Here is a 53,541-nt window from a genome sequence, read left to right as displayed (position 1 = left end):
CGGTGCGCGCCCCAAGGCTCATCGTGCCCTTCACCCCCGGCGGCGCGCCAGACCTCGTCGCGCGTATCCTGGCGGAGGAGAGCGGGCGGCGCTGGCCCCATGCCATGGTGGTGGAGAGCCGGCCCGGCGCGGGCGGCAACATCGCCGCCGAGGCCGTGGCGCGCGCCGCGCCCGATGGCCACACGCTGCTGCTGATGAGCAACAACATCGTGGCCGTGAACCCGCATATGGGGCACATGGCGATCGACCCGCTGACGGACCTCGCGCCCGTGGCGCTGCTGGCGCGCAGCCCGCTGGTCTTCGTCGTGGGCGCGGCTTCACCGGTGCGGGACATCGGCGGGCTCGTCGCTCAGGCACGGGCGGCACCGCGTGCCCTGGCCTATGCCTCCGCCGGAAACGGTTCGCCGCATCATTTGGCTATGGCGCTGCTCTGCCAGCGGGCCGGGGTGGAGATGACGCATGTGCCCTATCGCGGCACCATCCCGGGGCTAACCGACCTCATGGGCGGGCGTGTGGCCGCGATGGCCTCTCCCTTCGGAACGGCGCGGCCGCTGATCGAGGAGGGCAAGCTGCGGCCGATCGCGGCGGCGGCCATCACGCGCCTGCCCTGGCTGCCAGACCTGCATACCGTGGCCGAAAGCGGCCTGCCCGGTTTCGACGCGAACACCTGGCTCGCCCTGGCCGCGCCACGGGGAACGCCCGTCCCGATCATCGACGCTCTGGCCGAATTGGCGATGGCCACCATGGACACCCCGAGGGTGCGGGAGGCGCTCGACCGCGGTGGGAACGAAGTGTGGGCCGCCCCGCCCGAGGCGCTCGGCGCGTTATGGAAGTCGGATCATGCGGAATGGGGCGCGGTGATCCGGGAGGCACGTATCACGGCCGATTAGGGGCCGGCAGTGCCAGCCGGTTTGTAACTCGCGCCGGCAAAACATCCAGAGAAAGGAAGAGCTGCCTCTTCCCCTCCCATGCTCACGGTTGAGACCGCCCCCAGAAAAAACGAGCAAAACACCAATTCGCGAGATAATGCCTGGCAACGGTATTCAGCGCCCACGGATCGCGGGCCCGCCGATCAGACCCGGAATTCGTCCCGCTTGCGCCCAGAAGCTTCCATGGCAGAGAGCCAGCGCGGCATGCGGCCGCGCCCGCTCCAAGTTTCGCCATTCGGGCCGCGGAATCGCACCGCAACGGATCCGCCGGCATCGCGCCGTGTGCGGCGCCCCGTGGGCTGCGGCGCGGGGGCTCCGGCAGCCGCGGGAACGAGCGTCTTGAAATCGAGCCCGATCTCAGCGGCCTTGCTGCGGAATTCCTCGATCAGCGCGTTACGAGCCTCTTCCTGCTTTTCAGTGCGCTTCGCTTCCGCGGCCTCGATAAGGGCGGTCAGCTCCTGCGCACTCATGGAGTCAAGGTCGAAACCCGATTTGCGCCGTGAGGTGGTTTCGGTTGTTTCGGGCATCGGAACTTCCTTAAGAAATACTTCGCAACACTTGCCGCACCGATTCGCCAAATTCAGCGGGTACGGCACGGGCGCGGAACATGGTTATATTGGCAAGGCTTGTCGATAGCCGCTTCGAAAGAATAGCTAAGAAAGGGGAACACCAAAGTGCAAAGCCGGGTTCTACCCTCTTCGTTCAGAGATAATCAGGGCAGGCTGAAAGGGGGGTAGCCGACCCAGCCGGTTCTCGATGATAGCGAAAACAACCGGCTCTCCGGGACCACGGGGCAGCACCATCCCGGCCGCGTCGGTGGCGTAAAGCGTCAGGGTCACCGCGTCGGCGACGTTGCCGCCGACCGCCTCCGCAACGCCTGGGGCGGTGCGCAGGACGATGTCGCAGTGCATCGGGCGGAAGCGCCCCGCCTCGGCCGGCCGGTCCCGCCAGGAGGCGAGCGGGCGGCGGGATCGGTCGGCGCAGATGAGATCGCCGGGCTCGGGCGCGCGCCCGGCCGGGTCGTGCGGCAGGAAGGGCGCGCGAGCGGGGAACTCGGCGGCGTCGCGCAGGATGGCGTCCAGGTAGAAGGCGTGGGACGCGGAGGGGTGGAACTCGCGCTCGTCCACCCCCGCCGCGCGCATGACGTAGGAGACGAAAGCGGCAGACCAGGCGGGCTCGGACCAGACCCCCTCCCGCGGGGTGCCGCCCAGCTCGGCGGACCACCGGGCGCGGTTGCGCGCGATGGCCGAGGTGGCCTCCTCCTCGGGCACTGCGCGCCAGTAGGCGAGGACGCGCGGGAAGGCCTCGATCGCACCCTCCGCGCCGCTGGACAGGTGTGGCAGCCCAGGGCCGGCGGCGAGCCGACCCCACTCTGCCCATTCCGCCTCGGCGATCCGCAGCATCCGGGCCCGGACGGAGGGCGGATAAGCGATCGGCGGCTCCCGCGGCGAGGCCGGGGCGGCGCAGGCGGCGGCCGCGAGGAGCAGCGCCAGCGAGGCGAGGCGCGCTGCCGAACGGGCGGTTCTTCTCAAGCCGTCACCAGCCCCATGGAAAGCGCCACCTCGTCGGGCGAGAGGACCGCGAGAAGAAGCGAGGCGGTGGCGAGCGCATCGGGCTTGCCCCCTTCGGTCGACAGCACCTCCATCCGGTCCCCCGTGGCGTGAAGGCGGCCGGAAAGGATGGCAAGCGAGGCCTCCCGCAGGGCGGCAGCGCGGGCGAGCACGGCGGCGTCGGGCGGGATGCGGCCCGTCTCGGCCAGGAACTCCACCGCCCGGACCCCGCGCAGCAGGGCGGCGAGGGCCCGGGTGGACGGGGGGCCGGGCTTGGGCGAGCTGCCGGCCAGGCGCGGCCCCTCGGCCTCCAGGGCCAGCACGGCGCGACGCAGCGCGTCGAGCAGCCAGGCCTCAGGGATGAGGGTGGCGCCGCGGGCGAGGGCGAGGATGGCCGCGCCGTGCTCCTCCAGGCTCCTGCCGAAGGCGCCCGCTGGGGAGGCGGCTTCGGAGAGCCGGCTGAGGAGGGCGCGCAGCCGACGCCGGTCGCGCGGCAGGCCGCCGGCACGCCAGGCGGCGTCCATCGCGAGGGAAAGCGCGGCCAGCTCGGCAACGGGGGCCGCGGAGGCTTCCTCATCCGGCAGGGCGGTGATCTGCCGGTCGAGCAGGTCCTGCAACACTGCGAGGCGGTCGCGCGGAAGGGGACGGGCGAAGCCGGGCGCGTTCAGCACCGTGGCCGCGAGGGCGGAGAGGGTGGAGCCGATCCCTATCTGGCCAGGGTCGCGGCTTGTCAGCATCGTGGGCACGCGCATGAGGCGGAGCGCGGCGGCGGGGCCTCCCTGGGCGGTCCCGAGGGCGAGCAGCCGGTCCTCCCGCACAGTGGCGGTGCCGCCGGCCGGCACGTTGGGGAGGCCGTGGCGCAGGACGAGCCAGTGCGGCGCGCCGTCCCGCCCGCGGACGCGAACGCTGAACAACGCCTCCCCCGCTCGGGGGCGGATATGCAGAGCAAGCGCCTCCTCCGGCCGCCCGGACTGCCAAAGGTGGACGGAATCGATGGCGTCCTGCGCGATCAGCTCGTCGTCCTCGAAGGGGGCTTCGCCCCGGAGGGCCTGGGCGCCGTCCCGGCCAACCGAGGCGTGCTCGAAGGGCGGGACGGCGTCGGACAGCGCGTCGGCCGCCGTGGTCATACGGAGGGAGGAGAGACCGGTTCGGGGGCTGGCGCGCAGGGTGACGGTCAGGCGAAGCAGCGGATCGGCGGCGGAGACCCGGTACTCGTAGCGAACGGTGCCGACATCGAGCGAAAGGCCCGGCAGGGGGCGCAGGCGCAGCGCGCTCTCGTGCCATAGCACGGCCTCCTCGTCCTCGGTCCGGATCCCCTGAGCGGTGATCGCCTCCTCCACGTCGAGGGTGCGGGCGCGAAGCGAGAGGCGGCCGAGCAGGCCGGGCATGCCGTTCGCGGCGCGCAGGCGCACCATGTTGCCGGTGTGGAGCACGCCGCGCTTCCGCAGCTCCTCCTCCGAGTGGTTGACACGGCCCTCCGGCGCCTCGCGCACCCGTTGGCGGAGCAGACCGTGGGTGAGGTCGCCCGTAAACTCGTGCCAGGGGGTGAGGATCCGGAAGCCGGCAGGGTCGTTCCGCACGATCTCCACCCGCCGAGGCGCCTCCTGGGCCTCCAGCGGCCGCAGGGCCCGGGTGGTGGGGCCGGGCTCCTCCGCCACGGCCGAGAGGAAGAGGAGGAGGTCATCGGCCAGCGTGGGGTCCGCCTCACGCAGGGCGGGGATCGCCAGAGCCTCGGCCGCGACGGCGTTGTCGAGCACATCGAGTTTGGCGCCGGGCGCCTCGGCATGCGCCAGGCCGGAAAGCGGGCGACCATCCAGGAGGGTGCGGCGAAGCAGCCGGCGCAGGCCCGCGAGCAGTCGGTCGCGCTCCTGGGGATGCAGCAGGTCAGGCACGGCGCAGCGACCTCATGCAGGGGAATGGATGCGCCGAGGCTTATAATCCCTTTCGCAGACGGCTGGAATTCAGGGAACGGCGCGTTCGGGCGCATCGCGGGGCTGTTGTGGCCAGAGGGCCGCGCCGACGGCTCAACCTGGCCACGGGCGAAGCCTCCCTGCCCAACGCCCCGGTCAGTCGGTCAGGCGCACGCCTGTCGCGCGCGCGATCTCGCCCCAGCGGGCGCTTTCCTCGGCGATGAAGCGGCTCATCGAGGCGGGGTCGAGCGCCTCCACCGTGAAGCCGGCGGCCGTCACGCCGCGGCGCACCGATTCGTCTCGCTGGGCATCGGCGATGGCGGCGGCGATCCGCCCGACCGTCGCGTCCGGTACCGCGCGCTGGGCGAAGAGGGCGTTCCAGACCCCCAGGGCGAAGCCGGGCACGCCCGCCTGCTCGAAGCTCGGCACCTCCGGCAGCAGCGGGTCCCGGCCGGGGCCGGTGACGGCGAGCGCGACCACCTTCCCCTCCCGGATGAGGGGCAGGGCGGAGCCGATGGCGGCGACCATCACCTCCACCCGCCCGGCGGCGATCTCGAGCAGGGCCTGGGGCGCGCCACGGTAGGGGACGTGCTGGCCCTTCAGCCCGAGCTGGCTGACGAGGCCCGCCATGAAGAGGTGCCCGGCCGAGCCCGCGCCCACGCTCGCGTAGTTCACCTCCTCCGCCCGCGCATGGGCGAGGAAGCCGGCGAGGTCGGTCGCGAGGCCCGGGCGCACGACGAGAACCTGCATGGAGACCCCGAGGAAGGCGACCGGACGGAAGTCCCGGTCGGGGTCGAAGGGCATGCGTTCGGTGATGTGCTTGTTGATCGAGATCGTGCCGTTGCTGCCGACGAAGAGGGTATTGCCGTCGGGCGCCGCGCGGGCCGCGAACTCGGCCGCGATCATGCCGCCGCCGCCCGCGCGATTGTCCACCACCACCGGCTGGCCGAGCGGACCGGAGATGGCGGCGCCGTAAAGCCGGGCGAGGGTGTCGGGCGTGGTACCGGCCGGAAAGGGCACGACGAGGCGGAGCGGCACGCCGCCCGCGGTCTGCGCCCCGGCCCCGCGCGCGGCGAGGGCCAGCGCGGGCAGCGCGAGGGCGAGCCTGCGGCCGAGGCGGTGCGGTGCGGTCATGCGGCGTTTCCCCTGCGCGGCGCCCCTGTCGGGCGCTTCCTCCTCAGCGGGATAGGGCCTCGGGGCGGCGGTCGGCAAGCCGGTACGCGGGGCGGATCATTTCACCTCCTCCCCCGGCATGGTCCCGAAGAAGTCGGTGCGGCGGAGCCAGCCGCGAAGGTCGCCTACCTGGACCTCGCACCAGCCCTCCCCCGTCGCGCAGAGGCGGATGCGGCCGAGCACACCGGGCTGCAGGCGCGCGACGACGGAACCCGCTTCCTCGGGGCGGCGGCGGAGCACTCTCTCCTCACCGGTGACGACCAGGTTGCGGCGTCCGGTGAGGTTGGACTGGTGCACCCAGCCCTCCGTGCCCTCCATGTCCCTGATGCGGCGCCAGAGCTCGAACTCGCGCACGATCTGCACCGGCAGGTCGCGGCGCTGGTAGGTCCACTCGATCGGGTAGCGCGTGCCGGGGCCGGCACGGAGGTTCACCTCCTCGGCACGCAGCGAGGCGAAGCGCGGCAGAGGAAGGTTGGTGACGGGGCCGATCGGCGGCGGCGCGGGCTCGGCCGGGGCGGGCGCGGGGCTCGGCGCGGGCGGCGCGGCCGTGGCGGCGCCCGCGGCGGCACCGGCCGCAGCCCCCGCAGCCGCGCGGCGGCGCTGCGTGCCCTTGCCATCCGAGCCGCGTAGCTGGCCCGGGCGGGAGGACGCGGCACCGCCGGCCGGCGGATTGGCCGGGCGGCCGGAGCTGGTTGAAGGGTTCGCCCTAGCGGCGGGCGCGGCCCCGGAAGGCGCGGCGCTGCCGCTCGCCGGGCGGGGCGGGTTGGAGCCGGGGCGGCGGGGGGCCGCGGGGCTGGCCGGCGAAGCCTGGCCGGAGGGGGTGGGCGCCGCGGCAGCCGGTGCGGGCGTCGTGGCGGCCGGCGCGGGCGCGCCAGTGGCGCCGCGGGGAACCGGCGGCGGCAGCGATCCGGCCGTCTGCGCCCGGCCCTCCGACGAGAGCGCGAGCAGGAGGGACAGGAGGGGGAGCAGGCGTTTCATCAGGGGCCGATCACGCGCAAAACCCTGCCCGCCGGTCAAGGCGCCGCGTGCAACCGCGCGTTGCAAAACCGCCGCGGCTAGAGGGAGAGGGCGTTGCCCGGGCCGACCGCCTCGAGAAAGGTCACGACTCCCGCGACCTCCACGCCGTCCATCAGTGCTTCGGGCGGGATCTCCTCGGCGCGCAGGCCGGCCTCGCAGGCGATGCGGCGGAGGCCGAGTTCCTCCGCGGCTTCCATCAGGGTGGCGATCCCCGCGACGCCGCGCCCGGCGAGGAGAGCCTCCCGCGGGTCGGAAAGGAGCGGCGCATCGCGGCGGAAGAGGGCGAGGCCGGCATTGGTGGCGAAGAGCGTCACCGGGCGGCCGATGGCGGCCGCGGCAGTGGCGAGCACGAGGGCATAGTGCGCGGGCTCGTGCCCCTCCCCGCGAAGGAGGATGCCGAGGGGGTTCATGCCCCCTCTGTGCCGCAGAGCTTGCAGGCGGGGTCGCGGCGGAGGCGGATGGTGCGGAAGCGCGTGTCCAGCGCGTCCCAGAGGAGAAGGCGGCCGGAGAGGGATTCGCCGATGCCCAGTACCTCCTTCAGCACCTCCGTCGCCTGGAGCGTGCCCATGACCCCCGTGACGGCGCCGAGCACGCCCGCTTCACCGCAGGAGGGAACGAGCCCCTCCGGCGGCGGCTCGGGGTGCAGGCAGCGGTGGCAGGGATGCGGCGCGCCAAGATGCGACTTGAAGGTGGAGAGCTGGCCCTCGAAGCGCAGCACCGCGGCGGAGACGAGAGGCCGGCCGAGGCGGTGGCAGGCATCGCCGAGGAGGAAGCGGGTGGGAAAGTTGTCCGTGCCGTCGCAGACGATGTCGTAATGGGGGATGAGGTCCCGCACCGTTTCCTCGGTGAGGCGGACCGCGTGGGCCTCGACGGTGGTCAGCGGGTTCAGGGCACGCAGCGTGGCCGCCATGCTCTCGACCTTCGGGCGGCCGACGCGATCTGTGGTATGGGCGACCTGCCGCTGGAGGTTCGACAGCTCCAGCGTGTCGTGGTCCACGAGACCGATGGTGCCGATGCCCGCCGCCGCGAGATACATCGCCAGCGGCGAGCCCAGCCCGCCCGCGCCGACCACGAGCACGCGGGCCGCGCGCAGCCGCGACTGGCCGATGGCGCCGACCTCGCCGAGGAGGATGTGGCGGGAGTAGCGGTGAAGCTCCTCCTCGGTGAAGTCGAGGCTGGGTGCCTGGGGCAGGGATCCGTCCATGGGGAGGGATGTCGGCGGTCCGGCGCGGTGGGACAAGCGCCCTTAGCGCGCCCCCGTGCTGCCGAAGCCGCCCGTGCCGCGCGGGGTGTCCGGCAACTCCAGCACCTCTTCGAACACGGCGCGCGTCACGGGGGCGAGCACCGCCTGGGCGATGCGCATGCCGCGCTCCACCCGGAAGGGCTCGTTCCCGGCGTTGAGGAGGATGACCTGCACCTCGCCGCGATAGTCCTCGTCGATCGTGCCGGGGGAGTTCGGCAGGACGATGCCGTGCTTGAGCGCGAGGCCGGAGCGGGGGCGGATCTGCCACTCGTGGCCGGGCGGCAGGGCCACGCGAAGGCCGGTGGGGATGAGGGCGCGGCCCTGGGGGGGGATCACCGCGGGCGCGTCGACGGCGGCCAGCAGGTCCATCGCGGCCGCGCCCTCCGTCGCGTAACTCGGCAAGGGGAGGTCCTGCGCGTGGGGCAGGCGGGTGACGCGGATGGTCGCGCTCATCAGTGGAAGGCCTCGGCCACGCGGTCCGCCAGGCGGGCAGCAACCTCTGCCTTGGGGAGACGGGGCCAGTGCTCCACCCCGTGTCCGGTCACGAGGTGAACAGTGTTCTCCGCCCCGCCCATGGCATCGCCCGAGACGTCGTTAGCGACGATCCAGTCGCAGCCTTTGCGCGCGAGCTTCGCCTGGGCGTGCTCGATCACCCGCTCCGTCTCGGCGGCGAAGCCGATAACGAGTTCGGGGCGCCGCGGATGGCGCGAGAGGGTAGCGAGGATGTCCGGGTTCGGCACCAGCGCCAGCGGCGGCGCCGACTGGTCGAGGGGTTTCTTCATCTTCTGGGCGGCCACGGCAGCCGGCCGCCAGTCGGCGACGGCGGCGGCGAAGATGGCGACATCCGCTGGGAGCGCGGCCTCGCAGGCGGCCAGCATGTCGCGGGCGGTCTCGACATGCACGACCTCCACCCCTCGGGGATCGGCGATGGAGACAGGGCCCGAGACAAGGGTCACGCGCGCGCCGAGCGCCGCCAGCGCCGCCGCGATAGCGTGGCCTTGCTGCCCCGAGGAGCGGTTGGCGAGGTAGCGCACGGGGTCGATCGGCTCGTGCGTGGGGCCGGAGGTGACGAGGGCGTGGCGGCCCGCGAGCGGCAGGGCGCCCGGCCCGGCGCCGCGAAGGCTGTGCGGCGCCGGTCCGCCCTCGGCGCGGGAGGCGGAGAAGGAGGAGGGAGCGGCCTCCACCGGGTCCGCGTGGTGATCCACGGGATGCGGCAGGCCCTCGGTGAAGCTGGAGGAGGAAGGCGGGCGCGGGCGCGGCGCGGGCTCGCCCTCCTGCTCGGCGATGGCGGCGTCGAGCGCATCCTCCAGCGCGGCGTCGGGGGCGCCGTGGTCGGGGTCGGAGAGGATGGCGTCGATGGCCGCGAGGATGGCGGCGGGCTCGGAGAGGCGGCCGGTGCCGCTTTCGGCCTCGGCCATGGGGCCGTCCTCCGGGCCGATGAAGGTGACGCCGCGCGCCATGAGGGTCGCGACGTTTGCGCCGGTCGCGGGGTGGGACCACATGGTCGGGTTCATGGCGGGGGCGACGAGCACCGGGCCGTCCCAGGCGAGGAGGGCTGCGCCGGCAAGGTCGTCGGCCAAGCCCGCCGCCATGCGGGCGAGCCGGTCCGCGGAGGCCGGGGCGACGACGACGAGGTCGGTCTCGCGCGCGAGGCGGATATGGCCTCGGGCGGATTCCTCCTCCAGCGACCAGAGATCCTGCGCGAGGGCGCGGCCGGTGATGGCCTGCAGCGCATGGGGGGTGACGAAGCGGGCGCCGCCGGCCGTCAGCAGGCCGGTCACGGTGGCGCCGCCCTTGCCGAGCAGGCGCGCCAGCTCCAGCGACTTGTAGGCGGCGACCGAGCCAGAGACGATCAGGAGGACGCGCTTGCCGGCGAGGCTCACAGCCGCCACCCGGAATGGATGGCGACGATGCCGCCGGAGAGGTTGCGGTAGGTGACGTTCTCGAGGTCCGCCTCGCGGAACATCGTCGCCAGCGCCTCCTGGTCGGGCATCATGCGGATGCTCTCGGCGAGGTAGCGGTAGCTTTCGGAATCCTTGGCGACGCGGGCGCCGATGGCGGGCAGGGCCTTGAAGCTCCAGGCGTCGTAGAGCGGGTCCAGCGCCGCCACCTGCAAGCGGGAGAATTCCAGCACGAGGAAGCGGCCACCTGGGCGCAGCACGCGGCGGGCCTCGCGCAGCACGGCGGGCTTGTCGGTGCAGTTGCGCAGGCCGAAGGCCATGGAAACGCGCTCCACCGAACGGTCGGGAAAGGGCAGGCGCTCGGCGTCGCAGCAGACGAAGTCGAGGCCCGAGGCGAGACCCCGGCCGAGCGCCCTGCCCTGCCCCACGCCGAGCATGGCGGCGTTGATGTCGGCCAGGATCACGCGGCCCGCGCCCCGCTCCTTCGCGAGGAAGCCGATGTCGCCTGTGCCGGCCGCGAGGTCGAGCAGCGTGTCGCGCGGGCCCGCGCCGATGGCGTTGACGAAGGCGCGCTTCCAGAGCCGGTGCAGGCCGACCGACATGAGGTCGTTCATGACATCGTATTTCGGCGCCACGCTGTCGAAGACCTGGCGGACGAGGGTCGCCTTGCTCTCGCGCGGGACGGGGGTGAAGCCGAAGTCGATGGTGTCGTTCGTAGCGTCGTTCTGGGACATGGCCGGAGGATAGGCCGCCGGGGCGGCCTACCCCAGCCCCCCCAGCCTGCTTCGGTGAAAAAGGGGCTCAGTCCCCCAATGCCACCCCGTCCCGACGCGGGTCCGCCGCACCTTCCCAACCGCCGGGGACGCGGCGGATGAGCTGGAGGCCCGTGTTCATCTCCCCCACACGCGGCGCGTGGCCCATGGCGCGGAGCGGCTCGGCCAGCGCGGCGGCGGGGGTGTTCGCCTCCAGCTCCTCCTCGCCGTTCTGGGCGCCGATGCGCGGGCGACCGGTGGCGCGGCGGGTATCGGCGCCCCAGGCAAGGACCTCCACCACCGCGACCGCCACTGAATCGACGATGCGCGCCCCCCCGCCCGCGCCGACAACAAGCTCCGGCATGCCGTCCGCCCCGAGGACGATGGTCGGCGCCATGGTGGTCACGGGGCGCTTGCCGCCGGCCATGGCGTTGAAGGCGGGTGACTCGGCGGGGCCGGGATTGGCGGCGAAGTTGGTCAGGCCGTTGTTGAGAGTGATGCCGGCCGCCAGCCGCTCCGCCCCAAAATTAAGGTTGTTGGTGGTGGTGAAGGAAACCGCGTCACCGGCGGCGTCGACGATGGCGACATGCGAGGTGCCGGCGAGCGCCAGGGGATCGGAGGCGGCGGGCAGCCCGCCATGGCGCTCCAGCGGGTTGCCGGCGCTCGCCTCGGCCATGGCACGGGCGGGGTCGATCAAGCGGGCGCGCGCTTCAAGATAGGTGGGGGAGACAAGGGGCGCAGTGGGCACGGGCACGCGGTCCGGGTCGCCCATCCAGCGGCGGCGGTCGGCGGTGGCGAGGCGACTGGCCTCGAGGATGAGGTGGGCGGCCTCCGCCGAGTCCGGCGCGAGGCGGGCGATGCCGAGGCGGTCGAGCATCCCGACCTGCTGCTGCAAGGCGACGCCTCCGGAGGAGGGGGGCGAGGCCGAACAGACCTGGCGGCCGAAGGCGGCGGAGCAGACGGGATCGCGGCGCTTTGCCTCATAGGTCGCGAGATCCTCGGCCGTCATCCAGCCGGACACGGGCTCGCGGCCCGTTGCCTCCAGCACCGCGCCGGCCAGCGGGCCGCGGTAGAGGGCCTCGGAGCCGGCTTGGGCAAGCAGGCGCAAGGCGGCGGCCTGGGCGGGATTGCGGATCGGGGTGCCGACCGGCAGGGGCTTGCCGTCGGGGCCGAAGTAGAGGGCGCGGATATCGGGGTCGCGCGCGAGTTCCGATGCGCGCGCGCCGATGACGCGGTGGAGGGTGGGCGGCATCGGGAAGCCCTCCTCCGCCGCGCGGATGGCAGGGGCCAGGAGGTCGCGCCAGGGCAGGCGGCCGTGGTCGGCATGGACGAGGGCGAGCATCCGCAGCGTGCCGGGCACGCCCACCGCGCGGCCGGAGCGGGCGACGGTCGCCGCGCCGACGCGCGTTCCGTCCGCAGCCTCCACAAGGCGGGAGGTGGCGGCCGCGGGGGCGGAGGCGATGCCCTCGTAGCCCGCGAGGCGGCGCGCCGCGGCGTCCCAGTGAAGAAGGAGGGCACCGCCGAGAAGACCCGTGGCGTTGGGCTCCACGACCGAGAGCACGGCCTGCACCGCGACGGCGGCGTCCGCCGCGCTGCCACCGGCGCGGAGGATGTCGAGGCCGGCGCGAGCGGCCAGCGGGTGGGCGGCGGCAACCATCTGGCGGGCAGGACCCTCGACGGCGCCCGCCGAGGCCGCCGTGGTCAAGAGTGCGGCGAGGAGCAGGGCGGGACGCAGGCGCATGGATGAACTCCCGGGGCAGGTGGCGGAGCTTATGACCGCCGGGAGCCACGGGCGAGGGTTCCGGCTGGAGGGGCGGCGCGTCATTCCCATATCTCCGCCATGCCCGAACTGCCCGAAGTCGAGACCGTGATGCGCGGCCTCTCCGCCGTGCTCACCGGCCGGACCATCGCCCGCGCCGAGACCCGCCGCGCCGGCCTGCGCTGGCCTTTTCCCGAGAACCTGGCCGAGCGCCTCGGCGGGCGCCGGGTGGAGGGGTTCCGGCGCCGGGGCAAGTACATGCTCATGCGGCTGTCGGAAGAAGAATCGGCCCTCATCCATCTCGGCATGTCCGGCCGGATGGTGGCGCGGCCGCCGGGGGAAGGGCCGGTGCCGCGTATCGCCCCGCAGGGCGCCTTCTCGGACGCGCGCGGCGCAGCTGACGGCCTCGCGCATGAGCACCTGATGATGGAGACGGAGGATGGCTGGCGCGTCGGCTTCCAGGACCCGCGGCGCTTCGGCTGCCTCGACCTCGTGCCGACGGAGGCCGAGGATTCGCACCGGCTGTTGCAGGGCATGGGGCCGGAGCCGCTGGATGACGGGTTCAACGCCGCCTCCCTCTCCCGCTCGCTGACCGGCAAGAACACGCCGATCAAGGCGGCGCTGCTCGACCAAGGCATGGTGGCGGGGCTCGGCAACATCTACGTGGCGGAGGCGCTGTTCCGCGCGGGCATCTCGCCCCGCCGCCTGGCCGCCACGGTGCCGGGCGCGCGCGCTGCGCGCCTCGTGCCCGCAATCAAGGCCGTGCTGACGGAGGCGATCGAGGCCGGCGGGTCCTCGCTGCGCGACTATGTGCGCAGCGATGGCGAGATCGGCCGCTTCCAGGACCGCTTCGAGGTCTACGACCGCCACGGCCAGCCCTGCCCGCGCTGCCCGGGGCCGCCCGCCTGCGCGGGCGTCGCGCGCATCGTGCAGAGCGGCCGCAGCAGCTTCTTCTGCCCGCGCACCCAGCGCTGAGGACCGGCGCGGCACGGCGCCCTTGCCGACAGATCGTTTGATCCCCTACGGTTCCTCCGGAGCGGTGCGCGACCCATGACGCGCCGCCGGGAGGAGAGACGACTTGGCCCAGCCATCGCCGGCAAGCCCCGGCCTTGCCGATCCACCAAGAGCCCGGAAAGGCGCGGCGCCTGCCCTGCGCGTGCTGAACGGGACGCCCGCGGAGCGCGGCGGGGTGCGGCTCGGGCCACTGGCGGACACGATCGGCTTCCACCTCCGGCTGGCGCAGGAGGCCTCCTTCGCGGCCTTCGCCCGGCGCAGCGCGGGGTCGGGCGGGGCGGGATCGGGACTCAAGCCCGGGCGCTTCGCCATGCTTGCCATGATCCGCGAGAATCCCGGTCTCTCGCAGACCGCGCTCGGCCATGCCGTGGGGCGGGACAAATCCACCCTCACCCCCGCGCTGGCGGAGCTGGAACGCTGCGGCCTCGTGCGGCGGGACAGGGGTGCGGACCGGCGGAGCTACGCCCTCTCCCTCACCCCTGCCGGCGAGGCGGCGCTCACGGCGCTGAGCCGGCACGCGGAGGCGCATGACCGCTCCCTCGATCAACTGGTAGGCGCGGAGCACCGCGCCGCCTTCCTCGACACGCTGCGCCGCCTGATCGCGGGGCTGGATACGGACGCTCCATGATGGACGGAAACGCCACCCCCACTCGCACCACCGTGCGCGAGGCGACCTTCGACCTGCTGCGGCAGCTCGGCATGACCACGGTCTTCGGCAATCCGGGATCGACGGAGCTGCCCTTCCTCGACCGCTGGCCCTCGGATTTTCACTACGTGCTCGGCCTGCAGGAGGCGAGCGTGGTCGGGATGGCCGACGGCTATGCGCGGGCTACCGGCCGCTGCGCCATGGTGAACCTGCACTCCGCGGCCGGCGTCGGACACGCGCTGGGCAACGTGTTCACGGCGATGAAGAACGCGGCGCCGATGGTGATCACGGCCGGGCAGCAGACGCGGGCGTTGCTGCCAAACTTTCCCTTTCTCGGCGCGACCGAGGCGGCGCATTTCCCGCGGCCCTACGTGAAGTTCTCGGTCGAGCCCGCGCGGGCGGAGGACGTGCCGGCGGCGATCGCCCAGGCGCACCGGATCGCCATGCAGCGGCCCTATGGCCCGACCTTCGTCTCCATTCCCTTCGACGACTGGTCGGCGGCCTGCCAACCCGTTGCCGCGCGCGCTTGGCACCCGGACACGGCGCCCGATCCGGCCGCGCTGGCGGAGGCCGCACGCGCGATCGATGGCGCGCGCCGCCCGGTGCTGGTGGTGGGCCCCGAGGTTGACGCGGAGGGCGCTGGGCCGGCGATGGTGGCGCTGGCCGAGCGCATCGGCGCGCCGGTCTGGACCAGCCCCTTCTCCTCCCGCCTCTCCTTCCCGGAGGACCACCCGCTCTTCGCCGGGCACCTGCACGCCTCGCCGCAGCAGGTCTCGGACACGCTCATCGGGCACGACCTGGTGCTGGTGATCGGCGCGCCGGTCTTCACCTTCCACGTGCCGGGCGAATGCGCGCTGTTCTCGGCGGGCATCCCGATCATCCAGATGACCACGGACCCGGAGACCGCGGCCTCCGCGCCCGTGGGCACGGCGATCCTCGGCGCGCTGCGGCACGGGCTGCCGGCACTGGCCGCGCTGATCGAGGGCGCGGCGCGGCCCCTGCCCGCCCCCCGCGCCCGCCCGGCGCCGCCCGAGCCGGGCAGTCCGCTCGGCGCGCCCTACGCGCTGCACCGGCTGCACGCCGCAATGCCGGAGGGCGCCATCCTCGTGGAGGAGGCGCCCTCGCACCGCCCGACCATGCACGCGCAGATGCCGATGCGCGAATGGGGCACCTTCTTCACCATGGCGAGCGGCGGGCTGGGCTACAGCCTGCCGGGCGCGGTGGGCGTGGCGCTGGCCAACCGCGGGCGGCGGGTGGTCTGCCTCATCGGCGACGGGTCTTTCATGTACTCGCCCCAGGCGATCTGGACGGCGGTGCAGGAAAAGTTGCCGCTCGCCGTCGTCGTGATGAACAACGCGGGCTACGGCGCCATGCGCTCCTTCTCGCGCGTGCTGCAGGTGCGGGACGCGCCGGGGATCGACCTGCCGGGGCTCGACTTCGTCACCATGGCGCGCGGCATGGGCTGCCCGGGGCGCATCGCGGCCACGGCCGGCGAGCTGGACGACGCGCTGGCGGAGGCCATGGCGAGCAAGGGTCCGATGCTGGTGGAGGTGGTGATCGATCCGGTCATCCCGCAGCTCTACGACAAGAAATAACCGGAGGAGACGACCATGCTGGACGTGCCGCTGATCATTGGCGAGGGGGACCGCCCTGCCACCGGCGAGGGAACCTTCGAGCGCCGCAACCCCGTCACGGGAGAGGTGGCGACACGCGCCGCCGCTGCGACGGTGGCCGACGCCGAGGCCGCCTGCGACGCGGCCGCCGCCGCCTTCCCCGCCTGGTCCGCCATGGGTCCGGGCGCGCGGCGCGGCATCCTGCTCAAGGCCGCCGACGCACTGGCCGCCAGGGCCCCCGAGTTCATCCGCCTGATGGCGGAGGAGATCGGCGCGACGGCCGGCTGGGCCGGGTTCAACGTGCACCTGGCCGCCGGCATGCTGCGCGAGGCGGCGGCGATGACGACGCAGACGACGGGCGAGGTGATCCCCTCGGACAAGCCGGGGTGCCTTGCGATGTCGATCCGCGCGCCCGTCGGCGTGGTGCTGGGCATGGCGCCGTGGAACGCGCCGGTCATCCTCGGCGTGCGCGCGCTGGCCCTGCCGCTGGCCTGCGGGAACGCGGTGGTGCTGAAGGCAAGCGAGTTGTGCCCCGGCACGCACAGCCTGATCGCCCAGGCCCTGCGCGAGGGCGGGGTGCCGCCCGGCGTGGTGAACGTGGTGACGCATTCGGCCGAGGACGCGCCGGCAGTGGTGGAGGCGATGATCGCGCACAAGGCGGTGCGGCGGATCAACTTCACCGGCTCCACCAAGGTCGGGCGGATCGTGGCCGTGCACGCGGCGCGGCATCTCAAGCCCGTGCTGCTCGAGCTGGGTGGCAAGGCACCGATGATCGTGCTGGAGGACGCGGACCTGGACGAGGCCGTGAAGGCCGCCGCCTTCGGCGCCTTCATGAACCAGGGCCAGATCTGCATGTCCACCGAGCGGCTGGTGGTGGTGGAGAGTATCGCGGACGAGTTCGCGCAGCGGCTCGCCGACTTCGTCGCGGCGCTGCCGGTGGGCGACCCGCGCGGCGGCAACGTGTTCCTCGGCTCGGTGGTGGACGAGGCCTCCGCCGTGAAGGTGGAGCGCATGATCGCCGACGCGGCCAGCAAGGGCGCGGTGGTGCACGGGGGCGGCGCGCGGCAGGGAACGATCATGCCGGCCGCCATCGTCGATCGCGTGACGCCGGCGATGGCCCTCTACGCCGAGGAGTCCTTCGGGCCGGTCGTCGCGATGATCCGCGTGAAGGACGCCGAGGAAGCGCTGCGCGTCGCGAACGACACGGAGTACGGACTGTCGGCCGCGATCTTCACGCGAGACGTGGCGCGCGGCATCGCGATGGCGCAGCGGATCGAGAGCGGCATCTGCCACGTGAACGGACCGACCGTGCATGACGAGGCGCAGATGCCCTTCGGCGGCACCAAGGCATCCGGCTACGGCCGCTTCGGCGGGCGCGCGGGGATCGCGGAGTTCACGGAGCTGCGCTGGATCACCGTCGAGACGCGGCCAGGGCAGTACCCCTTCCCACCCGCGGCTTCGAAGGACGCCGCATCGCCGCCCCCGGCAACGCCCGGCGCGCACTGAGCAGGAAGGGAGGGAACGGCATGAACAGCACCATCACTCGCCGCGCGGCGCTCGGTGCCGCGGCTGCCGCGCTCGCGGCGCCCGCCGTGCGTGCGCAGGGCGGCGGCTATCCGAACAAGCCAGTTCGCATCGTCGTCCCCTTCCCGCCGGGCGGGCTGGTGGACCTGCTGGCGCGCTCCGTCTCGCAATCTCTCGCGGCGCGGCTGGGGCAGCCCTTCGTGGTGGACAACCGCGCGGGCGCGGGCGGCAACATCGGCGCCGATCTCGTCGCGAAGGCGGCGCCGGACGGGTACACGCTGCTCGCCTCCTCCATGGGGCCGCTGGCGGTGAACCAGTTCATCTATCCCTCGATGCCGTACGACACGAACACTGCCTTCTCGCCGATCACGCTGCTGGCGACCACGCCGAAGGTGGTTTGCGTGGCGAACGCACGGCCTTGGCAGAACCTCGCGGCGCTGGTGGCGGCGGCGAAGGAGAAGCCGGGCCAGATCACCGCGGGCTCGGCTGGCGCGGGCAGCAGCCTTCACCTCGCGCTCGAGCTGTTCAAGGCCGAGACAGGCACGGATATCCAGCACGTGCCCTACCGCGGCGCCGCACCGGCCGTAACCGACCTCGTGTCGGGCAATATCGACATGGTCATCGACAACGTGCCGAACATCATCCCGCAGATCCGCGGCAACGGCGTGCGCGCGCTGGCCGTCGCGACGGAGAAGCGGCTGCCACAGCTGCCGGACGTGCCGACGACGGCGGAAGCGGGCGTGCCGGGCTTCCTGTTCGGCACAGCCTTCGGCATGGCGGCGCCCGTGGGCACGCCGGACGCGATCATCGCGACGCTGGCCGAGGCCGTTGCCGTGGCGCTGCGCGACCCCGCCATCGGCGGGCGGCTGGTCGATCAGGGCACCATTCTCGGCGGCACCGGCCCACAAGCCTTTGCAGCCCTGGTGGAGAACGAGAAGCGCACGCTCGAGCCGGTGATCCGGCGGGCGAATATCCGCGCGGACTGAGCGGCGGCTTTCCGGAGAGGGCTCTGTCCTCTCCTGGCATCTCTCGCCAAGGGCCTGAGACCCTCGGATCCTCATCCTGCTGGCGCGGATCCGATAACGAGGGGCGGTTCCCTCTTCGCACCCCTCCCGAACGTGCAGTCGCCTCGGGTCACCGGCCCGAGGCGCACCGGCCGCAGAACATTCCAGCTTTGAAGAAAAAGATGATGGTGAGGGGTCCGGGGAGAGGAAGAGTTCCTTTTTCCTCTCCTCGGAGTCACCCGCGCCGCCCCTTCAGAAGTACCTCACCGCCCAAGTTCCGCCGGCGTCATTCGCCAGCCCTCACCGGGCGCATCCGGCGGCTCCACCCAGAGGGGCAGGGCATTGGGGGTGCGGATATTGGCGGGAAGGCCTGCCGCCTGGCGGAAGGCGCGCCAGAGGGCGCCGTGCGCCACCACCAGCACGGGGCCCGGCTGGGCGGTCGCGTGATTGATGGCGTTCACCGCGCGCTCGCGCAGGTCGGCGAAAGGTTCGGCGCCCTCGGGTGTGGAGCGGCCGGCGACCCAATCGGTGAACCAGTCGGACATCTCCTGGCCCTCCTGCACGCCGAAGGCGCATTCGACGAGGTTCTCGTCGAAAGTAACGGGCAGGTTGAGGCGCGCGGCCACGACTTCCGCGGTCACGCGCGCACGGCCGAGGGTGCTGGAGTGGATGGTGCGGATGCCCTTCCCTACCAGCGCCTCCGCGGCGCGGCCGGCCTGGGCGAGACCCACAGGGTTGAGCGGGATGTCCACTCTTCCCTGGGAGAGCATGCGGGCGTTCCAGTCAGTCTCGCCGTGGCGGAGGAACCAGAAGGGGACGGGGTTCGGTTCGGTCATGCGCTGGCACAGGCCAGGGTTTGCTCTCCCCAGCCCGCTTTCCTTCAGGCCGCCAGTCCTTCCTGTTCCAGTGCCCGCTTTACCGCCGGGCGCTCCAGCATCGCCTTGAGGTGCCGGTCCAGCTTCGGCGGCAGCGGCTTGCCGACGCGCTTGGCCTGCCAGTACTCGACGAAGAACAGCGCGGCGTCGGCGACGGAGTAGCCCTCGGGCAGGATCCAGGTGTCGCCCGTCCAGTTCCTGTCCAGCAGCTCGAAGAACTTGTCGGCATTCTCCTGCGCCTGCGCGATTACCTGCGGGTGGTCCTCGTCCCGCACGGAGAAGTTGGCCGGACGGAACTGGCGAGTGAAGGCGTTGGGGTGGATGGTGCCGGTAACGTAGTCGATCGCCTCCAGCGCGCGGGCCTGGGCGGCGGGCTCCCTGGGCAGCAGCCCGGCTTCGGGGTTGCTGGAGCCGAGATAGAGGGCGATGGCCGGCCACTCGGTGAGCGCCCGCCCGCCCTCGTCGAGATCCAGCGCCGGCACCTTCGACTTCGGATTCACCGCCTTGTACTCGGGCTTGTGCTGCGCGCCGTCCTTCGTGGAGACGAGCGAGAGCTCGTAGGGCTTGCCGATCTCCTCGAGGATCACGTGGATGCCCATCGAGCAGGCACCGGGGGAATAGTAGAGCTTCATCGGGCGTGTCCTCAGCCTTGGCGGGCGGAGGGTGGCCGAATTGCGGCCGGGGTTGAAGGGGGGCGGGCACCGCGATCCACGCCGCCCCTCTCCGACGGCGTGGACGGGCACGGCGCTCAGGCCGGCATGGCGGCGGTGCTGCGCAGGCCCGCGGCCTGCAATCCGGCGAAAGCGGCGACAACCAAGGCCTGTGTGAGGACGAAGGCGGTTCCCAGCGCGTTCGGCGCCACCCAGCCAAGGGCGAGGATGGCAACGCTCTCGGCTGCCCAGAGAAGATTGATGCCGATGACTGCGAGAACAAGCGCCCGAGCCGGTGCCGCGTGGCGGCCGAGCCAGAGGACGAAGCCGGCATAGGGAAGCAGCACGGCCCCGGCCACGCGCAGCAGGCCCGGCGGCAGCGCAGTTAAATCGGCCAGCGGGCCCGTGGCCAGCAGCATCAGCGCGCCGGTGGCGCCGCTCGCCGCCGCGTCCAGCAGCAGGGCGCGGCGGAGGAAGGGGGAAGCGTTCATGGGGGGATTCCTGCACGTCCGGCGGGATCGCCGGTGGGCGAACCCTGTGCCGGCGGCGGGGCGCGGGTCGATGACCTCGGAGGTCATGGAGACGACGCGTGAAGCGGCGATAGGCTCCAGGGATGAGCGCGCGCACGACCCCGATCGGCGACCACCTTCGCGGCTGGCGGCATCGCCGGCGCATGAGCCAGATGGACCTGGCGCTGGAGGCGGAGATCTCCACCCGGCACCTCAGCTGCCTCGAGACGGGCCGCGCCATGCCGAGCCGGTCCATGGTGCTGCGCCTGGCCGAGCAGCTCGATGTGCCGCTGCGGGAGCGGAACCTCTGGCTGGCGGCCGCCGGCTTCGCGCCCGCCTATCCGGAGCGGGGACCGGACGACCCCTCGATGCGGGCGGCGGTGGAGGCGGTTCTCGCGGCCCATGCGCCGAACCCGGCGCTGGCGGTGGACCGGCACTGGAACCTCGTCTCGGCCAACGCCACGGTCGGGCCGCTGATCGCGGGGGTTGATCCGGCGCTGCTGGCGGGGCCGGTAAACGTGATGCGGCTGGCGTTGCATCCGGCGGGGCTCGCGCCGCGGATCGGGGATTTCGGCTTGGTGCGCGCGCATTTCCTCGCGCGGCTGGCGCGGCAGGCAACGGTGAGCGGCGACCCCGTTCTCGTGGAATTGCTGCGCGAGCTGCGCGCCCTCCCCGCGCCGCACGGTGAGGCCGCGGAGCCGGCGGCGCTCGCCTTGCCCTTCCGCCTGCGGCTGGGCGAGGTGGAGCTGTCCTTTCTCACGACCACCATGGTCTTCGGCACGGCGCACGAGGTGGCGCTGTCCGAGCTGACGGTGGAGACCTTCTTCCCGTTGGACGAGGCGACGCGGGAGGCGCTGCGGCGCCTCTAGTCGAACAGCGTGGAAACGGAGGATTCCTCGCTGATGCGGCGCATCGCCTCGGCCAGCAGCGGGGCGACGGTGAGCTGCTTGATATTCGAGGAAACGCGGACCGCCTCCGTCGCCTGGATGCTGTCCGTCGTGACCATCTGCTCGATCGGCGCCGCGCCGATCCGGGCGACCGCGCCGCCCGAGAGCACGCCGTGGGTGACATAGACCGAGGCGGAGCGCGCGCCGTTCTTCAGCAGCGCATCGGCCGCGTTGCAGAGCGTGCCACCCGAATCGACGATGTCGTCCACGAGGATGCAGTCGCGCCCCTCCACGTCGCCGATCACGTTCATCACCTCCGACACGCCGGCGCGCGGGCGGCGCTTGTCGATGATAGCAAGGTCCGTGTGCAGGCGCGTCGCGATGGCGCGCGCGCGCACCACGCCGCCGACGTCGGGGGAAACGACCATGAGGTCGCGGCCCTTGAAGCGCTCCTGGATGTCGCGCGCGAACAGGGGGGCAGCGAAGAGGTTGTCCACGGGGATGTCGAAGAAGCCCTGGATCTGCCCCGCATGCAGGTCGAGCGTGAGAACGCGGTCCGCGCCGGCGCGGGTGATGAGGTTGGCGACGAGCTTGGCCGAGATCGGCGTGCGGGGGCCGGACTTACGGTCCTGGCGGGCATAACCGAAATAGGGGATCACTGCCGTCACGCGGCGCGCCGAGGAGCGGCGCAGCGCATCGAGCGTGATCAGCAGCTCCATCAGGTTGTCGTTCGCGGGATAGCTCGTGGACTGGATGACGAAGACATCCTCGCCGCGGATGTTCTCCTGGATCTCCACGAAGATCTCGAGGTCCGCGAAGCGGCGGACGGAGGCCTGGGTGAGCGGCAGGTTCAGGGCCGCGGCGACCGCCTCAGCGAGGGGGCGGTTGCTGTTGCAGGCGAGGATCTTCATCCGCGTGAAATCTCCGGGCGCGCCGTGGGCAGGCTTGGCCGACCCTGGGGCGAGCCCTGGGTTTGGGCAGGTCAGCGGCCGGGCGGCGTGGGGCGGCCGGGGGATAGCAACCGGGCGCCGCCAAGTCCATGCCGGCCGAGGGATTGCGCCCCACGCAAGGCGCATGCCCGTGCCGCCCCGCGCGAGGGAGCGGCCGCTACCGCCCCGTCCCGCCGCGAGGCGCGAGTGGCGGAGCCGGCGCGGCCACTGGCGCCTCCCCGGGGGTTGCAGCCGCCGGAGTCGCGGGACCTTCGCGGCGCGCGGCGGCCTCGCCCAGCCCACCGGCATTGGCGATGATGTCGCGCACCGCGACCGAGGCCTCCTCCGCCACGACATAGGCCACGTCGCCCCAGAGGCCGTTCAGGCTCCCGCTCGGCACCTCGTTCAGCTGCAGCGCGCGGCCGAGGTCGTGCCCATCCCGGCGCGAGACCTTCCAGAGGATTTCCACCCGCTGCTTCCGGTCCGCCGCGGGTGCCATGGTCACCTCGCCCGAGACGGCGAAGGCGGCGCCCTCCGCCCCTTCCTGCACCACGAGGCCCTTTCCGGCCAGGAACTCCTGCATGCGCGCGGCCAGGGCCTGGTTGCCGTCGCCGGGGGCGCCGCGGACGCCGGTGAAGCGCACGCGCGGCGGGCCGGCCGAGCCGTTGAAGGCCACCGTCTCGGAGGCGCGGCGGGCGGCCTCGCCGCGGGAGAGGAGGCCCGCGACCACGGTGGCGTCGCGGGAGGCCACCTCGCGCAGCATCCCGGGCTCGGACTGGCTCCACGCGGCCACGCCCACCGGCGCGCCGCGCGCCTGGCCGAGCACGCGGCCGTCGGCATCGCGGATGGCGTAGGCGGGAACCACGCCCTGTCCCTCCCGGTCCGCGGTGATGTCGAGGCGCCAGTCGAGCGGGGCCGGCGGCCCGGCCACGGCAGGAACCTCGGCCCCTTCCAACGCCTCCGACATGGCGACTGCGAAGTCGCTGGAGGCCATGTCCGACAGAAGGGCGGCCGAAGGAGACGGCACCGCAATTCGATAGGCCGGCGGCGCGGCGAGCCGCCGGCCCTCGGCGCCCGGATTGCCCCGGAAGGGCTGCGGCAGCGGCCCGCAGGCCGTCAGCAGCAGGAGGGCGGCGAGAAAGCTCGGGAAGGGGCGCATGCGCTCAGCCGATCACGCAGGAGGCGACAAGGGTGAGGAAGGCGAGCGCGAGGAAGATGAAGAGGTAAGGCATGGGGGGCCCTTATCGCGGGGCGGGCGGGGTTGCGCCAGCACTCATCCTAAGGGGGAACGGCACAGGCGACCCCGTTGCCGGTTCGCCTTGGGTCATGGGGAGGGCAGCGCGCTTCCCGAGGGTTGCAGGAGGCAGCCCCTACCCCGGCAGTGCGATCGCCGAGAGTTGGTGCCCGATCGGCCCGCCGCCCTCCAGGGTGCGCCGACGGTGGGAGAAGAAGCCCTCTTCCTCCGTCAGGGTATCGTTCGGCAGGGCCTCGGCGGCAACTCCGGCCGCGCGAAGGCGGGCGAGGATCAGCCCGGCCATGTCGAACTGCCAGTGGCCGTCTCGCCTGCCGGGCGCGAGGAAGCGGTCGCCCCCGGGATCCCCGGTGAGAAGCGCGTCGCGCAGGTCGGCGCCCACTTCGTAGCTCGGCTGGCGGATGCAGGGGCCGAGGCAGGCGGCGATGTTCGCGCGGCTGGCGCCCAGGCCTTCCATGGCGGCGATGGTGGCCTCCAGCACGCCGGCCAGGGCGCCGCGCCAGCCGGCATGGCAGGCGCCGACCACGCCCGCGCGGCTGTCGGCGAAGAGGACGGGGCCGCAATCGGCGGTGATGATCCCAAGGGTGACGCCGGGGCGGTTAGTCACGGCGCCGTCCGCGCGGGGGCGGGCCTCCACAGGGATCGGGGCCTCGGCCACCACCACGTCGATGCCATGCACTTGATAGAGGCCGGAGAGGGAGGCGGGTTCCGTGCCGATGGCGCGCATGGCCAGCGCCCGGTTCCGCGCGACCGCCTCCGGGTCGTCCTGGCCGGAGAGGGAGCAGTTGAGGCTGGCGAAGCGCCCCTCGGAGACGCCACCGCGGCGGGTGAAGAAGCCGTGCGGCAGGCCCGACAAGGAGGGCGCGGTCAGGAACTCGGCGGTCTGGGTCATGCGGCCTCGAAGCCGGGCAGGGTGGGAAGGGCGGGGTGGCTGATGGCCAGGGCCTTGAACAGGCGCCCCATGGCCTCGGGCGCGGTGAGGCGCGTGGCCGCCTCCAGGTGGCGGGCGCCCCGGCCGGGTTCCGAGGCGGCAAGCGCGGCGGCACGGCTGTGCAAGCCGAGGCGGGTCAGGAAGACGCCCTGCGGCACCGGGCCATGGGCCGCCGCGCCAGCGGCACGGGCGGCGCGAGCCAGGGCGGCGAAGTCCACATGGGCGGTCAGGTCTGCGCCACCGGGATCGGCGAGCGGGTCGGCGGCGCGGCGGTCGCGGATCGCCTGGAGGCTGCTGCCGGGCGCGCTCTCCGCCGGGCCATAGTCGATGAGGAGGGCAGCGCCGCCCCAGGCGACTAGGCGGGTGCCGAGGGCTGCCGCGATGGTCAGGGCGGGCTCGTTCACCTCCCGGATCTCGCCCTCCTTGCCCGCATCGGGCAGGGGAGCGTCGGGGGCGGGGCGCTCGACGAAGGCACTGCCGGCGACCCATCGCTCCATCCAGGCACCGCCGCGGCGGACGAACTGGCGGATGGGCAGGGCGTCGAGGAACTCGTTGGCCAGCAGGATCAGCGGGCCGTCCGGCAGGGTGGTTAGGTCCTCATGCCAGGTAGCACCGGGCAGGCGGGCGCGCTGGGCTTCGCGCAGCAGGGGAGAGGTCTCGACGAGATGCAGGCGGGCCGCGCGGGCGAAGTCCGGCACCATGGTGCCGATGGCGCGGAGGGCATCCGCCATCAGCGTGCCGCGCCCGGGACCGGCCTCGGCGAGGATGACGGAGCCGGGGCTGCCCATAAGCGTCCAGGTGACGGCGGCCCAGAGGCCAAGGCATTCCCCGAAGGCCTGGGTGATCTCGGGCGCGGTGGTGAAGTCCCCCCCCGCGCCGAAGGGGTCGCGCCCCGCGTAGTAGGCGGCATTGGCGCGAGCCATGAAGGCGTCGAGGCGCTCCTCGCTCAAGCGGCGGGCGCCTCGGCCACGCGGCGGCTGCGGAGCATCAGCCAGGCGCCGACGAGCACCATCGGCACGGAAAGAAGCTGCCCCATCGTGGCCCCGGCGAAGAGGAAGCCGAGCTGCGGGTCGGGCTGGCGAAAGAATTCGCCGATGATCCGGGCGATGCCGTAGCCCGCGAGGAAGGCGCCCGAGGTGAAGCCGGGACGGGCGCGGAGCGAGGGGGTGCGGACGATCCATTGCAGGACGACCAGCAGGATCAGCCCCTCCATCGCCGCCTGGTAGAGCTGGGAGGGGTGGCGCGGCTCGGGGCCCGCATGGGGGAAGATCACTCCCCAGGGCACGTCCGTCGTGCGGCCCCACAGCTCTCCGTTCACGAAGTTGGCCAACCGCCCGAGGCCGAGGCCGACGGGGACGACGCTGGTGATGCGGTCCGCGAAGAGGAGGAAGGGCAGGCGCTGTCGATGGGCAAAGAGGGCGATCGCGAGGATGACGCCAATGGCCCCGCCATGGAAGGACATGCCGCCGTGCCAGAGGTAGAGGACCTCCCACGGCGCGGTCCAGATGATGTCCGGCCGGTAGAACAACACGTAGCCGAGCCGCCCGCCGAGGATGACGCCGAGCGTCGCCCAGGTGACGAAGTCGTCCATCTGCTCGGGCGTCGCGGCCACCGGCGGGCGCTGCACGAGGCGGCGCGCCATCTGCCAGGCGATGACGATGCCGACGATATAGGCCAGCGCGTACCAGCGCACGACGAAGGGCCCGACGGCGATGGCAACCGGGTCGAAGGCGGGGAAGAGGATGGCGGGGATCATGCTTCGACTGCGGGCGGGGCCTGGGACGGAAGCGGGGGTATAGGCCCGTTCCCGCCCGGCGGGAAATGGCGCCGCGGCGACTTCCCCGGCGCTGCGTTTCGATGCCCTTGAAAGAGGGGAATCGCCGGGCCAGTTCGTCACCCAACCCCTGATCCGGGCCCCTCTGGCGAGAGCAGCCGGCCGCTTCGCGATGTCGGATCACTCCTGGCTCAACGGCCGGTAATGGAGTGGCCCGCGTGGAATCCGCGCTCTTGTTTGCCGACTGGCTCGGCACCCCGGCTTGGATGTGGCTCGCCTTCCTCGGGCTGGTGGCCGCGCTTCTCGCCTTCGACCTCGGCATCCTGCACCGGGAGAACCGGGAGATCGGCGTGCGGGAGAGCCTGATGCTCTCCGCCCTCTACATCGCGCTCGGCCTGGGCTTCGGCGGCTGGGTGTGGTGGACGCTCGGCGCCGAGCCCGGTCTGAACTACCTGACGGGCTTCGTGGTCGAGAAGACGCTGGCGATGGACAACGTCTTCGTCATCGCGATGATCTTCTCCTTCTTCGCCGTGCCGCGGGTCTACCAGCACCGGGTGCTGTTCTGGGGCATCCTCGGCGTAATCGTGCTGCGCGCGATCATGATCGGTCTCGGCGCGGCGCTGGTCACGCATTTCTCCTGGGTGCTCTACGTCTTCGCGGCCTTCCTGGTGGCGACGGGCGTGAAGATGCTCCTCTTTACCGAGGGGGAGCGTCCGGTGGGCGAGAACCCGCTGGTGCGCCTGATGCAGCGGCACCTGAACGTGACCGAGGAGCACCACGGCGAGCGCTTCTTCGTGCACCAGCCTCATCCCGTTACCGGGCAGCCCGCCCTCTTCGCCACGCCGCTGTTCATGGCGCTGGTGATGATCGAGGTGGCCGACGTGATCTTCGCCGTCGATTCCGTGCCGGCGATCTTCGCCATCACGACCGACCCCTTCATCGTCTATACATCCAATATCTTCGCCATCCTCGGCCTGCGCGCGCTGTATTTCGCCCTCGCCGCGATGATTCACCGCTTCGCCTACCTGAAGGTGGCCCTGGCCGTGGTGCTGATCTTCATCGGCTCCAAGATTTTCGTCGCGGACCTGCTGGGCATCGGGAAGATCCCGCCCGCGGTCTCGCTTGGCGTCACTTTCGCGATCCTCGCCGCGGGCGTGGCCTACAGCCTTTGGCGGACACGGCCGGGTGACAGGGCCGGAGCGGTGCCGGAAGGCAGCGCCCGATAGGCCCCGCACCTTCGCGGCGCGCTGGCGCCCGCCCACGAGAAAAGCGCGCGGGGGGCTACGCCCGGGAGGCGGGCGGGGCCATGTTGAGGCGGTATCGACCGGAGATTGTCATGCAAGAGGGTGGGCAGGGTTCATCGGGGCCTTTCGGGACTGGCAGCTTCGGCGGCGGCCGGGGCAAGTTCTTCGATGACCTGGCGGGCATGGCCGGCGGCGCCTTCTCCGTGCTGGCGGGCGCGCGCGCCGAGATCGAGAGCGCGGTTCAGGCCCAGGTGGAGGCGCTGACCGCGCGGCTGAATCTCGTCAAGCGCGAGGAACTGGACGCGGCGCTCGAGGTGGCCCGTCGCGCGCGCGAGCAGGCCGAGGCGCTGGCCCTTCGCGTCGAGGCGCTGGAGGCCCGGATGAACAGCGCGCCGCCCGATGCGACTCCCTTCGAGACGGGTGCGGCCACGGGTGGTGCAACCGATCCGGGTCCGGCTGACGGGGGCGTGTGACGCCTCATTGAAGCCTTCGGGGTTGCCGCTGCGTTCGGCATCGCAGTATCAACCTATTGGGGCTGGCCCGGCCGATTCGCTACCAGACTCGGGGGGTCTGTCCGTCTCGGATAGGAGGTGACGCCATGTCAGCCACCCTCGCTGCCACCCGGGACAGGGCCGCCAACCCGCTCGACGTCGTCGAGCAGATCGTGGCGGCCAACGAATGGGCCTTCGACCGCCGCTCCGACGGCGAGATGGCCGCGGAAGCCCCGGGCAAGTGGTGCGACTACGGCCTTCATTTCGCCTGGTCCACCGAGATCAGCGCGATGCACTTCACCTGCGCCTTCGACATGAAGGTCCCGGCCGCCGCGCGCGGGCGCCTGCACGAGCTGCTGGCGCTGGCGAACGAGAAGCTGTGGATCGGCCATTTCGGGCTGGAGGGAGAGGAGGGCGTGCCGGTCTTCCGCCACGCCGTGCTTCTCCGCGGCGCCCGCGCCGCCAGCGTGGAAAGCCTCGAGGATATGGTGGACATCGCCATCACTGAGTGCGAGCGCTTCTTCCCCGCCTTCCAGTTCGTTCTCTGGGGCGGCAAGGCGCCGGCCGAGGCGCTGGCCGCTGCCATGCTGGACTGCGTCGGCGAAGCCTGAAACCTTCGGGCGAGCCCGCCGGTCAGCGGGCGAGCCTCGAGGGATTGCCCGATGTCGTCTGATCTACTGCCCCCTGTGCTTCTTGTCGGCTGCGGCAAGATGGGGGGCGCCCTTCTCCACGGCTGGCTGGAACGCGGCCTCTCCCACGCCGTGGTGGTAGAGCCGCATAAGCTCTCGACGGAAGCCTTCGCCCACCGGGTGGAAGTGGTGCCGGATGCCGAGGCCATCCCGTCCGGCTTCGTGCCGGAAGCGGTCGTCTTCGCCACCAAGCCGCAGCAGGCGGAGGTGGTGCTCCCCTCCTACCGGCCCTTCGCGCGGGGCGGGGCGCTTTTCCTCTCGATCATGGCGGGCAAGACCATCTCCGGCCTGGACGCCATGCTGGACGGTGCGGCGGTGGTGCGGGCCATGCCGAACACGCCGGCCTCCATCGGCCAGGGCTTCACCGTCGCCTGCGCGGGTCGCCGTGCCTCCGCGGAGCAGAAGGCCCTGGCAGACCGCCTGCTAGCCGCGACCGGCGAGGTCGCCTGGGTGGAGGCGGAGAGCCTGATCGATCCGGTCACTGCCATTTCCGGCGGCGGACCGGCCTATGTCTTTCTCCTGACCGAACTGCTGGAGCGGGCGGGGATCGCGCAGGGCGTGCCGCCGGACCTTGCCCGGCGGATGGCGCGGGCGACCGTGACAGGTTCGGGCGCGCTGCTCGCCCGCAGCGCGGAGGGCGCGGCGGTGCTCCGCCAGAACGTCACCTCCCCCAAGGGAACGACCGAGCGGGCGCTGGCGGTGCTGATGGACGAGCACGCCTGGCCCGCCCTGGTGCCGCAGGCGATCGACGCCGCGACCCGGCGTTCCCGCGAGCTGGCAGGCTGAGGTGACGCGCCGGTAACGGGCGAGGTTGATAGAGGGGGCGGACACGCCATCTTGCCCACGATGAGCACGCGCGACGCCCCCTCCCCTTCCCTTCTCGATGCCTTCTGGCGCGTGGTCGCGCGGGAGGGATGGCACGGCACCACCTTCGCGCGCATCGCCGCCGAGAGCGGCGAGACGCTGGCGGAGCTGCGCGGCCGCTATCCCACGCCGGTGGATCTCCTGCGCGCCCACGCCCGCGCGGTGGACCAGGCGGTGCTGGAGGGCACCGTTCCCGGCCAGCACGGCTTCGGCAGCGCGCGCGACCGTGTCTTCGACCTGCTGATGCGCCGCCTGGATGCGCTCGCGCCGCATCGGGAGGGCGTGCTGCGCCTGCAGCGCGACCTCATGCGCGACCCGATCTCGGCCCTGCTGCTCTCCCCCATCCTCATGGCCTCCATGGCCTGGACGCTGGAGGGGGCGGGGATTTCCACCGGTGGGATCGCGGGCGCGTTGCGAGTGCAGGGGCTGGCGGGGGTGTGGATCGCCACCGCCCGTGCCTGGGAGGGCGATGAGAGCGTCGATCTCGGCCCGACCATGGCCGCGCTCGACCGTGCGCTGGACCGGGCGGAGAGCCTCGCCCGCACGCTGCGCCTGACCGACGAGGAGGCGGAAACGCCCCCTGCCGACGCTATGCCGGCGGAGCGCTTCGACGAGCCGCCGCTGGCCGATACCGGCACCATGATGGCCGAGGCGGCCGGCGCCGGCCTCGATGCCGCCGACGCCACCCTGCTGCCCGAGGTCCCCGGCGACGGCCCCGATGCCTCCGACGCCGCCCTGCTGCCCGAGGTTCCCGGCGATGTTGGCGAGGTGACGCCGCCGGCGTCCGCCCTGGGCCCGGAGGCTCCGGGCGAAGGGGGCGCCAGCACGCCGCCGCGCGCGGGTTCCGGCAAGGGATCGAAGGGGAATGGCGCGGGCAAGACCTCGATCGCCTGACCACCGCTGGCGGAAGGGCGGCTTCGGGGCGCCGTGGCGCTTGCAGCCGCCGAGCCCCGCGCCCAGGATGAGGCGAGAAACCAGAGGAGGATAGCTATGTCCGATCGCCCCGCCCTGCCCCCGGAGATGGACCCGATGCGCATGCTGTCCGAGATGAAGATGCCGATGGTGGATGTGCAGGCGCTCGCCGCCGCGCAGCGCCGCAACCTGGAGGCCCTTTCCGCCGCGAACCGCGTGGCGCTGGAAGGCGCCCAGGCCATCGCACGCCGGCACATGGAGATCCTGCAGCAGTCCATGGCCGAGATGACGGAGGCCGTGCGCGGCGTCTCCTCGCCCAGCACGGACCCCTCCTCGCGCGCGGCCCAGCAGGCCGAGCTGGTGAAGGCCACCTACGAGCGGGCGGTGAACAACATGAAGGAACTGGCCGACCTCATCCAGAAGTCCAATGCCGAGGCGCTGACGGTGCTCAATAAGCGCTTCTCCGAGGCCATGGACGAGGTGCGCGGCATGGTGGCCAAGAAGGAGGGCTGACGGCCCTTATCCCGGGGCCTTCGGGTCCCGGCCTTCGAGGCGGGCGCCGTCGAGCAGGGCGTCGCGCGCCGTCTCTGCGGCGGCATCCCGCGCCCGCTCGGCCTTCGTGCGGCCATGGGCAGCGCGGTTGGCCGCGGCCTTCGCCTCCGCCGCCTTGCGGTCGCGCGATTTGCGAGCCCGGTTCAGGTTGACGATCTCGGCCATGGCGCCAGGATAGCGATCCCCAGTCTTCGGAACCATCCCATGCAGATTGAGTTGACCGCGGCCGACGGCCATCGCCTCTCCGCCTGGCGCGCGGGGCCGCAGGACGCGAAGCACGGGCTGGTGGTGATCCAGGAGATCTTCGGGGTCAACGCGCATATGAAGCGGCTGTCGGACCACCTGGGCAGCCTCGGCTGGGCGGTGGTCACGCCCGCGCTGTTCGACCGGGCCGAGCGCGGGGTGGAACTCGGCTACGAGGCACCCGACCGGGAGCGCGGCATGGCGCTGCGCAAGAAGGTCTCCGACGAGGCCGCGATGCTCGACGTGGAGGCGGCGGCGCAGGCCCTGCCCACGGGCGCGGCCAAGGGCATCATCGGCTACTGCTGGGGTGGCACGATCGCCTGGTGGGGCGCGACGCGCTCCAACACCTTCCGTGCGGCGGTCGGCTACTATGGCGGCGGCATCGCCGGTACGCGCAGCGAGGTGCCGCACTGCCCGGTGCAGCTTCATTTCGGTGAGAAGGACGCGGGCATTCCCCTCTCGGACGTGGAGCTGGTGCGGCAAGCGCAGCCTGGCGTCGAGATCCACCTCTACCCGGATGCCGGCCACGGCTTCGCCTGCGAGGACCGCTCGAGCTATAATCCCGCCGCTACGGAATTGGCCGAAGGACGGGCGCTGGCTTTCCTCTCCTCCCACCTGGGCTGAAGAGGGCTCATGGTCGGGTCGATCATCGCGATCGTCGTCTTCCTCGGGCTGCTCTCGGCCATTCCCTACATATGGCCCGACGGCTTCTCCCAACCGCCGGTGATCATGATCGGCCTGTTGGCCACCGCGGCAGTGATCGTGCTGGTGGCTGGATTTCGGCGGCGGAGCAAAGGCTGGGAGACCGACGCGAACGACTGAGTTCCGGAGGGGCTGTTCCCGATCGGGTGCCGCGGGCAATCCCGGGGAGAGGAAGAAGGAATTCTTCCTCTCCCCGGCCCCCTCATCATCATCTTTTTCTTCGAGTTGGGGATGCCTCGCGGCCGGTGCGCCTCAGGTCACCGCCCCGAGGCGACTGCACGCACAGGAAGGGTGCCCAAGAAGAACTGGCCCTGATCACCGCATCCGCGACAGCCAGATGGGGGTCTAGGGGCCTCAGGCTCTTGGCGGGGTCCGAGGCACTGCCTTGGACGTCCGGAGAGGGCGGAGCCCTTTCCGAGAGTCACCGGTTCAAGCCGCGCGCAACAGCCGCCCCGCCACTGCGTCGAGCTTTGCTACCAGGGCCGGATCGCGCTTTTCCGGCGGGGTGACGATGGCGGCATCAAGGGCGCGGTCGCACCCGGCCGGGCAGGGGCCGCGGGGCTTGCCGAGCATGGGCACCACGGCCCGGACGAGGTCCTTCGCGCGGCCCGCATTCTCGAGCAGCACCTTCACCACGGCGTCCACCGTGACGTGGTCGTGGTCGGGGTGCCAGCAGTCGTAGTCGGTGACCATAGCGACGGTCGCGTAGCAGAGCTCCGCCTCCCGGGCGAGCTTGGCCTCGGGCATGTTGGTCATGCCGATCACGTCGCAGCCCCAGGCGCGGTAGAGTTCGCTCTCGGCGCGCGTGCTGAACTGCGGTCCTTCCATGACGAGGTAGGTGCCGCCGCGCTTGTGCTTCAGGCCGATGTCGCGGGCCGCTTCCTCCAGCGCATCGCCGAGGCGGGGGCAGAGAGGATGGGCCATCGAGACATGGGCGACGCAGCCCGTCTCGAAGAAGGACTTCTTGCGGGCGAAGGTGCGGTCGATGAACTGGTCCGCGATGACGAAGGTGCCGGGCGGCAGGTCCGCGTTGAGGCTCCCGACAGCGGAGAGGGAGAGGATCTCCGTGCAGCCGGCGCGCTTCAGGGCGTCGATGTTGGCGCGGTAGTTCAGCTCGCTCGGCGGCACGCGGTGGCCGCGCCCGTGGCGGGGAAGGAAGACGCAGCTCGTGCCGTCCAGTGTGCCGAAGAGCAACTCGTCCGAGGGCTCTCCCCAGGGGCTTTCCACCCGCTGCCAGCGCCGGTCCTGCAGGCCCTCGATGTCGTACAGACCGGAGCCGCCGATGAGGCCGATGACTGGGGTGATCGTGTCGGACATGCTGCGCTCCGCTCGGCGGTTCGGGCCCGCCCTCTAGCCGAGCAACGGCGCCGGCACCAGTGCGTCCCCGATAGCGTGGCCCTTTGCAGCCGATGGTTGTAGAACCTTCATCGTTTGGCAACGACAGGGGAAATTCAGTGGCGATGGACGTTCCGCGCCCGGCGAACGAGGCATCGCGTCTGTTGGACGTGGCCGATCTGGAGGCCTTCGACCGCGTCACGGACGACCTGCTGGGCGCCTTCATCAGGGTGGCGACGGATCTGGTGGGCGTGCCGATCTGCGGCGTCTCCCTGGTGGGCGAGCACCAGCAGTTCTTCAAGGCGCTGAAGGGGCTTGAGGCTTCCAGCCTGCCGCGCGATGCCTCCTTCTGCGCCCACGCCATTCTCAACCCGCACGAAGTGATGGTGGTGTCCGATCTGCAGGCGGACCCGCGCTTCAGCGCCAACGCCCTTGTCACGGGGGATCCGAACCTTCGCTTCTACGCTGGGGCTCCCCTCCTCAGCAGTCGCGGGAACGCGGTCGGCACGCTCTGCATCCTCGACCGGCAGCCGCGCTCGCTGACGCCGCAGATGGTGGCGCGGCTGCAGGACCTGGCCCGGGGGACCTCGGCCGCGCTCTCGCTCCGTCACGCAATCGGGGAGGTGCATCGCGCGGCCCGGACCGACCCGCTGACGGGACTGCTGAACCGGGCGGGGATGAAGGAGGTGCTGGCGCAGGAGGGGCCGCGTGACCTCTGCGTGCTGATGATCGATCTCGACGGCTTCAAGCCGATCAACGACACCTACGGCCACGCAGGGGGCGACAAGGCCCTGGTGGAGGTGGCGCGCCGCCTGACCGAGGCGGTCCGCGAGGGCGACTGGGTGGCGCGGCCGGGTGGCGACGAGTTCGTGGTGCTGGCGCGCGGCCTCGGCGACCGCCAGGCCGCGCTGGCACTGGCCGAGCGCATCCATGCGGGCTTGGCCGACACCTTCGTGCTGAACGGTTCCCTCGTGCCGCTGCGCGCCTCGATCGGCCTCGCGGCGGGGCGCCGCGAGGAGGCGGCGGCGCTGTTGGAACGAGCGGACGCGGCCGTCTACGAAGCCAAGCGGGCCGGGCGGAGCGTCACGCGCGCCGCGGAGGATAGCCCCCGACCGACGAGCATCGGCCGCACGGCGCTGGAGCAGCAGCTGCGCCGCGCCTTCGAGCCGGGCGGGCGGGTTCCCTTCCACCTCGTTTTTCAACCGATCGTGGACATAGCGACGCGGGCGGCGCGCGCGGGGGAGGCGCTGCTGCGCTGGCACGACGAGACGGGGCCGGTGCTCTCCCCCTCCGAGCTGCTGCCAGTGATCGAGAGCCTGGGTTATTCGGGCGCGCTCGACCGCTGGGTGCTCGCTGAGGCCTGCCGGCTGATCGCGGCGGATAGGGCGCCCTTCCCGATCTCGATTAACATCTCAGCCAACACCTTCGGGATGCCGGGCTTCGACACGGCTGTTGCCGCTGCCCTGCGGGCCCATGGGCTCGAGGGGGACCGGCTGAGGATCGAGATGACCGAGCGCTCCCTGGTCGGCGATCCGGTGGCGGCGCTCGGCAATGTGGAGGGTCTGGCGCGGATCGGCGTCCGCGTTGCCCTGGATGATTTCGGCGGCGGTCACGGAACGCTGGCGCGGCTGCGGGGCTTTCCCTTCTCCGCCATCAAGATCGACCGCGGGCTGGTGATGAACTGCGCGGGCGACGCGCAGGGCACGGCGCTGCTGGAGGCGGTGGTGAGCATGGCCCGGGCGCTCTCCGTTCCCCTGGTGGCGGAGGGGGTAGAGGAGGCCGAGCAGCTGATGCTGCTAGCCCGGCTCGGCGTCGATGCGGCGCAGGGTTTCCTGCTCTCCGAGGGCGCGCCGTGGGACGGGCTGGCGGCAGCCGGGCAGGCCGCCGGCGCACGTGCGCGGGGAATCCTGGACTCGGCCGAGAGACGCGCCGCGGGCTGATTCCTCGGCGCCCAGGCTGCTTGCCGACGAGGGGAAGGCCCGAAAGAAAAAGGCCCCGCACCGGACGGACCGGTGCGGGGCCTTTGAAGTCTATGGGCAGGCTACTGCGTGTCCTGGTGCAGGTTCGCCCAGACCTTGCGCTTCACCGCGTAGACAAGGCCGCCGAGGATGGTCAGGAAGATCACCATCCGCACGCCCATGGCGCGGCGCTGCTCCAGCTCGGGCTCGGCCGCCCAGGAGAGGAAGGTGACGACGTCCGTGGCCATCTGGTCGATGGTCGCCTTGGTGCCGTCAGCGAACTCGACCTGGCCCTCGGTATTCAACGGCGCCGCCATCGCGATCTGATGGCCCGGGAAGTACTTGTTGTAGTGCATCCCCTCCGCGATCGTCACGCCGGGCGGCGGATCCTCGTAGCCGACCAGCAGGGCGTGCACGTAGTCGGCCCCGCCCTCGCGCGCCTTGATGATCACCGACAGGTCGGGCGGCAGGGCGCCGTTGTTGGCGGCGCGCGCCGCGGCGTCGTTCTGGAAGGGCCGCCGGAAGCGGTCCGAGGCGCGGGCGGGGCGCTCGAACATCTCGCCGTTGTCGTTCGGCCCGTCCTGCACCTGGAACTGGGAGGCGAGCGCCGCGATCTGGGTCGCGTTCAGGCCGATGCCCGAGAGGTTACGGTAGGAGAGCTGCCGCATGGAGTGGCAGGCCGAGCAGACCTCCTTGTAGACCTGGAAGCCGCGCTGGGCGGAGGCACGGTCGAAGGTACCGAAGGGACCCTCGAAGGTGAACTTGGTGTCCGGCAGGTGGATCACCTCGTGCTCCTGCGCGCGGGCATCCACCGAGGCAACGACGGGCACGAGAAGGATGGCGGCCGCAACGGCGGCCGCCTTAACAGTGGTCAGCAGGGGGCGCATCACGCCTTCTCCATCGGCTTGGCCGTTGCGCCGGCAGGCAGGGGTCCACCGCCGCGATGCTTCAGCACGGCGCGGCTGATGCTTTCAGGCAGGGGCAGGGGACGCTCGAACTTGGACAGGAAGGGCAGGATCACGAGGAAGTAGGCGAAGTAGTAGGCCGTCGCGATCTGCGCGATGAGAATGTAGGGCTGCTCCGCCGGCTTGCCGCCCGCCCACATCAGCACGAAGAAATTTGCGGTGAAGAGGAGGAAGGCAATCCGGCCAATCGGGCGGAAGCGCATGGAGCGCACCGGCGAGCTGTCCAGCCAGGGCAGGAAGAAGAGCACGATCAGCGCGCCGCCCATCATCGCCACGCCGCCGAGCTTGTTCGGGACCGCGCGGAGGATCGCGTAGAAGGGCAGGAAGTACCATTCCGGCACGATATGCGCGGGCGTCACCAGCGGGTTTGCCGGGATGTAGTTGTCGGGGTGGCCGAGCATGTTCGGCGCGAAGAAGACCAGAAGGGCGAAGACCAGCAGGTAGACGATGATCCCGACGCTGTCCTTCGTGGTGTAGTAGGGATGGAAGGGGATGGTGTCCTGCGGGCCTTTCGGCTCGATGCCCAGCGGGTTGTTGGAACCCGTGATGTGCAGCGCGGCGATGTGGAGGAAGACCACGCCCGCGATCACGAAGGGCAGGAGGAAGTGCAGCGAGAAGAAGCGGTTGAGGGTGGGGTTGTCCACCGAGAAGCCGCCCCAGAGCCAGGTCACGATGCTGTTGCCGACCACGGGAATGGCCGAGAACAGGTTGGTGATGACCGTGGCACCCCAGAAGGACATCTGGCCCCAGGGAAGCACGTAGCCCATGAAGGCGGTGGCCATCATCAGGATGAAGATGACGACGCCGATCATGAAGAGCAGTTCGCGCGGGGTCTTGTAGGAACCGTAGTAGAGGTTCCGCCAGATGTGGATGTAGACCACGATGAAGAACATCGAGGCGCCGTTGGCGTGGATGTAGCGCAGCAGCCAGCCGTAGTTCACGTCACGCATGATGCGTTCGACGGAATCGAAGGCGAGCTGGGTATTGGCGGCGTACTGCATGGACAGGACCACGCCGGTCGCGATCATGATCGCGAGGCTGATCATGGCGAGCGCGCCGAAGTTCCAGAAATAGTTGAAGTTGCGCGGCGTCGGGAAGGTGCCGTACTCGCGCTGCACCATGGAGATGATGGGCAGGCGCTGGTCGACCCAGCGGAGGACGGGATTCTTGACGTCCGACTCGTGAAGGCCCTCGGGCATGGTGGTGGCTCCTCAGCCGATCCGGATCTTGGTGTCGGAGGTGAAGGTGTAGTCGGGAAGGGCGAGGTTCGTCGGCGCAGGGCCGTGACGGACGCGCCCGGAGGTGTCGTACTGGCTGCCGTGGCAGGGGCAGAACCAGCCGCCGTACTCGCCGCGGTTGTCGGTCGGCTTCTGGCCCAGCGGCACGCAGCCGAGATGGGTGCAGATGCCGATCACGATCAGCCACTGGTCCTTGCCCGGCTTCACGCGGGACTGGTCGGTGGCGGGGTCGATCAGCTGGTTGACCGGGACGGCGCGGGCCTCCTCGATCTCCTTCGCCGTGCGGTGGCGCACGAAGACCGGCTTGCCGCGCCACATGGCCGTGATGGCCTGGCCCTCGGCGATCGGGCTCAGCTCAACCTCGGTGCTGGCCAGCGCCAGCACGTCCGCGCTCGGGTTCATCGAGTTGATGAAGGGCCAGGCAACCACGCCGACTCCGACCACCGCGAAGGAGCCGGCGGCAAGTTTCAGGAAGTCCCGGCGCGGCGGGCCTTCCTCGTGTTGCACGCCGACCGGATCGGCCTGGCGGGGACCCGCCTCCGAGGGGCTCGTCTTGGGCGGGGAAGCCAGCACATCGGCCATTCGATCGCTCGTCCTGTTCTCCGCCCCCCTCCGCTGTGCGGCCAGGGGCGGTTGCACTGTCTCCGGCAGGGCATGCGGTCGAACGGGGTGTCCGGGCCGAGTGCTCGCGCGGGTTGGGGCGCGGCACGCGCGGGTGCGCGGTGCCATGCCGGTTCTCTGGCCATATAAAGGGCGGGCACGCAGGGTGGCAACGGCGCGAGCCGCACCGCAACACGACGATGGGGCAGATGATACGCAACCAAGACCATGCCGCGCCCGCCCAGGCCGCCGAATCCGGCCCTCACCCCATGGCCGGCCCGGCCCGCGCCTGGTTCGAGGGGCTGCGGGACCGCCTCTGCGCCGCCTTCGAGGCGATCGAGAACGAGGGCGGCACGGGCCCGCACGGCGCCATGCCGCCCGGCCGCTTCGTCCGCACCCCATGGGATCGGCCAGAGGGCGGCGGGGGCGTGATGTCCGTCATGAAGGGCCGGGTCTTCGAGAAGGTGGGGGTGAACGTCTCCACCGTCTGGGGGGAATTCAGCCCGGAGTTCCGCCGGCAGATCCCGGGGGCGGAGGAGGACCCGCGCTTCCTGGCCACGGGGGTCTCACTGGTGGCCCATATGCGATCCCCCCGCGTGCCAGCCGCGCATATGAACACCCGGTTCATCACGACGCGGCGGAGCTGGTTCGGGGGCGGTGGGGACCTGACGCCGATGTTCCCGCAATCTGCAGAGGCGCAGGAGGACGCGGTTGGCTTCCACGCCGCCTTCCGCGCGGCCTGCGACCGGCACGATCCGGCCTACTACCCTCGCTTCAAGGCCTGGTGCGACGAGTACTTCTTCCTGCCCCACCGGGGGGAGCCCCGCGGCCTGGGCGGCATCTTCTACGACTGGCTGGGGCGGGACGAGCCGGACGGGGCGCGGCTGGAGGACCACTTCGCCTTCACCCGGGACGTGGGCGAGGCCTTCCTCGAATCCTATCCGGCCATCGTCCGCCGCCGGATGCATGAGCCCTGGACCGAGGCGGAGCGGGAGGCGCAGCTCATCCGGCGCGGGCGCTACGTGGAGTTCAACCTTCTACACGACCGCGGCACGCTCTTCGGGCTGAAGACCGGGGGAAACGTGGAGGCGATCCTCATGTCCATGCCGCCGGAGGTGCGTTGGCCTTGAGCGGCTGTCCACGGGGCTGGCCGGCGGCCGCGGGCACCGCCTAAACTGGCGGCAACGAAGAACGAGGGACGCTTCCATGATTGCGCGCCGCCATTTCCTCGGAGCAGGGCTGGCCCTGCCCGCCATCCGCACCGCCGCCGCCCAGGCTCCGGGATCCGCGACCGACTGGCCTACCCGTCCGGTGCGCGTCATCGTCCCCTTCCCGCCTGCCGGCTCCACCGACGTGATGACGCGCATCTATGCGGAGCAGCTCCAGCAGCGGCTCGGGCAGAACTTCGTTATCGAGAACCGGCCTGGGGCGGGCGGCAATATCGGGATGGACGCGATCGCGAAGTCGACGCCCGACGGCTACACGCTCGGCATGGCGACGATCGGGCAGTTCTCGATCAACCAGTTCCTCTATTCCCGCATGCCCTGGGACATCGACCGGGACTTCGCCGCGGTCGCCCTCACCTACGAGCTGCCCAACGTCTTCATCGTCAGCAGCCAGCACTGCCCGGCGCGGAGCTTGGGGGAATTCATCGAATGGGCCCGGGCCCGGCCGCAGGGCATCTCCTACGGCAGCCCGGGGGTGGGCACCACGGCGCATCTCTCCGGCGCCCTCTTCACCCATCGGCTGAAGCTGAACGCGGAGCACGTGCCCTTCCGCGGTGCGGCCCAGATCACCCCGGCCATGCTAGCCGGCGACCTGACCTGCGCCATCGACAATCTCGCCTCCTACATCCCCATCATTCAGGAGGGGCGGATGCGCGCCTTCGCGGTGACGGACGCGGAGCGCTGGCCGAACCTGCCGGAGATCCCGACCATGGCCGAGGCGGGGATGCCCGATTTCGTCATCACCTCCTGGGCCGCAATGGTCGCCCCTGCCGCCACGCCCCGGCCGGTGGTGGACCGGCTGAATGCGGCACTGAAGACGATCGTGGAGGACGAGGCGATGCGGAAGCGAGCCCTCCAGGCCGGGACGAAGCTGTTGTGGTCCACGCCCGAGGATGCCGTCGCGCGCGGGCGGGGCGAGCGGCCGATGTGGCAGGAGGCGGTGCGGCTCACCAACGCGCGGGCGGACTAAAATGCGGCGAGGGCCGGGGCGGCAATCCGCCCCGGCCCCTTTCGCTCGGTCTAACCAGCCTCAGTAGCCGCTGCGGTCGCCCTTGCGATGCTCATCATGCGTGTGGTGGCTATCGCGCTCGCCGCCGCCGCCCGAGACCTGGCTCTTGCTGCTGTTTGTGGCCGCGCCCGGCTGGGTGTGGCCCTTCTCCCGGTGCGCGTGGCCATGGCTGCCGCCCTGGTGGCTGCTGCCCGGGCCACCGGCGGAGCGGTCGGTGGATTCCTCGTTTCCCTTCGGCATGATCAACGGTCCTGCTGGTAGCCCTGGTGGTGGGTGTTGATCCCGGTGCTGCCCTGCTGGCCCTGCTGGCCCGGATCGAACTTGCCGCGGTTGTCGGCGGTGTTGCGGGCGTCCTTGGGGTTCACCTCGCCCTCGCCGGGGTTGTTGCCACCGTGCGGCGACTGGTTCTCGGGCGGGACCGGCGGCATATGGGCTTTCGACATGGCGGGCCTCCTCGTTCCTTGGTGAGGAATGCTAACGCCTCGCCGGAGCGGGATGTTTCCCCGGGAATTTGCTGCAACGGCCTCTTCCGCCCTATCTCCCGCACCATGCCGCAGGATCTGACGACACCGGCGGGGCGCCGGGCCGCCCTGGTGAACAGCCTTTTCATTGATCACGCGATCCTCCGTCAGGGCTGGCGGAACTGGGGCGTCGTGGTGCCCGGGCGCCTCTACCGCTCGAACCACCCCTCCCCCTGGCAGCTGCGCGACGCGGCGCGGCGCCTCTCGCTGCGCACAGTGATCAACCTTCGGGGGCAGCGGGTGGACTGCGGCTCCGACGCCCTCTCCCGCGGAGAGGCGGCCCGGCTGGGCCTCACCCATGTGGATGCCCCCTTCGAGAGCCGCGGCGCGCCCCATCGCGACCGCCTCCTCCGCCTGGCCGGCATCTTCGCGGAGATGGCGGAACCGGCCCTCATTCACTGCAAGTCCGGGGCGGACCGCACGGGACTGGCCGCCGGCGTCTTCCTGTTGCTGGGCGGCGGGACGAGCGCGGAGGCGCTGGGACAACTCCACTGGCGCCACGGCCATGTCAGCGCCTCCCGCACTGGCATCCTCGACGCTTTTTTCCGCCTCTACGCGCGGGAGGCGGAGGGACGCGTGCCCTTCCTAGACTGGGTGCGGGATGAATACGACGAGGTGGCGCTCCGCACGGCATTCCGAAGCCAGCCCTGGGCGGATCGGCTGATCGACGGGGTGCTGCGGCGGGAGTAACCGCGCGGCGCTGGCGACCCCGGGGGAGAGAAAGAGTTCTCTCCCCCAGACCCCCTCTCATCCTTTTCTTTCTGTTTGAAGGGTCGTGGGGCCGGTGCGCCTCGGGTCGTGGACTCGAGGCGACTGCGTGTTCAGGAAGGCTTCGCGACAGCCAGACGCAGGTCCAGGAGCCTCAGGCTCCTGGCGGGTGAGGTTCGGAGAGGGCAGCGCCCTCTCCGCGGCCCCGGCCCTTCAGATTTCGACGAAAATCGCGACGCCCGGCCCTTCGATCGCGACGGCACCGGGGTGGAGGATCGTGTCCTCTGGCCCCAACCGCACGTCGCCGATGGTGAGGCTCCCCTCGGCGCAGAACACCGCCACGCAGGAGGCGGGGCTGTGGATGTGGTGGGCGGCCGCGATGCTGCGAACGGCGACGCGGGCCTCAAAGCGGCCACGCTCGGCCATGACGTTGAAGGCGCGGGCGGGGCCACCGGCCATGCGGCAGTGGGTAGGCATGTCGCCGGGGAAGCTGGCGGGAACCAGGGGGAGGCAGGGCAGCGGGGGGCGGCCCTCCAGGGTCAGGGTGACGCCCGCGCCGCCGAGAAGGGTGAAGAGCCGGTCGATGCCGGGGAAGTGGGAGAAGGCGGCGTCGCCGGTCAGGTCGGCGACGGTGATGAGCCAGCCGTCCTGCACGGTGATGTCCCGCGTGGTTCCGAGGCCGTTGGGCCAGGGGCGGGGATGGAGGTCGGCGGCGCGGATGATGGTCGGCATGGCGTCCTCTCAGGCGGGGGCGAAGGCCTGGGCGCGGACGAGGCCGGCGTAGAGGCCGCCGCGGTCCAGCAACTCGGCATGGGTGCCGGATTCGGCGACGCGGCCCGCCTCCATCACCACGATCAGGTCGGCGTCGCGCACGGTCGAGAGGCGGTGGGCGACGACGAGGGTGGTACGCCCGGCGCGGAGGGTGGCGAGGGCGGCCTGGACGGCGGCCTCGCTATTCGTGTCGAGGGCGCTCGTCGCCTCGTCCAGCAGGAGGACGCGGGGGTTTCGCAGCAGGGCACGCGCGAGGGAGATGCGCTGGCGCTGACCGCCCGAGAGGCGCGCGCCGCCGGGGCCGAGGACGGTGTCGTAGCCCTGGGGAAGCGCCGAGATGAAGTCGTTGGCGGCGGCCGCCTGTGCGGCGGCCTCCACCTCCGGCGCGGTGGCGCCGGGGCGGCCGCAGGCGATGTTGGCGAAGGCGGTGTCGTCGAAGACCGTCGCGTCCTGGCCGACATAGGCAATGGCGTCGCGGAGTGATTCGAGGGAGACGGCGCGAAGGTCGGCGCCGTCGATCGTCACCCGCCCGGCACTCGGGTCGTAGAGCCGGGGGACGAGGGCGAGCGCCGTGGACTTGCCGGCGCCGGATGGGCCGACGAGCGCGACGGTGCGGCCAGGTTCGGCGACGAAGGTGACGCCGTGCAGGGCGCCGCGATCGGCCTCATAGGCGAAATGGACACCCTCGAAGGCGATGCGGCCCCGGCCTGGGGGCAGGGCCGGCGCGGCGGGCGGGCTGGTGATGCTCTGGGGCGTGTCGATCACCGCGTTCACGCGGGAGAGGCCGGCCAGCCCCTCCTGAAGCGCGGCGTTGAGGCTGCCGAGCGCGCGCACGGGGCGGGCCGCGATGAGGAGGGCGGCGACGAAGCCGGTGAACTCGCCGACGGTCCCCTCCCCCTGCGAAACGCGCCAGCCGACGATGGAGAGGATGGCGGCAACCGCGACGCCGCCGATGGCTTCGAGCATGGGGTCCAGGCTGGCGCGGGTGCGGGCGATGGAGAGAAGGCTCGCGCGGAGGTTCGCGAAAAGGCGGGCAGCGCGGGATTCCTCCGCCTCCTCCAGCCGGTAGGTGCGGACGACGCGCGCGGCGGCGAAGCTCTCGGTGAGGCTTGCCGCGGCCTCGCCCACCCGCTCCTGCATGCCGCCCGAGGCGCGGCGGATGCGCTTGCCGAGCCGCAGGATGGGCACGACCGCGACCGGGTAGAGGGCGGCCGCGACGAGCGACATCTTCCAGTCCAGCCATACCATCGAGGCGACGAGGCCAACCACGATCAGCACGTCGGCGATGGCGTTGATGGCCTTGGTCAGCGCTTCCCGAATGGCGGCAGCGTCGGCGGTGAAGCGGGCGGCATGCCGGGCGGGGGCGTCCTGCGCGACCACCGCGAGGTCGGCCCGCGTGAGCGCGCGGAAGAGGCGGTTCTGCAGCCCCTCGATCACACGCAGCACGGTGGACTGGATGGAGACGGCCTGGCCGTACTGAGCGAGCGCCTTGGCGCAGGTCAGCAGGACGATGGCGGGCGGGATGGCCCAGACGATCCGGGGGGTGCCGTCCGCACCGGGCTTCGCAAAGAGGTCGAAGGCCTGCTGGATCATCACCGGGTAGAGGGCGGTGAGGCCCGCGACGAGGGCGGTGCAGAGCAGGGCGAGGAGGATGCGGCGCGGGTGGTGGCGCAGTTCCTCGCGCCAGAGGCGGGCGAGGAGGGCGCGCGCCGCCTCGGGGTCGAGGCGCCGCTTGCCGGAGCTCTGTTTTCCAGGGTTGGCCATGGCGGGGCCGGTTACAGCACCGGCCCCGCCAGGACCAGGGATCTCAGATCCGGTCGGTCGTGGTGCGGCCGCGGGCGGCGTCCACGCTCCAGGGGCCGGCCCCGGCGAAGACGAGGTAGAGGAAGACGAAGCAGTAGAGAATGGCCGCGTCGCCGCCGTTGAGCGTGGGATAGAGGTTCCGGGGCGCGTGGAACATCCAGTAGGCGACCGCCATCTCGCCCGAGAGGATAAAGGCGACCGGGCGGGTAAAGGCGCCGATCAGCAGCAGCAGGCCGCCGACAAGTTCCAGGATGGCGCCGATCCAGAAGAGAGACATCGCGGGCGGCAAGCCGCTGGCCGGCGGGGCGGGGAAGCCGAAGAGCTTCTGCGTGCCGTGCAACAGGAAGATGAGGGCCGCGACGATCCGCAGGATCGACAGGACGCGCGGAGCCCAGAGGGCGAGGTTGGAGTTCATGCCGGCTCGGTCCAGAATGGTGATGGACAAGCCGTAACCCGGTCCGTCAGCGCTTCGGAAGGGGCCCGGCGTGAATGTCCCTCATCAGGACCGCCAATCGTGCCCGGCAGGCCACGGCATCGGCGGTGCAGCCGCCCTCCAGCCACCATTGCCGGGTTTCCGCGAGAAGCCGGCCGAGCGCCGGGCCGGGCGGCACGCCCATGGCCAGCGCGTCCCGGCCCAGCAGGGGAAAGACCGGGGCGGGCATGGCGAGGAGCCGCCCGCGGAAACGGACCCAGGCCGCGTCGTCCGGGCCTTCCCAGGACCAGGCGCGATTGACGGCCTGCCGATGCCAAGCGGCGTCGAGCAGGCGCTCGGCCGGCTGCTCGGCCAACAGACGACGGAGCGCGTCGTCGTCCGGGCCGCCGGCCGCAATCTCGGGCTGGAGCGGCAGGATGTCGTGGCCGGCGCGGTAGCGAGCGACAAGGCGGGCGACCTCCTCGTTCGAAGCCTTCAGGCGCCGGGCGGCCGCGGCGGTGCCGTGGGTGAGGAGCGCGTCGAAGCGCAGCAGCGGGTCGGCGGGGGCGCCGATCTCCGACAGCGCGCGGAGGTGGCGGGAGGCACCGAGCGAATCGGGGCCGAGGATGGCGGGGAGGACGCCCGTCTCCTCCATCAGCGCGACCGCCCCCGCGGGATCCGGCGCGGCGAGAAGGCGCTTCAGCTCCATCCAGACCCGCTCCACCGAGAGGCGGGCGAGGCTCGGCACAGCCTCCCGGATGGCGGCAATGGCGGCGGGGTCCGGCTCGCCCTCACCGTAGCGGGCCTGGAAGCGGAAATAGCGGAGGGCGCGGAGATGGTCCTCGGCGAGGCGCGTCGCGGGGTCGCCGACGAAGCGGACGCGCCCGGCCGCGAGGTCCTCCCGGCCGCCGTAATAGTCCCAGAGGTCACCCTCGGCGGAGAGGGAGAGGGCGTTCATCGTGAAGTCGCGGCGGGCGGCATCCTCGCGCCAGTCGGTGGTCCATTCCACGACAGCGTGGCGGCCGTCGGTCACGACGTCGCGGCGGAGGCTGGTGACCTCCACGGGCTCGCCATGGAGGACGGCGGTGAGGGTGCCGTGGGCGAGGCCGGTCTCGTGAACGCGCAGGCCCGCGGCGGTGAGGCGGGCGGCGATCCCTTCCGGCGGGAAGGGGGCGGCCACGTCCACATCGGCCACCGGGCGGCCCGCCAGGGCGTCGCGCACGGCGCCGCCGACAGCCCGCGCGCCCGGCAGGGCGGCCAGCACGGCGGCGGGAGCGGGATCGGCCAGGAAGGCGGGCGGCTCGATCCGGGCGGCCGGCGGGTCGCCCTGTGTGCCTTCGATCACGGCGCGGCGCCCTCCCCGCGCGGGCGGGAGGGGGTGTTGATGGTCGGCCAGGCCCCGTGCGAGCGCGCCTCGCCCGAATGTCCCGGCACGATGCCGCCCTCCGTCACGCTCGGGGGGACATAGGTGGCGTAAGGATCCATGCTGCGGGACAGGCCGTACCACACCGCGCCGGCCATTGAGATGGCGAGGCCGATCAGCGCGAGGACCAGCACATGGCTCCCCACCGCGCGGCCCGGGTTGAACCGGAGCCAGACGGCGTAGAGCGCGAAAGGCGCGAGGAAGAGGACCGTCTCGACGAGGTAGGGCATGGCTCCGCCAGGGCTTCCGGAAGGGAGGAGGTCAGGCACCCCGCCCCCTGCTCCCGCGTTCATGTCGGGCCTGTACCTGCTTAAACCAGGGCCGGCCGGGCGCGAAGCCGCCCGCGAATCCAATGAGGAGGCGTTGCATGGCCGAACCCATCCGCGAGTTCCTGCGCGGCGAGGGGCGCGACGGGCGGGGACGCCTTCTCGCCGATGTACTGGCCTTCGACGACGCGCGGATCGAGGCGGTGCATGACTTCATCCAGTGGCTCTTCCCCCTGCCGGACCCGAGCCAGGCGGTGCCGGGCTCGCCCGTGCTAGGGACTGCCGAGGCGGCGGCCATCCGCGCGGACCCGCAGGCGCTGGAGGGGTTCCGCGCGGCGCTCGAGCGGATGACGCGCTTCTATGCCGGCACGGACCACTGGCTGGTGCGCTTCGACCATAACCACCGGCGGATCACCCGCATCATCGCCGCGACGCGCGCCCTGCTGGGGCGGGAGGAGGCGGCGCGCTTCCATGCGGCGGTCGCGGCGCGCGACGCGGCGGAGGGCGGGGTGATCGACCTGGCGAGCCGCCGCTACTGGGAGCGGGCGCTGGGATAGGGGCTGCCTCGCGCCGACGCGATGGGCGCGGGCCTTGTTTCAGGGGGAGCCGGGCCTGATCTGAACCCGCATGACGATGACCCTCGAGGCGACGCGGGAGGGCGGCACCGTCCGCTTTCCTTTCGACAACTCCTATGCCCGCCTGCCGGACCGCTTCCGCGCGCGCCTGGACCCGACGCCCGTCGCGGCGCCGCGCCTGCTGAAGGTGAACACGGCACTGGCGGAGCGGCTGGGGCTCGATCCCGCGGCGCTGGCCTCGCCGGAGGGTGTCGAGATCCTCGCGGGGAACCGGGTGCCGGAGGGGGCGGAGCCGCTCGCGGCGGCCTATGCCGGGCACCAGTTCGGCGGCTTCTCGCCCCAGCTCGGCGACGGGCGGGCGATCCTGCTCGGCGAGGTGGTGGCGCCGGACGGGAAGCGCTTCGACATTCAGCTCAAGGGCTCAGGCCGTACGCCTTTCTCCCGCAGCGGGGATGGGCGCGCGGCGGTCGGGCCGGTGCTGCGCGAGTATCTTGTCAGCGAGGCGATGGCGGCGCTGGGCGTGCCGACCACGCGGGCGCTGGCGGCGGTCTCCACCGGGCAGCCGGTGATGCGCGAGGTGCCGCTGCCGGGCGCGGTGCTGACGCGCGTGGCGTCGAGCCACATCCGCGTCGGCACCTTCCAGTACTTCGCGGCGCGGCGAGACGTGGAGGCGCTGCGCGTGCTGGTGGACCACGCCATCGCCCGTCACTACCCGGAGGCCGCTGGGGGCCCCTCCCCCGCCCGCGCGCTGCTGGAGGGCGTGGTGGCGCGGCAGGCGGCGCTGGTCGGCCAGTGGATGCTGATCGGCTTCATTCACGGCGTGATGAACACCGACAATACCTCGATCTCCGGCGAGACGATCGACTACGGCCCCTGCGCCTTCATGGACGCCTACGACGCCTCCACGGTGTTCAGCTCGATCGACCACGGCGGGCGCTACGCCTACGGCAACCAGCCGGGGATCATGCAGTGGAACCTCGCGCGGCTGGCCGAGGCGGTGCTGCCGCTGCTGGCGGATGACGACGACGCGGCGGTGGCGATCGCGCAGGAGGTGCTGCGCGGCTATGCCCCAGCCTTCGAGGCCGCCTATCTCGGAGGCCTGCGGGCCAAGATCGGCCTGCCGGGCGAGCGCGCGGGCGACCACGCCCTGGCGGGCGACCTACTGAAGGCCATGGCGGAGAACGGGGCGGACTTCACCCTTACCTTCCGCCGCCTCTGCCGCGCGGCGGAGGACGAGGCGGGGGATGCGGCGGTGCGCGCCCTGTTCGCAGATCCCACGGCCTACGACGCCTGGGCGGTGCGCTGGCGCGAGCGGCTGGCCGAGGAAGGCGGCGACCCCGCCGCGCGCGCGGTCGCGATGCGCGCGGTAAACCCGGCGGTGATCCCGCGCAACCACCTCGTGGAGGCCGCGCTGGAGGCGGCCGTCCAGCGCGATGACCTCGCGCCCTTCGAGGTGCTGCTGGCGAGCGTGACGCGCCCCTTCGAGGACCAGCCCGGGGCCGACGTAGCGCCGGGCGCGCCGGAGCAGCCCTATATGACCTTCTGCGGGACCTGAACGGGCGCGAGCTGCGGGCGCAGCTCGAAGTGCCGGACCTTGCCGAGCGCGGTGCGCGGCAGGGTATCGGTGAAGACTACGCGGCGCGGCACCTTGAAGCGGGCGAGCTGGGCCGCGACGTGATCGCGTACCGCTTCCTCCGAGAGGGAGGCGCCGGGACGAAGGACGATGAAGGCGACCGGCACCTCCTGCCATTTCGGGTCGGGGGCGCCGAGCACGGCGGCCTCGGCGATGGCGGGGTGCTCCAGCAGCACGCGCTCGACCTCGGCGGGGTAGATGTTCTCGCCGCCGGAGATGATAAGGTTCTTGCGGCGATCGTGGACATGGAAGTGGCCTGCGTCGTCGCGTGTCGCGATGTCGCCGGTGCGGTACCAGCCGTCCCTCATGCAGGCGGCCGTCGCGTCCTCGTCCCGCCAGTAACCGCAGAAGAGGTTGCGGCCGCGAAGAAGCACCTCGCCGGCGGCGCCGTGCGGGAGGTCGCGGCCGTTGTCGTCGGCCACGCGGGCTTCGCAAAGAAGGCCGGGCAGACCGGTGGAGGTGGGCGCCGTCGTCGCGCAGCCAAGGCGTGTGTAGATGGCAATGGGGCAGCTCTCCGTCGCGCCGTAGACCTGCAGCAGCGGCACGCCGCGGGCGGTGACGGCTTCCACCAGGGCGGGGTGGACGGGCTCCGACCCCGTGCTGATGGCGCGGAGAGAGGAAAGGTTGGCGGCTTCCCATCCTGGCCCGGCCATAAGGGCGCGGAGCGTGGCGGGGACGGTGAGGAGGAGGCTGGGGCGATCCCGTCCCACCGCCGCCAGCACGGCGTCGGCGGAGAAGCGGGGATGGATGGTGACAGTCGCGCCGGCATGAAGGGCCGGCGTGGTATGGATGTTCAGCCCGCCGACATGGAAGAAGGGCAGTACGGAAAGGACGTGGTCCTCGGCCGTCATGCCATGCATGTGGTGGCTCATGACAGCGTTGTGGAACAGCGCCTCCTGCGCCAGCAGCGCGCCTTTCGGGCGACCGGTGGTGCCGGAGGTATAGACGAGCAACAGAGGATTTTCGAAGCCGCCCGGGCCGTCCTCGTCGCCCTCGCCATCGCGAATGGCGAGCGGGGCGGCGGAAAGATCGGGCGCGGCCTCTTGCAGGGTTTCCGCGAAATCGGGCTCGACAAAGGCGACGCGCGGCTCGGCGTGCTCCATAATGTAGCGCAGTTCCGGCGCGGCCAGGCGCCAGTTCAGCGGCAGCAGGATCGCGCCGAGGCGAGCGCAGGCGTAGAGCAGCGAGAGGTAGGCTGGATGGTTCGTGGCCAGCACCGCCACGCGGTCGCCGGGGCCGACGCCGTGATGCACCCGCAGCAGGTGTGCCGCGCGGCCGATCTCAGCCGCGAGTTGCGCGTAGGTGATGGCCTCGCCCTCGAAGCGGATCGCAACCTTGCTGGGTGCGAAGGCTGCGTTGCGGTCGATGAGGGCGGCGAGGTTGGTCACTCGTCCTTCTCGCCGGGCTTGTAGAGCGTGTCGCGGCCGAGGCGGTCGAGGCAGATCTCTGCGGTCCAGGGCAGCATGAGGGAGCCGCAGCGGCTGTCGCGGTAGATGCGCTCAAGCGGCAGGCTGCGGAGCATTGCCTGGCCGCCGCAGGTGCGGATGGCCTTGGTGGCCAGCGCGTTGGCGTTCTCCATCACCGTGTACTGCGCGGCATAAGCGCGCTGCACCTGCTCGCGCGTCGGGTCAGGGCGGGCCTCGCGGATGGCCTGGAACCAGAGGGCCTTGGTCTGCTCGAGCATGATCCGCATCTCGGCGACCGCGATCTGCTTCGTCGGGAACATGCGGCGCTTCACAGGCGGCGTGCCCGGCACCTCGCCGCGGAGATAGGCGACGGCGAAGTCGTAGGCGGCCTGGGCGAGGCCCATATAGGTGGGCGTCAGCGTCATGAACATGTGCGGCCAGCGGCCGGCGGCCTGGAAGTAGACGCCGCGCGGCATGAGCATGGCGTCCTCCGGCACGAAGACGTCCTTCAGCAGCAGTGTGCGGGAGACGGTGCCGCGCATGCCCAGTGGATCCCAGTCACCGACGATGCTGACGCCCTCGGCCTTTGCGGGGATGGCGAGGTAGAGGGTGTTGCGGCGGCTGGCGGGTTCGTCGCCCCGGCGCTCCGTGCAGAGGATGCCGTAGTAGTCGGCGGCGCCCGAGAGGCTGGCGAAGATCTTCTTGCCGTTGACGATGTAGCCGCCCTCCACCGGGCGCGCCTCGGTGCCGAAGGCGATGGCGCCGGCGGCGGCCGCGCCACCTTCGGAGAAGGGCTGTGAGTAGATGGCGCCCTCCTCCACGATGCGCCGGTAGTGGCGGGCGCGGCGGGCGCGGTGGGTGGCGCGGTCCGCCTCGCTCATCTCCAGGTCCTCGGACAATAGGCCGGACCAGAGGGTGGAGCAGACGTGCATGTTCCAGGAGAGCGCCGTGGCGCCGCAGTAGCGGCCGAGTTCCGCGGCGGTGAGGCAGTAGGTGGTGAAGTCCGCCCCCTCCCCGCCGTCCTCCTCGGGCACGCAGATGCGGAGCAATCCTTCCCCGTGCATGTCGCGGAAGTTCTCGATGGGGAAGCGCGCCTCGCGGTCGTAGGTGGCGGCGCGGGGGGCCAGAACCGCCCTGCCGAAGCGGCGGGCGCGCGCCGTCAGCTCGGCCTGCTGCGGCGTGAGGTTGAAAGCTTCGGGCGCGAAGATCGGCTCGTCCTGCAACAGGTCGGCGGGAAGGGTGTCCATCAGCGGTTCCCTTTCAGGTGGCGGTCCAAGAAGTCTAGAACGGCGGCGTCGAAGGCATCCGGCGCCTCGATGTTCGGCAGGTGGCCAGTGTTGGGCAGGCAGACATAGGTGGCGCCAGGAATCTTGCCGGCCAGGCGCTGCATCATCGGCGCGGGGGCGTTGGTGTCCACCTCGCCGGCGAGGCAAAGGACGGGGATGCGAATCGCGCCGAGATTCGCGCGCTCGTCAAAGGTGACGAGGGTCCGGACGGCGACGCGGAAGGTTTCCGGCGAGGTGGCGCCCAGCGCCTGGATCGCCAGGTCGCGGAACGGGGTGCCGCCCGGGCCGGTGAGGGCCGCGAGAGTGTCAGGCGCGAGCTCGGCGAGCGTCCGCCCCTCCTCCAGCGGCCTCAGCCGGGCGGCGACGAACTCGCGCTGGAAATCGCCCGAGGGGTTCCCGAAGGCGGGGCTGGTGGCGCAAAGGATGGCGGCGGAGTAGGCGTCTGCGCGTCGGCGCAGCAAGGTCTGCGCGACCATCCCGCCCATGGAGTGGCCGAGCAGGACAGGGCGCTGCAGGCCGCGCGCCGCGATCGCGGCCTCCACGTCGGCGGCCATGGTCTCGAAATCCAGCGCATCGACGGGCGGGCGGGCGCCGTAACCGGGCAAGTCGAGCGGCACGGCCTCATAGCCGCGCGCCGCAAATGGGACGCGCTGAGGCTGCCACAGCCTGCTGTCCGCGCCGATCCCGTGCAGCATCACGACCGGGGTCATGGAAGGGCCCTCTTTGCCGCAGCGATCATATGAAAATTCATAGACCTGTCCAGCACGGAATCATCCGAAGACCGGCTGCACCTCGCCGCCCAGCACCACGGGGGTGCCGTCGATCAGGATATCCGTGCCCATAACGGGGATGTCGAAATGGCCGGGGGTGTAGCGGCCGGCGAACTCGTTGGCGCCGGTGGAGAAGAGAAAGTTGCCGGCGATGGCGCGCAGCTCCGTGCCGTTGGTGTCGCGCTGGTCATACATGGACAATGCCTCGTAGCGCGCGGCCGGGTTCATGCCGAAGCCGACATGGGAGACGGCATAGGCCTCGCGGTCGCCCCAGGCCGCGAAGCTGCGGCGCAGCATCTCGGCGTCGGGGCCGCTGCCCTCGATCGCTGTGACATAGTCCGATTCGACCGTCAGGCGGATGGGTGCGGCGAGATAGCGCTTGAAGGTGAGGTTGATGTCGCCCGTATCGAGCACCAGCGTGCCGTTCACGGTGCCAGCGGCGGGGAAGCTGACGACGATGCCGCCGGGCCAGTGGGCCAGCGTGCCCGGCCGGTCGGTCCAGCCCCAGACGCCGACGGTGGCAGCGCCGGCCATATCGACTTCTAGCGCGGTGCCGGCGGCAGAGTGGACGCTCATCCGGCGGGAGGCGCGCAGCATCTTCGTGGCGGCACGAACCCGGCCTGCGAGCGCGTCGTCCGGGCGCATCCGCTCCAGCGCCTCCGGATGCTCGTTCGAAATGGAGAGGATGCGGGCGCCCGATTTCAGGATTGCGGCCGTCTCCCGCGCGTGCATCAGCCCTTGGACGGTGAGATCCACGACGAGCGAACTGGCGGAAAGCGCGCCGACCACGGGGGCCAAGCCGTCGATGGCCTCGCTGGCGCCGGTGGAGCGGATGGGCACGGGGTAGGGATTGCGTGCCGTGGGCAGAACGATGTGGAAGGGCCGGGCACCGAGGCGGAGGAGCGCGAGTTCCGCCAGATGGACGTTCAGCGCGCGAGACTGGCTCTCCGAGAGGATCGCAACCACCTCTCCCTCGCGGACAGCGCATCTGGCCAGGACCTCGGCGAAGGCCTCGATCCACTTGTGCTCGATGCGGTCCGCAAACATGCTCGCCCTTCCTTGCTGCCGGCGCATTCGGGCCGGGAACGGGGCGGACGTGAAGAAATATGAAAAGGGATGGGTTTCCCGTGGCTTTCACCGAGACCTACCTGCCCTATCTCCTCGCGCGGGCGAGCCATTCGGTCTCGTCCTCCTTCCACGCCTCGCTGAAGGGGTGGGACCTGTCCGTGCCGGAATGGCGGGTGCTGGCCTGCCTGGTGGAGGCGGACGGGCTGGCCGTGGGCCAGTTGGCAGAGATGGTCATGATGAAGCAGCCGAGCATGACCAAGGTGCTGGACCGGATGGAGGCCGAGGGACTGGTGCGCCGCCGCGGCGCGCGTGAGGACCGGCGGCGGGTGCTGATCCACATCACGCCCAAGGGCCGCGCGCGGGTGAAGCCGGTCCTGGCCGCCGCCCGCGCCCATCAGCGGGAAAGGCTGGCGCCCTTCGACGAGGCGGAGCGCGCGCTCATCCTCCGCGCGCTGAACCTCCTGATAGGCGAAGGCTGATCAGTCGCGAACCAGCCCGCCATCCACCACGAGGTTCTGCCCCGTCACCGCGCGGCTCCAGGGGGAAGCGAAAAAGAGAGCCGCGTCAGCGAATTCCTCGGGTGTGGTGACGCGGCGCAGCGGGGTGGACTGCGCGATGAGGTCGAAGACCGCTACCGGCGTCGCGGCGCTCGCGTCGGTGGTGCGAAGCAGCCCGCCCGAGAGCATGTTCACCGTGATCCCCTGCGGCCCGAGATCGGCGGCGGCGGTGCGGGTGAGCGAGAGCAGCGCGGCCTTGGCGGCGGTGTAATCATGGTACGGCACGACCGGATTCTGAAACAGGTTCGTGCCGATGGTGACGATGCGGCCGAAGCCGCGCTGCGCCATGGCGGGGGATGCGGCCTGGATAAGGTTCAGCGCGCCGCGGACAGAGACCGCCATCTGCGCCGCGAAGTCCGGCCAGGGGATGTCCGAGATCCTCGCCCGCTCATCCCCGTTGAAGTGGAAGTCCGAGAGGGCGTTGTGCACGATGGTCGTGACCGGCGTACCGAAGCGGATCTCGGCCGTGGAG

The 53,541-nt window shown here is 71.7% G+C and carries 58 protein-coding genes (2 of these 58 running past the window's edge); 22 read left to right on the top strand and 36 right to left on the bottom strand.

What is annotated here, in order from left to right; all coding sequences use genetic code 11:
• A protein-coding gene (locus D9599_RS14180; RefSeq protein WP_198381878.1) for a tripartite tricarboxylate transporter substrate binding protein crosses the window boundary here: on the top strand, window positions 1-890 show its 3' portion. The gene continues 79 nt to the left of window position 1, outside the view; 890 of the gene's 969 nt are visible here — the last part of the coding sequence; its start codon lies off the left edge, out of view; the stop codon is at window positions 888-890.
• A gap of 182 nt (window positions 891-1,072) precedes the next feature.
• On the opposite strand, the gene D9599_RS14175 is transcribed toward D9599_RS14180, so the two are convergent.
• The 11 genes from D9599_RS14175 to D9599_RS14125 form a co-directional block, all read right to left on the bottom strand.
• Entirely contained in the window at window positions 1,073-1,456 is a 384-nt protein-coding gene (locus D9599_RS14175) for an H-NS family nucleoid-associated regulatory protein (protein WP_198381877.1), read from the bottom strand.
• A 162-nt stretch (window positions 1,457-1,618) separates the two neighbouring features.
• Complete coding sequence (locus tag D9599_RS14170; RefSeq protein WP_232480500.1) at window positions 1,619-2,461, bottom strand: DUF2272 domain-containing protein; 843 nt, start codon at window positions 2,459-2,461, stop codon at window positions 1,619-1,621.
• The gene (locus D9599_RS14165) at window positions 2,458-4,371 is read right to left on the bottom strand and encodes a hypothetical protein (protein WP_198381876.1); all 1,914 of its coding nucleotides are present in this window, start codon (window positions 4,369-4,371) and stop codon (window positions 2,458-2,460) included. Before D9599_RS14165 ends, D9599_RS14170 begins: the two co-directional genes overlap by 4 nt.
• A 174-nt stretch (window positions 4,372-4,545) precedes the next feature.
• Complete coding sequence (locus D9599_RS14160) at window positions 4,546-5,523, bottom strand: tripartite tricarboxylate transporter substrate binding protein (RefSeq protein WP_198381875.1); 978 nt, start codon at window positions 5,521-5,523, stop codon at window positions 4,546-4,548.
• Between the two features lie 96 nt (window positions 5,524-5,619).
• Window positions 5,620-6,540: an SH3 domain-containing protein gene (locus D9599_RS14155; RefSeq protein WP_198381874.1), complete on the bottom strand. Its 921-nt coding sequence runs from the start codon at window positions 6,538-6,540 to the stop codon at window positions 5,620-5,622.
• 77 nt (window positions 6,541-6,617) lie between these two features.
• The gene (locus tag D9599_RS14150) at window positions 6,618-6,989 is read right to left on the bottom strand and encodes a DsrE family protein (protein WP_198381873.1); all 372 of its coding nucleotides are present in this window, start codon (window positions 6,987-6,989) and stop codon (window positions 6,618-6,620) included.
• Window positions 6,986-7,783, bottom strand: a complete 798-nt coding sequence (locus D9599_RS14145) for a molybdopterin-synthase adenylyltransferase MoeB (protein ID WP_198381872.1) — start codon at window positions 7,781-7,783, stop codon at window positions 6,986-6,988. Before D9599_RS14145 ends, D9599_RS14150 begins: the two co-directional genes overlap by 4 nt.
• Window positions 7,784-7,825: 42 nt before the next feature.
• Complete coding sequence (dut, locus tag D9599_RS14140; RefSeq protein ID WP_198381871.1) at window positions 7,826-8,275, bottom strand: dUTP diphosphatase; 450 nt, start codon at window positions 8,273-8,275, stop codon at window positions 7,826-7,828.
• Window positions 8,275-9,705, bottom strand: a complete 1,431-nt coding sequence (locus D9599_RS14135; RefSeq protein WP_309228626.1) for a bifunctional phosphopantothenoylcysteine decarboxylase/phosphopantothenate synthase — start codon at window positions 9,703-9,705, stop codon at window positions 8,275-8,277. Before D9599_RS14135 ends, dut begins: the two co-directional genes overlap by 1 nt.
• Entirely contained in the window at window positions 9,702-10,457 is a 756-nt protein-coding gene (locus D9599_RS14130; protein WP_198381869.1) for a class I SAM-dependent methyltransferase, read from the bottom strand. Before D9599_RS14130 ends, D9599_RS14135 begins: the two co-directional genes overlap by 4 nt.
• A gap of 67 nt (window positions 10,458-10,524) precedes the next feature.
• Window positions 10,525-12,216: a gamma-glutamyltransferase family protein gene (locus tag D9599_RS14125; protein ID WP_198381868.1), complete on the bottom strand. Its 1,692-nt coding sequence runs from the start codon at window positions 12,214-12,216 to the stop codon at window positions 10,525-10,527.
• 99 nt (window positions 12,217-12,315) lie between these two features.
• Between D9599_RS14125 and mutM the strand changes: the two genes are divergently transcribed.
• From mutM to D9599_RS14100, 5 genes are all read left to right on the top strand, one after another.
• The gene (gene mutM, locus D9599_RS14120; protein WP_198381867.1) at window positions 12,316-13,209 is read left to right on the top strand and encodes a bifunctional DNA-formamidopyrimidine glycosylase/DNA-(apurinic or apyrimidinic site) lyase; all 894 of its coding nucleotides are present in this window, start codon (window positions 12,316-12,318) and stop codon (window positions 13,207-13,209) included.
• Between the two features lie 103 nt (window positions 13,210-13,312).
• Window positions 13,313-13,876 carry a MarR family winged helix-turn-helix transcriptional regulator gene (locus D9599_RS14115; RefSeq protein WP_232480499.1) on the top strand — a complete coding sequence of 188 codons (564 nt, stop codon included), beginning with the start codon at window positions 13,313-13,315 and terminating at the stop codon, window positions 13,874-13,876.
• The gene (gene mdlC, locus D9599_RS14110; RefSeq protein ID WP_232480498.1) at window positions 13,873-15,489 is read left to right on the top strand and encodes a benzoylformate decarboxylase; all 1,617 of its coding nucleotides are present in this window, start codon (window positions 13,873-13,875) and stop codon (window positions 15,487-15,489) included. The genes D9599_RS14115 and mdlC overlap by 4 nt, the downstream gene beginning before the upstream one ends.
• Window positions 15,490-15,504: 15 nt before the next feature.
• Window positions 15,505-17,013 (top strand): aldehyde dehydrogenase, encoded by a 1,509-nt coding sequence (locus D9599_RS14105; protein WP_198381866.1) that lies wholly within the window; start codon window positions 15,505-15,507, stop codon window positions 17,011-17,013.
• 20 nt (window positions 17,014-17,033) lie between these two features.
• Window positions 17,034-18,017, top strand: a complete 984-nt coding sequence (locus D9599_RS14100) for a tripartite tricarboxylate transporter substrate binding protein (protein WP_198381865.1) — start codon at window positions 17,034-17,036, stop codon at window positions 18,015-18,017.
• A 281-nt stretch (window positions 18,018-18,298) separates the two neighbouring features.
• Here the strand turns inward: D9599_RS14100 and D9599_RS14095 are convergent, their stop codons facing one another.
• From D9599_RS14095 to D9599_RS14085, 3 genes are all read right to left on the bottom strand, one after another.
• On the bottom strand, window positions 18,299-18,871 hold the full coding sequence (locus tag D9599_RS14095) for a histidine phosphatase family protein (RefSeq protein ID WP_198381864.1): 573 nt from the start codon (window positions 18,869-18,871) through the stop codon (window positions 18,299-18,301).
• A 44-nt stretch (window positions 18,872-18,915) separates the two neighbouring features.
• Window positions 18,916-19,542, bottom strand: coding sequence for a glutathione S-transferase family protein (locus D9599_RS14090; RefSeq protein ID WP_198381863.1), 627 nt, complete (start codon window positions 19,540-19,542; stop codon window positions 18,916-18,918).
• A 116-nt stretch (window positions 19,543-19,658) separates the two neighbouring features.
• Complete coding sequence (locus tag D9599_RS14085) at window positions 19,659-20,051, bottom strand: hypothetical protein (RefSeq protein ID WP_198381862.1); 393 nt, start codon at window positions 20,049-20,051, stop codon at window positions 19,659-19,661.
• 122 nt (window positions 20,052-20,173) lie between these two features.
• Between D9599_RS14085 and D9599_RS14080 the strand changes: the two genes are divergently transcribed.
• Window positions 20,174-20,938 (top strand): helix-turn-helix domain-containing protein, encoded by a 765-nt coding sequence (locus D9599_RS14080; RefSeq protein WP_198381861.1) that lies wholly within the window; start codon window positions 20,174-20,176, stop codon window positions 20,936-20,938.
• Here D9599_RS14080 and D9599_RS14075 read toward each other — a convergent pair.
• From D9599_RS14075 to lgt, 5 genes are all read right to left on the bottom strand, one after another.
• Window positions 20,935-21,867, bottom strand: coding sequence for a ribose-phosphate pyrophosphokinase (locus D9599_RS14075; RefSeq protein ID WP_198381860.1), 933 nt, complete (start codon window positions 21,865-21,867; stop codon window positions 20,935-20,937). The two genes, D9599_RS14080 and D9599_RS14075, sit on opposite strands and share 4 nt — an antisense overlap.
• A 196-nt stretch (window positions 21,868-22,063) precedes the next feature.
• On the bottom strand, window positions 22,064-23,044 hold the full coding sequence (locus tag D9599_RS14070; RefSeq protein ID WP_198381859.1) for a hypothetical protein: 981 nt from the start codon (window positions 23,042-23,044) through the stop codon (window positions 22,064-22,066).
• Window positions 23,045-23,255: 211 nt separating this feature from the next.
• A complete protein-coding gene (gene pgeF, locus D9599_RS14065) occupies window positions 23,256-24,029 on the bottom strand; it encodes a peptidoglycan editing factor PgeF (RefSeq protein WP_198381858.1) in 774 nt (257 codons plus the stop codon).
• Complete coding sequence (locus D9599_RS14060; protein ID WP_198381930.1) at window positions 24,026-24,991, bottom strand: class I SAM-dependent methyltransferase; 966 nt, start codon at window positions 24,989-24,991, stop codon at window positions 24,026-24,028. The genes pgeF and D9599_RS14060 overlap by 4 nt, the downstream gene beginning before the upstream one ends.
• Window positions 24,992-25,014: 23 nt before the next feature.
• Window positions 25,015-25,824 carry a prolipoprotein diacylglyceryl transferase gene (gene lgt, locus D9599_RS14055; RefSeq protein ID WP_198381857.1) on the bottom strand — a complete coding sequence of 270 codons (810 nt, stop codon included), beginning with the start codon at window positions 25,822-25,824 and terminating at the stop codon, window positions 25,015-25,017.
• 236 nt (window positions 25,825-26,060) lie between these two features.
• On the opposite strand from lgt, the gene D9599_RS14050 reads away from it, so the two are divergent.
• The 6 genes from D9599_RS14050 (at window position 26,061) to D9599_RS14025 (ending at window position 30,555) form a co-directional block, all read left to right on the top strand.
• Window positions 26,061-27,068, top strand: a complete 1,008-nt coding sequence (locus D9599_RS14050) for a TerC family protein (protein WP_375373052.1) — start codon at window positions 26,061-26,063, stop codon at window positions 27,066-27,068.
• 110 nt (window positions 27,069-27,178) lie between these two features.
• Window positions 27,179-27,559 (top strand): accessory factor UbiK family protein, encoded by a 381-nt coding sequence (locus D9599_RS14045; RefSeq protein WP_198381856.1) that lies wholly within the window; start codon window positions 27,179-27,181, stop codon window positions 27,557-27,559.
• A gap of 125 nt (window positions 27,560-27,684) precedes the next feature.
• Complete coding sequence (locus D9599_RS14040) at window positions 27,685-28,188, top strand: YbjN domain-containing protein (RefSeq protein WP_043831814.1); 504 nt, start codon at window positions 27,685-27,687, stop codon at window positions 28,186-28,188.
• A gap of 51 nt (window positions 28,189-28,239) precedes the next feature.
• Window positions 28,240-29,052 (top strand): pyrroline-5-carboxylate reductase, encoded by an 813-nt coding sequence (proC, locus tag D9599_RS14035; RefSeq protein WP_198381855.1) that lies wholly within the window; start codon window positions 28,240-28,242, stop codon window positions 29,050-29,052.
• Window positions 29,053-29,103: 51 nt separating this feature from the next.
• The gene (locus D9599_RS14030; protein ID WP_198381854.1) at window positions 29,104-30,024 is read left to right on the top strand and encodes a hypothetical protein; all 921 of its coding nucleotides are present in this window, start codon (window positions 29,104-29,106) and stop codon (window positions 30,022-30,024) included.
• Window positions 30,025-30,120: 96 nt separating this feature from the next.
• The gene (locus D9599_RS14025) at window positions 30,121-30,555 is read left to right on the top strand and encodes a phasin family protein (protein ID WP_198381853.1); all 435 of its coding nucleotides are present in this window, start codon (window positions 30,121-30,123) and stop codon (window positions 30,553-30,555) included.
• 6 nt (window positions 30,556-30,561) lie between these two features.
• On the opposite strand, the gene D9599_RS14020 is transcribed toward D9599_RS14025, so the two are convergent.
• On the bottom strand, window positions 30,562-30,795 hold the full coding sequence (locus tag D9599_RS14020) for a DUF4169 family protein (protein WP_232480497.1): 234 nt from the start codon (window positions 30,793-30,795) through the stop codon (window positions 30,562-30,564).
• 3 nt (window positions 30,796-30,798) lie between these two features.
• On the opposite strand from D9599_RS14020, the gene D9599_RS14015 reads away from it, so the two are divergent.
• A complete protein-coding gene (locus D9599_RS14015; RefSeq protein WP_198381852.1) occupies window positions 30,799-31,461 on the top strand; it encodes a dienelactone hydrolase family protein in 663 nt (220 codons plus the stop codon).
• Window positions 31,462-31,470: 9 nt separating this feature from the next.
• Window positions 31,471-31,659 carry a hypothetical protein gene (locus D9599_RS14010; protein WP_198381851.1) on the top strand — a complete coding sequence of 63 codons (189 nt, stop codon included), beginning with the start codon at window positions 31,471-31,473 and terminating at the stop codon, window positions 31,657-31,659.
• Window positions 31,660-31,968: 309 nt separating this feature from the next.
• On the opposite strand, the gene D9599_RS14005 is transcribed toward D9599_RS14010, so the two are convergent.
• Complete coding sequence (locus D9599_RS14005; RefSeq protein ID WP_198381850.1) at window positions 31,969-32,856, bottom strand: S-methyl-5'-thioadenosine phosphorylase; 888 nt, start codon at window positions 32,854-32,856, stop codon at window positions 31,969-31,971.
• A gap of 143 nt (window positions 32,857-32,999) precedes the next feature.
• Here D9599_RS14005 and D9599_RS14000 point away from each other — a divergent pair, with 143 nt between their 5' ends.
• Window positions 33,000-34,814 carry a sensor domain-containing phosphodiesterase gene (locus D9599_RS14000; protein ID WP_198381849.1) on the top strand — a complete coding sequence of 605 codons (1,815 nt, stop codon included), beginning with the start codon at window positions 33,000-33,002 and terminating at the stop codon, window positions 34,812-34,814.
• Window positions 34,815-34,915: 101 nt separating this feature from the next.
• Here the strand turns inward: D9599_RS14000 and D9599_RS13995 are convergent, their stop codons facing one another.
• Genes D9599_RS13995 through petA form a run of 3 tightly spaced genes read right to left on the bottom strand, consistent with a single transcriptional unit; the run spans window position 34,916 to window position 37,617 of the window.
• Complete coding sequence (locus D9599_RS13995) at window positions 34,916-35,719, bottom strand: cytochrome c1 (protein WP_198381927.1); 804 nt, start codon at window positions 35,717-35,719, stop codon at window positions 34,916-34,918.
• On the bottom strand, window positions 35,719-36,996 hold the full coding sequence (locus D9599_RS13990; RefSeq protein WP_198381848.1) for a cytochrome b/b6: 1,278 nt from the start codon (window positions 36,994-36,996) through the stop codon (window positions 35,719-35,721). The genes D9599_RS13995 and D9599_RS13990 overlap by 1 nt, the downstream gene beginning before the upstream one ends.
• Before the next feature lie 12 nt (window positions 36,997-37,008).
• A complete protein-coding gene (gene petA / locus D9599_RS13985) occupies window positions 37,009-37,617 on the bottom strand; it encodes a ubiquinol-cytochrome c reductase iron-sulfur subunit (protein ID WP_198381847.1) in 609 nt (202 codons plus the stop codon).
• Between the two features lie 287 nt (window positions 37,618-37,904).
• Between petA and hemF the strand changes: the two genes are divergently transcribed.
• Both hemF and D9599_RS13975 read left to right on the top strand, forming a co-directional pair.
• The gene (hemF, locus tag D9599_RS13980; protein ID WP_232480512.1) at window positions 37,905-38,765 is read left to right on the top strand and encodes an oxygen-dependent coproporphyrinogen oxidase; all 861 of its coding nucleotides are present in this window, start codon (window positions 37,905-37,907) and stop codon (window positions 38,763-38,765) included.
• Window positions 38,766-38,841: 76 nt separating this feature from the next.
• Window positions 38,842-39,831 carry a tripartite tricarboxylate transporter substrate binding protein gene (locus tag D9599_RS13975; RefSeq protein WP_198381845.1) on the top strand — a complete coding sequence of 330 codons (990 nt, stop codon included), beginning with the start codon at window positions 38,842-38,844 and terminating at the stop codon, window positions 39,829-39,831.
• A gap of 60 nt (window positions 39,832-39,891) precedes the next feature.
• Here D9599_RS13975 and D9599_RS13970 read toward each other — a convergent pair whose 3' ends face one another.
• Both D9599_RS13970 and D9599_RS13965 read right to left on the bottom strand, forming a co-directional pair.
• Window positions 39,892-40,110, bottom strand: a complete 219-nt coding sequence (locus D9599_RS13970; protein ID WP_198381844.1) for a hypothetical protein — start codon at window positions 40,108-40,110, stop codon at window positions 39,892-39,894.
• A gap of 2 nt (window positions 40,111-40,112) precedes the next feature.
• Window positions 40,113-40,313 (bottom strand): hypothetical protein, encoded by a 201-nt coding sequence (locus tag D9599_RS13965; RefSeq protein WP_198381843.1) that lies wholly within the window; start codon window positions 40,311-40,313, stop codon window positions 40,113-40,115.
• 105 nt (window positions 40,314-40,418) lie between these two features.
• Between D9599_RS13965 and D9599_RS13960 the strand changes: the two genes are divergently transcribed.
• A complete protein-coding gene (locus D9599_RS13960; RefSeq protein WP_198381926.1) occupies window positions 40,419-41,081 on the top strand; it encodes a tyrosine-protein phosphatase in 663 nt (220 codons plus the stop codon).
• Window positions 41,082-41,312: 231 nt separating this feature from the next.
• Here the strand turns inward: D9599_RS13960 and D9599_RS13955 are convergent, their stop codons facing one another.
• Genes D9599_RS13955 through D9599_RS13935 form a run of 5 tightly spaced genes read right to left on the bottom strand, consistent with a single transcriptional unit; the run spans window position 41,313 to window position 45,738 of the window.
• Entirely contained in the window at window positions 41,313-41,831 is a 519-nt protein-coding gene (locus D9599_RS13955) for a HutD family protein (RefSeq protein ID WP_198381842.1), read from the bottom strand.
• Between the two features lie 9 nt (window positions 41,832-41,840).
• The gene (locus D9599_RS13950) at window positions 41,841-43,634 is read right to left on the bottom strand and encodes an ABC transporter ATP-binding protein (protein ID WP_198381841.1); all 1,794 of its coding nucleotides are present in this window, start codon (window positions 43,632-43,634) and stop codon (window positions 41,841-41,843) included.
• 43 nt (window positions 43,635-43,677) lie between these two features.
• Complete coding sequence (locus tag D9599_RS13945) at window positions 43,678-44,118, bottom strand: DoxX family protein (protein WP_375373051.1); 441 nt, start codon at window positions 44,116-44,118, stop codon at window positions 43,678-43,680.
• A gap of 16 nt (window positions 44,119-44,134) precedes the next feature.
• Window positions 44,135-45,430 carry a CCA tRNA nucleotidyltransferase gene (locus D9599_RS13940; protein ID WP_309228625.1) on the bottom strand — a complete coding sequence of 432 codons (1,296 nt, stop codon included), beginning with the start codon at window positions 45,428-45,430 and terminating at the stop codon, window positions 44,135-44,137.
• A complete protein-coding gene (locus D9599_RS13935; protein ID WP_198381840.1) occupies window positions 45,427-45,738 on the bottom strand; it encodes a hypothetical protein in 312 nt (103 codons plus the stop codon). Before D9599_RS13935 ends, D9599_RS13940 begins: the two co-directional genes overlap by 4 nt.
• 137 nt (window positions 45,739-45,875) lie before the next feature.
• Between D9599_RS13935 and D9599_RS13930 the strand changes: the two genes are divergently transcribed.
• Both D9599_RS13930 and D9599_RS13925 read left to right on the top strand, forming a co-directional pair.
• Window positions 45,876-46,331: an opioid growth factor receptor-related protein gene (locus tag D9599_RS13930; RefSeq protein WP_198381839.1), complete on the top strand. Its 456-nt coding sequence runs from the start codon at window positions 45,876-45,878 to the stop codon at window positions 46,329-46,331.
• 76 nt (window positions 46,332-46,407) lie between these two features.
• The gene (locus D9599_RS13925) at window positions 46,408-47,904 is read left to right on the top strand and encodes a protein adenylyltransferase SelO (RefSeq protein ID WP_198381923.1); all 1,497 of its coding nucleotides are present in this window, start codon (window positions 46,408-46,410) and stop codon (window positions 47,902-47,904) included.
• Here the strand turns inward: D9599_RS13925 and D9599_RS13920 are convergent.
• The 4 genes from D9599_RS13920 to D9599_RS13905 are packed head-to-tail and all read right to left on the bottom strand — an operon-like array spanning window position 47,880 to window position 52,491.
• On the bottom strand, window positions 47,880-49,370 hold the full coding sequence (locus tag D9599_RS13920) for a class I adenylate-forming enzyme family protein (protein ID WP_198381838.1): 1,491 nt from the start codon (window positions 49,368-49,370) through the stop codon (window positions 47,880-47,882). The genes D9599_RS13925 and D9599_RS13920 overlap by 25 nt on opposite strands.
• Window positions 49,367-50,635, bottom strand: coding sequence for an acyl-CoA dehydrogenase family protein (locus D9599_RS13915; protein ID WP_198381837.1), 1,269 nt, complete (start codon window positions 50,633-50,635; stop codon window positions 49,367-49,369). The genes D9599_RS13920 and D9599_RS13915 overlap by 4 nt, the downstream gene beginning before the upstream one ends.
• Window positions 50,635-51,384: an alpha/beta fold hydrolase gene (locus tag D9599_RS13910; protein WP_198381836.1), complete on the bottom strand. Its 750-nt coding sequence runs from the start codon at window positions 51,382-51,384 to the stop codon at window positions 50,635-50,637. The genes D9599_RS13915 and D9599_RS13910 overlap by 1 nt, the downstream gene beginning before the upstream one ends.
• A gap of 60 nt (window positions 51,385-51,444) precedes the next feature.
• Entirely contained in the window at window positions 51,445-52,491 is a 1,047-nt protein-coding gene (locus D9599_RS13905) for a hypothetical protein (protein ID WP_198381835.1), read from the bottom strand.
• Window positions 52,492-52,571: 80 nt separating this feature from the next.
• Here D9599_RS13905 and D9599_RS13900 point away from each other — a divergent pair, with 80 nt between their 5' ends.
• On the top strand, window positions 52,572-52,991 hold the full coding sequence (locus D9599_RS13900) for a MarR family winged helix-turn-helix transcriptional regulator (protein WP_198381834.1): 420 nt from the start codon (window positions 52,572-52,574) through the stop codon (window positions 52,989-52,991).
• Here D9599_RS13900 and D9599_RS13895 read toward each other — a convergent pair whose 3' ends face one another.
• Window positions 52,992-53,541, bottom strand: the 3' portion of a protein-coding gene (locus D9599_RS13895) for a 3-oxoacyl-ACP reductase (protein WP_198381833.1). Its footprint extends 221 nt past the window's final position; the window shows 550 of its 771 coding nt (coding positions 222-771); its start codon lies off the right edge, out of view — the gene reads right to left on this strand; the stop codon is at window positions 52,992-52,994.

Source organism: Roseomonas sp. KE2513, assembly GCF_016107305.1.
Taxonomy (GTDB): Bacteria; Pseudomonadota; Alphaproteobacteria; order Acetobacterales; family Acetobacteraceae; genus Roseomonas.
Note: the sequence above shows the minus strand (reverse complement) of the source record. Positions and strands in the feature narration are given on the sequence as shown.

Excerpts from the sequence above, each read along its gene's own strand:
- D9599_RS14175 (WP_198381877.1), bottom strand. The coding sequence starts at position 1,456 with ATGCCCGAAACAACCGAAACCACCTCACGGCGCAAATCGGGTTTCGAC.
- D9599_RS14160 (WP_198381875.1), bottom strand. The coding sequence starts at position 5,523 with ATGACCGCACCGCACCGCCTCGGCCGCAGGCTCGCCCTCGCGCTGCCC.
- D9599_RS14155 (WP_198381874.1), bottom strand. The coding sequence starts at position 6,540 with ATGAAACGCCTGCTCCCCCTCCTGTCCCTCCTGCTCGCGCTCTCGTCG.
- D9599_RS14150 (WP_198381873.1), bottom strand. The coding sequence starts at position 6,989 with ATGAACCCCCTCGGCATCCTCCTTCGCGGGGAGGGGCACGAGCCCGCG.
- D9599_RS14145 (WP_198381872.1), bottom strand. The coding sequence starts at position 7,783 with ATGGACGGATCCCTGCCCCAGGCACCCAGCCTCGACTTCACCGAGGAG.
- dut (WP_198381871.1), bottom strand. The coding sequence starts at position 8,275 with ATGAGCGCGACCATCCGCGTCACCCGCCTGCCCCACGCGCAGGACCTC.
- D9599_RS14130 (WP_198381869.1), bottom strand. The coding sequence starts at position 10,457 with ATGTCCCAGAACGACGCTACGAACGACACCATCGACTTCGGCTTCACC.
- D9599_RS14125 (WP_198381868.1), bottom strand. The coding sequence starts at position 12,216 with ATGCGCCTGCGTCCCGCCCTGCTCCTCGCCGCACTCTTGACCACGGCG.
- mutM (WP_198381867.1), top strand. The coding sequence starts at position 12,316 with ATGCCCGAACTGCCCGAAGTCGAGACCGTGATGCGCGGCCTCTCCGCC.
- mdlC (WP_232480498.1), top strand. The coding sequence starts at position 13,873 with ATGATGGACGGAAACGCCACCCCCACTCGCACCACCGTGCGCGAGGCG.
- D9599_RS14105 (WP_198381866.1), top strand. The coding sequence starts at position 15,505 with ATGCTGGACGTGCCGCTGATCATTGGCGAGGGGGACCGCCCTGCCACC.
- D9599_RS14100 (WP_198381865.1), top strand. The coding sequence starts at position 17,034 with ATGAACAGCACCATCACTCGCCGCGCGGCGCTCGGTGCCGCGGCTGCC.
- D9599_RS14095 (WP_198381864.1), bottom strand. The coding sequence starts at position 18,871 with ATGACCGAACCGAACCCCGTCCCCTTCTGGTTCCTCCGCCACGGCGAG.
- D9599_RS14090 (WP_198381863.1), bottom strand. The coding sequence starts at position 19,542 with ATGAAGCTCTACTATTCCCCCGGTGCCTGCTCGATGGGCATCCACGTG.
- D9599_RS14085 (WP_198381862.1), bottom strand. The coding sequence starts at position 20,051 with ATGAACGCTTCCCCCTTCCTCCGCCGCGCCCTGCTGCTGGACGCGGCG.
- D9599_RS14080 (WP_198381861.1), top strand. The coding sequence starts at position 20,174 with ATGAGCGCGCGCACGACCCCGATCGGCGACCACCTTCGCGGCTGGCGG.
- D9599_RS14075 (WP_198381860.1), bottom strand. The coding sequence starts at position 21,867 with ATGAAGATCCTCGCCTGCAACAGCAACCGCCCCCTCGCTGAGGCGGTC.
- D9599_RS14070 (WP_198381859.1), bottom strand. The coding sequence starts at position 23,044 with ATGCGCCCCTTCCCGAGCTTTCTCGCCGCCCTCCTGCTGCTGACGGCC.
- pgeF (WP_198381858.1), bottom strand. The coding sequence starts at position 24,029 with ATGACCCAGACCGCCGAGTTCCTGACCGCGCCCTCCTTGTCGGGCCTG.
- D9599_RS14060 (WP_198381930.1), bottom strand. The coding sequence starts at position 24,991 with ATGGCTCGCGCCAATGCCGCCTACTACGCGGGGCGCGACCCCTTCGGC.
- lgt (WP_198381857.1), bottom strand. The coding sequence starts at position 25,824 with ATGATCCCCGCCATCCTCTTCCCCGCCTTCGACCCGGTTGCCATCGCC.
- D9599_RS14045 (WP_198381856.1), top strand. The coding sequence starts at position 27,179 with ATGCAAGAGGGTGGGCAGGGTTCATCGGGGCCTTTCGGGACTGGCAGC.
- D9599_RS14040 (WP_043831814.1), top strand. The coding sequence starts at position 27,685 with ATGTCAGCCACCCTCGCTGCCACCCGGGACAGGGCCGCCAACCCGCTC.
- proC (WP_198381855.1), top strand. The coding sequence starts at position 28,240 with ATGTCGTCTGATCTACTGCCCCCTGTGCTTCTTGTCGGCTGCGGCAAG.
- D9599_RS14025 (WP_198381853.1), top strand. The coding sequence starts at position 30,121 with ATGTCCGATCGCCCCGCCCTGCCCCCGGAGATGGACCCGATGCGCATG.
- D9599_RS14020 (WP_232480497.1), bottom strand. The coding sequence starts at position 30,795 with ATGGTTCCGAAGACTGGGGATCGCTATCCTGGCGCCATGGCCGAGATC.
- D9599_RS14015 (WP_198381852.1), top strand. The coding sequence starts at position 30,799 with ATGCAGATTGAGTTGACCGCGGCCGACGGCCATCGCCTCTCCGCCTGG.
- D9599_RS14010 (WP_198381851.1), top strand. The coding sequence starts at position 31,471 with ATGGTCGGGTCGATCATCGCGATCGTCGTCTTCCTCGGGCTGCTCTCG.
- D9599_RS14005 (WP_198381850.1), bottom strand. The coding sequence starts at position 32,856 with ATGTCCGACACGATCACCCCAGTCATCGGCCTCATCGGCGGCTCCGGT.
- D9599_RS14000 (WP_198381849.1), top strand. The coding sequence starts at position 33,000 with ATGGACGTTCCGCGCCCGGCGAACGAGGCATCGCGTCTGTTGGACGTG.
- D9599_RS13995 (WP_198381927.1), bottom strand. The coding sequence starts at position 35,719 with ATGCGCCCCCTGCTGACCACTGTTAAGGCGGCCGCCGTTGCGGCCGCC.
- D9599_RS13990 (WP_198381848.1), bottom strand. The coding sequence starts at position 36,996 with ATGCCCGAGGGCCTTCACGAGTCGGACGTCAAGAATCCCGTCCTCCGC.
- petA (WP_198381847.1), bottom strand. The coding sequence starts at position 37,617 with ATGGCCGATGTGCTGGCTTCCCCGCCCAAGACGAGCCCCTCGGAGGCG.
- hemF (WP_232480512.1), top strand. The coding sequence starts at position 37,905 with ATGGCCGGCCCGGCCCGCGCCTGGTTCGAGGGGCTGCGGGACCGCCTC.
- D9599_RS13975 (WP_198381845.1), top strand. The coding sequence starts at position 38,842 with ATGATTGCGCGCCGCCATTTCCTCGGAGCAGGGCTGGCCCTGCCCGCC.
- D9599_RS13970 (WP_198381844.1), bottom strand. The coding sequence starts at position 40,110 with ATGCCGAAGGGAAACGAGGAATCCACCGACCGCTCCGCCGGTGGCCCG.
- D9599_RS13965 (WP_198381843.1), bottom strand. The coding sequence starts at position 40,313 with ATGTCGAAAGCCCATATGCCGCCGGTCCCGCCCGAGAACCAGTCGCCG.
- D9599_RS13960 (WP_198381926.1), top strand. The coding sequence starts at position 40,419 with ATGCCGCAGGATCTGACGACACCGGCGGGGCGCCGGGCCGCCCTGGTG.
- D9599_RS13955 (WP_198381842.1), bottom strand. The coding sequence starts at position 41,831 with ATGCCGACCATCATCCGCGCCGCCGACCTCCATCCCCGCCCCTGGCCC.
- D9599_RS13950 (WP_198381841.1), bottom strand. The coding sequence starts at position 43,634 with ATGGCCAACCCTGGAAAACAGAGCTCCGGCAAGCGGCGCCTCGACCCC.
- D9599_RS13935 (WP_198381840.1), bottom strand. The coding sequence starts at position 45,738 with ATGCCCTACCTCGTCGAGACGGTCCTCTTCCTCGCGCCTTTCGCGCTC.
- D9599_RS13930 (WP_198381839.1), top strand. The coding sequence starts at position 45,876 with ATGGCCGAACCCATCCGCGAGTTCCTGCGCGGCGAGGGGCGCGACGGG.
- D9599_RS13925 (WP_198381923.1), top strand. The coding sequence starts at position 46,408 with ATGACCCTCGAGGCGACGCGGGAGGGCGGCACCGTCCGCTTTCCTTTC.
- D9599_RS13915 (WP_198381837.1), bottom strand. The coding sequence starts at position 50,635 with ATGGACACCCTTCCCGCCGACCTGTTGCAGGACGAGCCGATCTTCGCG.
- D9599_RS13910 (WP_198381836.1), bottom strand. The coding sequence starts at position 51,384 with ATGACCCCGGTCGTGATGCTGCACGGGATCGGCGCGGACAGCAGGCTG.
- D9599_RS13905 (WP_198381835.1), bottom strand. The coding sequence starts at position 52,491 with ATGTTTGCGGACCGCATCGAGCACAAGTGGATCGAGGCCTTCGCCGAG.